The sequence below is a fragment of the Variovorax sp. Soil_C_12 genome (genome assembly GCF_057657375.1).
Map to the genome: position 1 here is coordinate 279,758 of NZ_JBDGIO010000004.1, position 55,133 is coordinate 334,890.

Annotated in this window: 54 protein-coding genes (2 of these 54 running past the window's edge); 22 read left to right on the plus strand and 32 right to left on the minus strand. The window is 68.7% G+C overall.

The features are described from left to right. The 5 genes from AC3A6X_RS13615 to AC3A6X_RS13635 form a co-directional block, all read right to left on the minus strand. Positions 1–656 carry the 5' portion of a TetR/AcrR family transcriptional regulator gene (locus AC3A6X_RS13615; RefSeq protein WP_487842669.1) on the minus strand. The gene continues 31 nt to the left of window position 1, outside the view, so the window shows 656 of its 687 coding nt (coding positions 1–656); the start codon lies at positions 654–656; its stop codon lies off the left edge, out of view. Positions 657–830: 174 nt separating this feature from the next. Beyond that, positions 831–2,309, minus strand: a complete 1,479-nt coding sequence (locus AC3A6X_RS13620; RefSeq protein WP_487842670.1) for a glycosyltransferase family 87 protein — start codon at positions 2,307–2,309, stop codon at positions 831–833. Positions 2,310–2,330: 21 nt separating this feature from the next. After that, entirely contained in the window at positions 2,331–3,764 is a 1,434-nt protein-coding gene (locus AC3A6X_RS13625; protein ID WP_487842671.1) for a UbiA family prenyltransferase, read from the minus strand. Position 3,765: 1 nt separating this feature from the next. Then, positions 3,766–4,140, minus strand: coding sequence for a DMT family transporter (locus AC3A6X_RS13630; protein WP_487842672.1), 375 nt, complete (start codon positions 4,138–4,140; stop codon positions 3,766–3,768). A gap of 116 nt (positions 4,141–4,256) precedes the next feature. Then, on the minus strand, positions 4,257–5,177 hold the full coding sequence (locus tag AC3A6X_RS13635) for a LysR family transcriptional regulator (RefSeq protein ID WP_487842874.1): 921 nt from the start codon (positions 5,175–5,177) through the stop codon (positions 4,257–4,259). 126 nt (positions 5,178–5,303) lie between these two features. Here AC3A6X_RS13635 and AC3A6X_RS13640 point away from each other — a divergent pair, with 126 nt between their 5' ends. Genes AC3A6X_RS13640 through AC3A6X_RS13650 form a run of 3 tightly spaced genes read left to right on the plus strand, consistent with a single transcriptional unit; the run spans position 5,304 to position 8,123 of the window. Next, positions 5,304–5,975 (plus strand): RraA family protein, encoded by a 672-nt coding sequence (locus tag AC3A6X_RS13640; RefSeq protein ID WP_487842673.1) that lies wholly within the window; start codon positions 5,304–5,306, stop codon positions 5,973–5,975. Positions 5,976–5,997: 22 nt separating this feature from the next. Further along, a complete protein-coding gene (locus AC3A6X_RS13645; RefSeq protein WP_487842875.1) occupies positions 5,998–7,194 on the plus strand; it encodes a pyridoxal phosphate-dependent aminotransferase in 1,197 nt (398 codons plus the stop codon). Positions 7,195–7,232: 38 nt separating this feature from the next. Next, positions 7,233–8,123, plus strand: a complete 891-nt coding sequence (locus AC3A6X_RS13650) for an amino acid ABC transporter substrate-binding protein (RefSeq protein ID WP_487842674.1) — start codon at positions 7,233–7,235, stop codon at positions 8,121–8,123. A 24-nt stretch (positions 8,124–8,147) separates the two neighbouring features. On the opposite strand, the gene AC3A6X_RS13655 is transcribed toward AC3A6X_RS13650, so the two are convergent. The 14 genes from AC3A6X_RS13655 to AC3A6X_RS13720 all read right to left on the minus strand — a co-directional run bounded on the left by AC3A6X_RS13655 (position 8,148) and on the right by AC3A6X_RS13720 (position 23,029). Continuing rightward, positions 8,148–9,014, minus strand: coding sequence for an isocitrate lyase/PEP mutase family protein (locus AC3A6X_RS13655; RefSeq protein ID WP_487842675.1), 867 nt, complete (start codon positions 9,012–9,014; stop codon positions 8,148–8,150). Then, complete coding sequence (locus AC3A6X_RS13660) at positions 9,004–10,431, minus strand: FAD-dependent oxidoreductase (protein ID WP_487842676.1); 1,428 nt, start codon at positions 10,429–10,431, stop codon at positions 9,004–9,006. Before AC3A6X_RS13660 ends, AC3A6X_RS13655 begins: the two co-directional genes overlap by 11 nt. Next, positions 10,428–11,042, minus strand: a complete 615-nt coding sequence (locus AC3A6X_RS13665; RefSeq protein ID WP_487842677.1) for a cysteine hydrolase family protein — start codon at positions 11,040–11,042, stop codon at positions 10,428–10,430. The genes AC3A6X_RS13660 and AC3A6X_RS13665 overlap by 4 nt, the downstream gene beginning before the upstream one ends. Beyond that, positions 11,039–13,099 carry a hydantoinase/oxoprolinase family protein gene (locus tag AC3A6X_RS13670; protein ID WP_487842678.1) on the minus strand — a complete coding sequence of 687 codons (2,061 nt, stop codon included), beginning with the start codon at positions 13,097–13,099 and terminating at the stop codon, positions 11,039–11,041. The genes AC3A6X_RS13665 and AC3A6X_RS13670 overlap by 4 nt, the downstream gene beginning before the upstream one ends. Further along, entirely contained in the window at positions 13,096–14,784 is a 1,689-nt protein-coding gene (locus tag AC3A6X_RS13675; protein ID WP_487842679.1) for a hydantoinase B/oxoprolinase family protein, read from the minus strand. Before AC3A6X_RS13675 ends, AC3A6X_RS13670 begins: the two co-directional genes overlap by 4 nt. Then, the gene (locus AC3A6X_RS13680; protein ID WP_487842680.1) at positions 14,781–15,281 is read right to left on the minus strand and encodes a LeuD/DmdB family oxidoreductase small subunit; all 501 of its coding nucleotides are present in this window, start codon (positions 15,279–15,281) and stop codon (positions 14,781–14,783) included. Before AC3A6X_RS13680 ends, AC3A6X_RS13675 begins: the two co-directional genes overlap by 4 nt. Then, the gene (locus tag AC3A6X_RS13685; protein ID WP_487842681.1) at positions 15,278–16,552 is read right to left on the minus strand and encodes a 3-isopropylmalate dehydratase large subunit; all 1,275 of its coding nucleotides are present in this window, start codon (positions 16,550–16,552) and stop codon (positions 15,278–15,280) included. The genes AC3A6X_RS13680 and AC3A6X_RS13685 overlap by 4 nt, the downstream gene beginning before the upstream one ends. After that, positions 16,549–17,505, minus strand: coding sequence for a tripartite tricarboxylate transporter substrate binding protein (locus AC3A6X_RS13690; protein ID WP_487842682.1), 957 nt, complete (start codon positions 17,503–17,505; stop codon positions 16,549–16,551). Before AC3A6X_RS13690 ends, AC3A6X_RS13685 begins: the two co-directional genes overlap by 4 nt. Positions 17,506–17,538: 33 nt before the next feature. Beyond that, positions 17,539–18,249 carry an ABC transporter ATP-binding protein gene (locus AC3A6X_RS13695; RefSeq protein ID WP_487842683.1) on the minus strand — a complete coding sequence of 237 codons (711 nt, stop codon included), beginning with the start codon at positions 18,247–18,249 and terminating at the stop codon, positions 17,539–17,541. A 34-nt stretch (positions 18,250–18,283) separates the two neighbouring features. Next, positions 18,284–19,051 carry an ABC transporter ATP-binding protein gene (locus AC3A6X_RS13700; RefSeq protein WP_487842684.1) on the minus strand — a complete coding sequence of 256 codons (768 nt, stop codon included), beginning with the start codon at positions 19,049–19,051 and terminating at the stop codon, positions 18,284–18,286. Further along, positions 19,044–20,030, minus strand: coding sequence for a branched-chain amino acid ABC transporter permease (locus tag AC3A6X_RS13705; protein WP_487842685.1), 987 nt, complete (start codon positions 20,028–20,030; stop codon positions 19,044–19,046). Before AC3A6X_RS13705 ends, AC3A6X_RS13700 begins: the two co-directional genes overlap by 8 nt. Positions 20,031–20,088: 58 nt before the next feature. Next, positions 20,089–20,961: a branched-chain amino acid ABC transporter permease gene (locus AC3A6X_RS13710; RefSeq protein ID WP_487842686.1), complete on the minus strand. Its 873-nt coding sequence runs from the start codon at positions 20,959–20,961 to the stop codon at positions 20,089–20,091. Between the two features lie 65 nt (positions 20,962–21,026). Next, entirely contained in the window at positions 21,027–22,229 is a 1,203-nt protein-coding gene (locus AC3A6X_RS13715) for an ABC transporter substrate-binding protein (protein WP_487842687.1), read from the minus strand. Between the two features lie 17 nt (positions 22,230–22,246). After that, complete coding sequence (locus tag AC3A6X_RS13720; protein WP_487842876.1) at positions 22,247–23,029, minus strand: GntR family transcriptional regulator; 783 nt, start codon at positions 23,027–23,029, stop codon at positions 22,247–22,249. Between the two features lie 130 nt (positions 23,030–23,159). Here AC3A6X_RS13720 and AC3A6X_RS13725 point away from each other — a divergent pair, with 130 nt between their 5' ends. Beyond that, positions 23,160–23,918 (plus strand): tetratricopeptide repeat protein, encoded by a 759-nt coding sequence (locus AC3A6X_RS13725; protein WP_487842688.1) that lies wholly within the window; start codon positions 23,160–23,162, stop codon positions 23,916–23,918. 33 nt (positions 23,919–23,951) lie between these two features. Here the strand turns inward: AC3A6X_RS13725 and AC3A6X_RS13730 are convergent, their stop codons facing one another. From AC3A6X_RS13730 to AC3A6X_RS13750, 5 genes are all read right to left on the minus strand, one after another. Next, a complete protein-coding gene (locus AC3A6X_RS13730; RefSeq protein WP_487842689.1) occupies positions 23,952–24,569 on the minus strand; it encodes a response regulator transcription factor in 618 nt (205 codons plus the stop codon). A 19-nt stretch (positions 24,570–24,588) separates the two neighbouring features. Then, positions 24,589–24,837, minus strand: a complete 249-nt coding sequence (locus AC3A6X_RS13735) for a hypothetical protein (RefSeq protein ID WP_487842690.1) — start codon at positions 24,835–24,837, stop codon at positions 24,589–24,591. A 37-nt stretch (positions 24,838–24,874) separates the two neighbouring features. Next, the gene (locus tag AC3A6X_RS13740; protein WP_487842691.1) at positions 24,875–25,282 is read right to left on the minus strand and encodes a response regulator transcription factor; all 408 of its coding nucleotides are present in this window, start codon (positions 25,280–25,282) and stop codon (positions 24,875–24,877) included. 77 nt (positions 25,283–25,359) lie between these two features. Continuing rightward, complete coding sequence (locus tag AC3A6X_RS13745; protein ID WP_487842692.1) at positions 25,360–25,986, minus strand: response regulator transcription factor; 627 nt, start codon at positions 25,984–25,986, stop codon at positions 25,360–25,362. After that, positions 25,986–28,802 (minus strand): PAS domain S-box protein, encoded by a 2,817-nt coding sequence (locus tag AC3A6X_RS13750; protein WP_487842693.1) that lies wholly within the window; start codon positions 28,800–28,802, stop codon positions 25,986–25,988. The genes AC3A6X_RS13745 and AC3A6X_RS13750 overlap by 1 nt, the downstream gene beginning before the upstream one ends. 249 nt (positions 28,803–29,051) lie before the next feature. Between AC3A6X_RS13750 and AC3A6X_RS13755 the strand changes: the two genes are divergently transcribed. Together AC3A6X_RS13755 and AC3A6X_RS13760 are read left to right on the plus strand one after the other, a co-directional pair. Then, entirely contained in the window at positions 29,052–29,312 is a 261-nt protein-coding gene (locus AC3A6X_RS13755; RefSeq protein ID WP_487842694.1) for an AbrB/MazE/SpoVT family DNA-binding domain-containing protein, read from the plus strand. Beyond that, on the plus strand, positions 29,312–29,665 hold the full coding sequence (locus AC3A6X_RS13760) for a type II toxin-antitoxin system PemK/MazF family toxin (protein ID WP_487842695.1): 354 nt from the start codon (positions 29,312–29,314) through the stop codon (positions 29,663–29,665). Before AC3A6X_RS13755 ends, AC3A6X_RS13760 begins: the two co-directional genes overlap by 1 nt. Before the next feature lie 50 nt (positions 29,666–29,715). Here AC3A6X_RS13760 and AC3A6X_RS13765 read toward each other — a convergent pair whose 3' ends face one another. Next, on the minus strand, positions 29,716–30,654 hold the full coding sequence (locus tag AC3A6X_RS13765) for a LysR family transcriptional regulator (protein ID WP_487842696.1): 939 nt from the start codon (positions 30,652–30,654) through the stop codon (positions 29,716–29,718). Between the two features lie 110 nt (positions 30,655–30,764). Here AC3A6X_RS13765 and AC3A6X_RS13770 point away from each other — a divergent pair, with 110 nt between their 5' ends. After that, entirely contained in the window at positions 30,765–32,291 is a 1,527-nt protein-coding gene (locus tag AC3A6X_RS13770; RefSeq protein WP_487842697.1) for a CoA-acylating methylmalonate-semialdehyde dehydrogenase, read from the plus strand. A gap of 124 nt (positions 32,292–32,415) precedes the next feature. Here AC3A6X_RS13770 and AC3A6X_RS13775 read toward each other — a convergent pair whose 3' ends face one another. From AC3A6X_RS13775 to AC3A6X_RS13785, 3 genes are read right to left on the minus strand one after another with little or no spacing between them, the layout of a single operon-like run. Beyond that, on the minus strand, positions 32,416–33,264 hold the full coding sequence (locus AC3A6X_RS13775) for a fumarylacetoacetate hydrolase family protein (protein ID WP_487842698.1): 849 nt from the start codon (positions 33,262–33,264) through the stop codon (positions 32,416–32,418). Positions 33,265–33,286: 22 nt separating this feature from the next. Next, positions 33,287–34,033, minus strand: a complete 747-nt coding sequence (locus AC3A6X_RS13780; RefSeq protein ID WP_487842699.1) for an SDR family NAD(P)-dependent oxidoreductase — start codon at positions 34,031–34,033, stop codon at positions 33,287–33,289. Beyond that, positions 34,030–34,764, minus strand: a complete 735-nt coding sequence (locus AC3A6X_RS13785) for an SDR family oxidoreductase (RefSeq protein ID WP_487842700.1) — start codon at positions 34,762–34,764, stop codon at positions 34,030–34,032. Before AC3A6X_RS13785 ends, AC3A6X_RS13780 begins: the two co-directional genes overlap by 4 nt. A gap of 129 nt (positions 34,765–34,893) precedes the next feature. Here AC3A6X_RS13785 and AC3A6X_RS13790 point away from each other — a divergent pair, with 129 nt between their 5' ends. From AC3A6X_RS13790 to AC3A6X_RS13815, 6 genes are all read left to right on the plus strand, one after another. Beyond that, positions 34,894–35,628 carry a FadR/GntR family transcriptional regulator gene (locus tag AC3A6X_RS13790; RefSeq protein ID WP_487842701.1) on the plus strand — a complete coding sequence of 245 codons (735 nt, stop codon included), beginning with the start codon at positions 34,894–34,896 and terminating at the stop codon, positions 35,626–35,628. Next, entirely contained in the window at positions 35,625–36,611 is a 987-nt protein-coding gene (locus AC3A6X_RS13795) for a sialic acid TRAP transporter substrate-binding protein SiaP (protein WP_487842702.1), read from the plus strand. Before AC3A6X_RS13790 ends, AC3A6X_RS13795 begins: the two co-directional genes overlap by 4 nt. Before the next feature lie 12 nt (positions 36,612–36,623). Then, positions 36,624–37,181 (plus strand): TRAP transporter small permease, encoded by a 558-nt coding sequence (locus AC3A6X_RS13800; RefSeq protein WP_487842703.1) that lies wholly within the window; start codon positions 36,624–36,626, stop codon positions 37,179–37,181. Between the two features lie 3 nt (positions 37,182–37,184). Beyond that, positions 37,185–38,579, plus strand: coding sequence for a TRAP transporter large permease (locus tag AC3A6X_RS13805; protein ID WP_309966336.1), 1,395 nt, complete (start codon positions 37,185–37,187; stop codon positions 38,577–38,579). A 22-nt stretch (positions 38,580–38,601) separates the two neighbouring features. Beyond that, complete coding sequence (locus AC3A6X_RS13810; RefSeq protein WP_487842704.1) at positions 38,602–40,128, plus strand: UxaA family hydrolase; 1,527 nt, start codon at positions 38,602–38,604, stop codon at positions 40,126–40,128. Between the two features lie 72 nt (positions 40,129–40,200). Beyond that, positions 40,201–41,259, plus strand: a complete 1,059-nt coding sequence (locus AC3A6X_RS13815; RefSeq protein ID WP_487842705.1) for a malate/lactate/ureidoglycolate dehydrogenase — start codon at positions 40,201–40,203, stop codon at positions 41,257–41,259. A gap of 9 nt (positions 41,260–41,268) precedes the next feature. On the opposite strand, the gene AC3A6X_RS13820 is transcribed toward AC3A6X_RS13815, so the two are convergent. Both AC3A6X_RS13820 and AC3A6X_RS13825 read right to left on the minus strand, forming a co-directional pair. Further along, on the minus strand, positions 41,269–42,804 hold the full coding sequence (locus AC3A6X_RS13820; RefSeq protein WP_487842706.1) for a hybrid sensor histidine kinase/response regulator: 1,536 nt from the start codon (positions 42,802–42,804) through the stop codon (positions 41,269–41,271). Further along, positions 42,801–44,312, minus strand: a complete 1,512-nt coding sequence (locus tag AC3A6X_RS13825) for an ATPase domain-containing protein (RefSeq protein WP_487842707.1) — start codon at positions 44,310–44,312, stop codon at positions 42,801–42,803. The genes AC3A6X_RS13820 and AC3A6X_RS13825 overlap by 4 nt, the downstream gene beginning before the upstream one ends. A gap of 211 nt (positions 44,313–44,523) precedes the next feature. Between AC3A6X_RS13825 and AC3A6X_RS13830 the strand changes: the two genes are divergently transcribed. The 4 genes from AC3A6X_RS13830 (at position 44,524) to AC3A6X_RS13845 (ending at position 49,404) form a co-directional block, all read left to right on the plus strand. Then, a complete protein-coding gene (locus tag AC3A6X_RS13830; RefSeq protein WP_487842708.1) occupies positions 44,524–44,844 on the plus strand; it encodes a hypothetical protein in 321 nt (106 codons plus the stop codon). An 87-nt stretch (positions 44,845–44,931) separates the two neighbouring features. After that, complete coding sequence (locus AC3A6X_RS13835; RefSeq protein WP_487842709.1) at positions 44,932–45,741, plus strand: phosphatase PAP2 family protein; 810 nt, start codon at positions 44,932–44,934, stop codon at positions 45,739–45,741. 29 nt (positions 45,742–45,770) lie between these two features. Further along, positions 45,771–47,273, plus strand: a complete 1,503-nt coding sequence (locus tag AC3A6X_RS13840) for a flavin-containing monooxygenase (protein WP_487842710.1) — start codon at positions 45,771–45,773, stop codon at positions 47,271–47,273. Positions 47,274–47,730: 457 nt separating this feature from the next. Beyond that, positions 47,731–49,404, plus strand: a complete 1,674-nt coding sequence (locus AC3A6X_RS13845) for a pentatricopeptide repeat-containing protein (protein WP_487842711.1) — start codon at positions 47,731–47,733, stop codon at positions 49,402–49,404. 138 nt (positions 49,405–49,542) lie between these two features. Here AC3A6X_RS13845 and pdxR read toward each other — a convergent pair whose 3' ends face one another. Beyond that, a complete protein-coding gene (gene pdxR / locus AC3A6X_RS13850) occupies positions 49,543–50,952 on the minus strand; it encodes a MocR-like pyridoxine biosynthesis transcription factor PdxR (RefSeq protein ID WP_487842712.1) in 1,410 nt (469 codons plus the stop codon). Positions 50,953–51,046: 94 nt separating this feature from the next. On the opposite strand from pdxR, the gene AC3A6X_RS13855 reads away from it, so the two are divergent. Together AC3A6X_RS13855 and AC3A6X_RS13860 are read left to right on the plus strand one after the other, a co-directional pair. Continuing rightward, on the plus strand, positions 51,047–51,460 hold the full coding sequence (locus AC3A6X_RS13855) for a cupin domain-containing protein (RefSeq protein ID WP_487842713.1): 414 nt from the start codon (positions 51,047–51,049) through the stop codon (positions 51,458–51,460). A gap of 14 nt (positions 51,461–51,474) precedes the next feature. Beyond that, a complete protein-coding gene (locus AC3A6X_RS13860) occupies positions 51,475–51,930 on the plus strand; it encodes a carboxymuconolactone decarboxylase family protein (protein WP_487842714.1) in 456 nt (151 codons plus the stop codon). 22 nt (positions 51,931–51,952) lie between these two features. Here the strand turns inward: AC3A6X_RS13860 and AC3A6X_RS13865 are convergent, their stop codons facing one another. Continuing rightward, positions 51,953–52,381: a VOC family protein gene (locus AC3A6X_RS13865; RefSeq protein ID WP_487842715.1), complete on the minus strand. Its 429-nt coding sequence runs from the start codon at positions 52,379–52,381 to the stop codon at positions 51,953–51,955. A gap of 144 nt (positions 52,382–52,525) precedes the next feature. Here AC3A6X_RS13865 and AC3A6X_RS13870 point away from each other — a divergent pair, with 144 nt between their 5' ends. The 3 genes from AC3A6X_RS13870 to AC3A6X_RS13880 form a co-directional block, all read left to right on the plus strand. Then, positions 52,526–53,584, plus strand: a complete 1,059-nt coding sequence (locus AC3A6X_RS13870) for a DUF3500 domain-containing protein (RefSeq protein WP_487842716.1) — start codon at positions 52,526–52,528, stop codon at positions 53,582–53,584. Positions 53,585–53,705: 121 nt separating this feature from the next. Beyond that, positions 53,706–54,671, plus strand: a complete 966-nt coding sequence (locus AC3A6X_RS13875; protein WP_487842717.1) for a hypothetical protein — start codon at positions 53,706–53,708, stop codon at positions 54,669–54,671. A gap of 238 nt (positions 54,672–54,909) precedes the next feature. After that, a protein-coding gene (locus AC3A6X_RS13880) for a hypothetical protein (protein WP_487842718.1) crosses the window boundary here: on the plus strand, positions 54,910–55,133 show its 5' end (the start). Its footprint extends 856 nt past the window's final position; only the first 224 of its 1,080 coding nucleotides appear in the window; its start codon is at positions 54,910–54,912; the stop codon falls past the right edge of the window.

Genomic DNA, 55,133 nt, shown 5'->3' on the forward strand with positions numbered 1-55,133 from the left:
GCTGCGGCGGGACCGGAAGCGGCCAGCGCCTCCGGCGTGGCGCAGCGCGCGAGGATGTTGTCGAAGCCGGCGTTGGCGCGGGCCAGCGAATCGGGCGAGCGCAGGAAGCGCGCCTCGTAGTGCAGCGCCAGGATCAGCGCGTGGATCTCGAAGGAGATCTGCTTGGCATCGGCCTCGGCGCGCACCTGCCCTTCCTCCTGCGCCTGCAGCACGGCGCGCAGCATCGCGGCCAGCCAGATGTTCACCGACTCGGCCAGCGCATCGCGCACCGGCCCCGGCCGGTCGTCGAACTCGACCGCGCCGCTGATGTAGATGCAGCCCGAGTCGATCTCGGCCGAGGTGCGCTTCATCCAGTTGGCGAACAGCGCGCGCAGCCGCGGCAGGCCGCGCGGCGCCTGCAGGGCCGGGTAGAACACCTCCTGCTCGAAGCGCGCGTGGTACTCGCGCACCACCGAGATCTGCAGTTCCTCGCGCGAGCCGAAATGGGCGAACACGCCCGACTTGCTCATGCCCGTGACCTCGGCCAGCGCGCCGATGGACAGGCCCTCGAGCCCGATCTGGGCGGCGAGGTTCAGCGCGGCATCGATGATGACGGCCTTGGTCTGCTGGCCTTTCTGGGGCGCACGGGTGGCCTTGCGAGGCGCGGCGGCGGGCATGGTGTGGGGCGATGGAATAAAACGAACGGTCGTTCTATTTTGCAGGCCTTTTACTTTCCCCTCGATGAAAGCCCGACAGCGCAGGAAGGTTATCGACCGCGCGCGGCAGCATTCGCGCACGCGGGCACGCGACCGGAGGCGCCCCGGTTGCCGGACGGTGCGCGCGTTCCAGACTCAGGCCAGCCGGCCCAGGCCGCTGACCGGCGCTTCGCGGTGATCGGCCTGCACACCGGCCGGCGCATGCACCTCCAGCCACGACACCCGGTACAGCAGCCCCAGCACCATCACCGCCCCGAAGAACTGGGAGGACTGCAGCACGTTCCACCGCGTCGCGGCGAGCAGGTTGGTCGCGCCCACGAAGGACTCGCTGGACAGCACGAACGCGATCCACAGGAAGGGCACGGTCCACGCGCCCCACGGGTGCCGCCGCAGCGCGGCGGGAAAGAGCACGGCGAAGACCGGCAACAGCATGCCGTAGTGGTGGTCCCACGCGATCGGCGATGCCAGCGTCAGGCTCAGCATGACCAGCGACAGATCCACCGCGCTCGGGCGCTTGCCCAGCTTCCAGAGCAGCACCACGCCGAGGATCAGGGCCGAAGACACCGTGGTTACCGCATGGACGATCGGATGGAAAGGCGGGAAGTCGGTGCCGGACCAGACGAGCCCGGCCCCCTGCAGGTTCACGCCGTTGGCGAGCAGCCGGTGCATCAGGCCGTTGAGGGACTGGTTGATGAAGTAGCTCTCCCCGTGCTTGCTCAGAAAGGACACGACGGGCAGGTAGTCGAAGAAGTTGCGAGGCCCGTAGACCGCGATCGCCAGCAGGGCGCAGGCACCGGTGACCCAGGTCGCGGTCCAGGCGAACTTCCATTGCCGCCGCAGCAGCGCCCAGAGGATGACGATGACCCACTGCGGCTTGATGATGCAGCACAGGGCCATCGCCAGGCCGGAGAGCCGGGGCTGGTCGCGCTGCCAGGCCAGCAGCGCGAGGCCGGCGGCCAGCGTCATGGCCGTCTGGATCTGGCCGTGGTATTCGGAGCGCAGGATCGGATAGAAGAGCGCCACGGTCAGCAGGCTCAGCGCAGTCATCACGCCGGCGGAGACCGGCGGAAACTGCAGCGCCTCGCGGCCGGACAAGTCCTGCACCGCGCCCATGAAGAGCTTGAAGAACACGACTCCGATGGCGACGAGGCTGAGCCGGGACAGGATCTTGAAGATGGCGACCACGGTGTCCGGCGCCAGGCCGAAGAGCCACTGCGGCAGGTCCAGCGGCAGCAGCGCCGTGAGCGGGTACTGGAACTTCACGTGCTGGACGAAGAAGACCGAGGGGTACAGCGGCTGGTTCGGACGCTCCCGCAGGAAGGCCGAGGCGCGCAGCATCGGCATCCACGAGTCGTCGCCGTGGTGGAAGGACAGCACGAATTTCAGGTAGCCCAGCGAGCTCTCGCGCGGCTCGCCGACAGCGAGCGCGACGATGGCGCTCGCCACCAGGCCACTCAGCAGGAAGACCAGCCACAGCCGCCACGCGGCGCTCAGCCGTTGCGCCTGCGCCGAGCGCCGCGGCAAGCCGGGGATTCCCGGCTGATGGCGCCACAGCGCAAACAGGAGCAGCGTGGAGAGAACGGTCGCGACCGCGACCAGGATCAGGATCCTCATGTCGGTGCCGAGGGGAAAAAGCTAGTGCGCCATCCAGAGCGCGAGGGCGCCGAGGCCGACCGCCAGGCGGCTGACCCAGTCCCGCGCGGCGAAGACCACCGGGTCGTCGTGCAGCGCGCCGCGCACGGCCTTGAGCCAGATGCGCATGGTCCAGAACAGGAACAGGGGGATCAGCGCCCACAGGTATTCGGGATCGCTGTAGCGCGCGAGCATCTGCCGGTCCTGCAGGTAGAGGCTCAGCAGCAGCGCCGACATCTGCCCGGCCGCGACGCCCGTGCACAGCACGAAGGTCGCATCGCCGGGGACGTAGCCCCGATCGCGCTTGAGCTGGCCGGCGTCGCCGCCGGCGGCACCGGCCGCAGTGAGCTCCACGTAGCGCTTGGCCAGCGCCAGGCTCAGGAAGATGAAGAGGGAGAAGGAGAGGATCCAGAAGGAGAGCGGCTGCCCCGTCGCCTGGGTGCCGGCCGCCACGCGGATGGTGTAGAGCGCGGCCAGCGCAAACACGTCCACCACCGCGCGCCGCTTGAGGAACACCGAGTAGGCGGTGGTCAGCGCCGCATAGACCAGCAGCACGCCCACGAAGGATGCGGGCAGCAGCGCGGCCGACAGGGTCAGCGACGCGATGGCCAGCGTGACCGACATCGCGAGCCCGGCGCTGGGCGAGATGTCGCCGGCGGCGAAAGGCCGTTGTCGCTTGCGGTGGTGGCGGCGATCCGACTCGAGGTCCAGCAGGTCGTTGAGCACGTAGATGCCCGAGGCCATCAGGCCGAAGGCCAGGAAGGCGAGCGTCGCATCGACCACCAGCGCCTGCGTCAGGTCGTGCAGCACCGGCATCAGCGGCAGGAAGACCAGCAGGTTCTTCAGCCACTGGTGCGCGCGCAGGCCGTAGAGATAGCGGCCGAGGCCGACGCGCTTCGGCTTGATCACAGCCTCCACCTCGGTCAGGCCGGCCGCGCGGCGCGCCAGGGCGCCGGAGCGGCTGACCACCACGGCCGCCTCTGCGCCTTGCCAGACCTCGAGGTCGGCCGAATGGTCGCCGGCGTAGCTGAAGGCCTTGCCGCCGGTATCGGCCAGGATGGCGGCCAGCTTGTTCGCGCCCTTGACGTTGCGCTCGCCGTCGGAGGCCAGCACGGCATCGAAGAGGCCCAGGTGCTCGGCCACCCGCCGCGCCACCTTGCCGTCGCTGGCCGTGGCCAGGATGGTGCGACGGCCCGCTTCGCGGGCACGGCGCACGAAATCCAGCACCTCGGGCCGGTACGGCAGGGTGCTCACGTCGAGGCTCGTGCGCTGCGCCACCTCGCGCTTGAAGGCGGCGCGCCCCCGCAGCAGCCAGAGCGGCAACTGCAGCAGCACGCCCGGCGAGACGCGCACCAGCTTGAGCAGCGACTCGTGCAGCGAATCGGTCGCGATCAGCGTGCCGTCGAGGTCGACGTAGAGCGGAAGGGGAGGCGCCATCTCAGCTCCTCGCCAGCACGACGACGCCGACCAGGATGATGGCGATGCCCAGCACTCGCGGGCCGGTCAAGGCCTCGCCGAAGAGCTGCCAGGCCAGCAGCGCGGCGATCACATAGCCCATGGACAGCATGGGGTAGGCGAGCGTGACGTCCACCCGCGTGAGCGCCAGGACCCAGAGCCCCGCGCTCACGAAATAGCAAAACAGGCCGACGAGGATCCAGGGCTGCGTCGCGGCGTTCCAGCCGGCCGCGAAGAGCGATGCGCCGCTGCCGAACGCCACCGTCCCGAGCGACTTGGCGCCGGCCTTGAGCATCAGCTGCGCTGCCGAATTCAGCAGCACGCCGGCGAAGATGATCGAGAACGTGGGGAAGGTCATTTGAAACTTGAGGTCTTTTTAGTTACCGCAAGTATCATGCCTTCGTATTACAACTTTCCACTTCATCGCCGAAGGGAAATCGACGAAATAGTTGACGTTCGGGCCGCAAGAAACGCTCAGGCCGGCACGAAAGTCCGGCCGAGCCCCTGAAACATCCGCGTGAAATCGCAGCTTTCCTGTGCCAGTGTCACGATCGAGGCGATCAGGCTGCTGCGGTGCTCGCCCTTGTGCATGGCGACGTAGCTCATCGGCGGCAAGGCGGGCGTCACGTCGATCAGGGTCAGGAGGCCGGCCGCGAGCAGGGGCGACAGGCAGCGGTGCGGCAGGTAGCTGACGCCGATGCCGGAGATCACCAGCCCCAGCATCGCCACCAGGTTGCTCACCACGATGGCGTCCGCCGGCTCGGCGCCTTGCGCCTTCATCCAGGCGTCGTACACGCGGCCGGTGCCGGACTGGGGGCCTTGCACCAGCATGCGGTGCTGCGCGATCTCGTGCAGCCGCAAGGGCGCGTCGGAGCGGACCAGGCCAGGCTTGCACAACCAGGCATGCTCCACCTGCCCCACGCGGACGCTGGGAATGCGCGAGTCCGAGAAGGCATCGGGCACGAAGACCAGGTCCAGCTCGTCGGCCAGCACCCGGTCGCGCAACTGCGGACTGCCGTCGACGGTGGGCTCGATGATGACCTTGGGATAGGCCCGCTGGATCGCGGCGACCAGGCTCGGCAACCAGGTCATCGCCGTCAGTTCGGTGATGCCGATGCGCACGCGCCGCTCGATCACCTCCGCCTTGCTGAACTGCTCGACCGCCGCGTCCCGCTGCGCGAGCAGCTTGCCGGCCAGCACGAACATCTCCTCGCCCTTCTCGGTCAGGCGCGCGCTGCGCTGGCTGCGGTCGAAGAGCTCGGTGTCGAACAGCTGCTCCAGTTCATGCACCCGCTTGGACACCGCGGACTGGGAGGTGTGCAGCTTGTGCGCGGCCTGCGAGAAGCCGCCGAGCTGGGCGATCCAGTACAGCGCCTCGAGCTGCTTGAAGGTCATCATGGCGGCTTCAGATTACTTTTGGGAATCAAAAAAGATATAAAAAAATCGCTTTTGGAAATTCTAGGCGGCTTCCAGAATTCCCGCTATCGCGTCGCCCGACGCATTCACAACCAGGAATCCGCAGTGGCGCCTCCCACCTCCGCCTTCGACATCCATCCCGCGCCGCCGGTGGCCAGCAGCCAGCTGCGCGATGCCTTCCGCGACGTGGTCACGCCTCACATCAGCGACAACCTGCAGCGCCTCTCGGGCCTCACCGGGCTGCGCCGCTTCCATCGCAGCCGCAAGCTGGTGGGCACCGCGTACACGGTGAAGGCGCGGCCGGGCGACAACCTGCTGATCTACAAGGCGTTGGAAGACATGCAGCCCGGCCATGTGCTGGTGGTGGACGGCGCGGGCGACCCCACCAATGCGCTGGTGGGCGAACTGATCATGCTGTATGCCATCCAGCGCGGCTGTGCCGGCTTCGTGCTCGACGCCGCCATCCGCGACACCGCCGCCTTCTTCGACGCCGACTTTCCCTGCTACGCCCGCAGCGTGAGCCACCGGGGCCCGTACAAGCTGGGGCCGGGTGCGATCAACGGCCCCGTCACCGTGGGCAGCCAGGTGGTCCAGCCGGGCGACCTGGTCGTGGGCGACGAGGACGGCGTGGTGAGCTTCCCGCCGGCCGATGCCGAGCGCCTGCTCGCCGCGGTGCGCCAGACGCAGACGAACGAGAACGCCATCAAGGCCGAGATCGCCACCGGCCGGCCGGAGCAGGCCTGGCTGCGCAAAGTCCTTTCATCGCACGGCCTCTGAGCCCTTCCCCACCGTGAACACCCTGCTTTCCTCGCGCCTCGGCGCCGTCAAGCCCTCCCCCAGCATCGCGGCCAAGGCGCGCGTCGACGCGCTGCGCGCCGCCGGCCGCGGGATCGTCGACTTCACCCTCGGCGAGCCGGACTTCCCCACCCCCGCGCACATCGTCGAAGGCGCCGTCGCGGCCCTGGCGCAGGGCCACACCCGCTACACCGGCTCGGCGGGCACGCCCGCCCTGCGCGAGGCCATCGCCGCCAAGCTGGCGCGCGAGAACGCGCTCGCGTACCGCCCCGAGGAGATCATGGTGGGCGTCGGCGCGAAGAACCTGATCTTCAACGCGCTCGCCGCCACGCTGAACGAAGGCGCCGAAGTGGTGGTCCCCGCGCCCTACTGGGTCTCCTACCCCGACATGGTGCTGCTCAACGGCGGCACGCCGGTGATCGCCGAAGCCGATGCCGCCACCGGCTTCAAGCTCACGGCCGACGCGTTGCAGAAGGCGATCACGCCGCGTACGCGCTGGCTGATCCTCAACACGCCGAACAACCCGAGCGGCGCGGTCTACACGCGACAGGAGCTGGAAGCCCTCTGCGCCGTGCTGCGCATGCACCCGCAGGTGTGGTTGATGACGGACGAGATCTACGAGCACTTCGTCTACGGCGAGGCGCGGCATTTCTCGCCGCTGAACGTCGCGCCCGACCTGGCCGTGCGCTCGCTGCTGGTGAACGGCGTGTCCAAGGCCTACGCGATGACCGGCTGGCGCGTGGGCTATGCCGCGGGGCCTGTGGCGCTGGTCAAGGCCCTCACCCTGCTCGCCTCCCAGACCACCACCTGCGCCAGCGCCATGAGCCAGGCCGCCGCGGCGGTCGCGCTGAACGGGCCGCAGGACTGCGTGGCCGAGGCGCGCCGCCTGTTCGAGACGCGCCGCGACCGCATGACGGAACTGCTGGACCGCATCCCTGGCATTCGCTGCACCGCGCCGGACGGCGCCTTCTACGTCTTCCCGAGCGTCGCCGGGCTGCTGGGGCGCAAGACGCCGGAGGGCCGCGTGCTCGCCAACGATCTGGACGTCACGCTGTTCCTGCTCGACCACGCCGGCGTCGCCGCCATCGACGGCAGTTCCTACGGCATGCCGGCGCACCTGCGCCTGTCCTTCGCGACCTCCATCGACCAGATCGAGGCCGGCTGCGCGGCGATCCGCGACGCCGTCGCCCTGCTGGCCTGAGCGGCCCCTTCCATTTCCACCTTTCACGAAAGACGTCCATGAAATTCAAGCGCTCCCTCCTCCCCGCGCTGGCCCTGGTCTCGCTGTGCTCCGCGGCCCTGGCCCAGAACGACACGCTCGCCAAGATCAAGGAGAGCGGCATCATCACCATCGGCGCGCGCGACACCCAGCTGCCCTTCTCCTACAAACCCACCGGCTCCGGCGACCCGATCGGCTTCACCAACGAGATCTGCATGAAGATCGTCGACGCGGTGAAGGCCAAGCTGGCCCTGGGCAGCTTGCAGGTGCGCTACACCATCCTCACCTCGACCAACCGCATTCCGCTGCTGCAGAACGGCACCGTCGACCTGGACTGCGCCACCACCACCAACACCACCGCGCGCCAGCAGCAGGTGGGCTTCGCGCCCAGCCACTTCGTCACCAACATCACCGCGGCGGTGAAGAAGAACTCCGGCATCAACTCGCTGGCCGATTTGAAGGGCAAGACCGTGGCCACCGTGACCGGCAGCACCGCCATCCAGCTGCTGCGCGGCTATCGCAAGACCGAGAACATCGACGTGCAGGAGATCTCGGGCAAGGACACGGCCGACGCCTTCCTGCTGCTGGCCAGCGACCGCGCCGTGGCCTATATCCTCGACGACGTGCAGCTCGCGGGCCTGATCGCCAGCTCGACCGCGCCCGGCGACTACAAGATCCTGAAGGAGTCGCTGCGCCAGGAGCCCTACGGCATCATGTACCGCAAGGACGACGCGCAGTTCAAGGAGCTGGTGGACCAGACCGTTGCGGGGCTGATGAAGTCGGGCGCCGTCGACGCGCTCTATGCGAAGTGGTTCACCAAGCCGATTCCGCCGAATGGCGTGAACCTCAGCTTCCCGATGACGGAGCCAGTGCGCGAGGTCTACAAGAACCCGAACAACAAGGGCGTCTGAGTTCCCGCCCCGGCCGCGCTGCGGCTATTCGTAGCGCTTGCCGAGCGCCATGAGCTCGGGCGTACCGATCACCTCGTTGAGGCCGTCGAAGTCGAGCATCCGGTCGCGCCAGGGCTGCGTGGTCCGATGCTGGTGCAGGCTCCCGTAGTAGCCCTGCAGCGTATGCACCACCGCGCGCGCCGTGCCGCCCGGGAAGATCGCGATGCGGAAGCCGTGCGCCTGCAGCGCATCCGCATCCTGCACCGGCGTCTTGCCGCCCTCGACCATGTTGGCCAGCAAGGGCACACGGTCCGCAAAGCGCTTGCAGGCCACGGCCATCTGCTCGGGCGAGCGCAGCGCCTCGATGAAGAGCGCGTCCACGCCGCAGGCCAGGTAGGCCTCGGCCCGGTCGAGCGCGGCCTCCAGGCCTTCGACGGCAAGCGCATCGGTGCGCGCGAGGATCAGCGTGTCGGCTGAAGCCCTCGCATCGAGCGCGGCCTTGAGCTTGCCTTCCATCTCGCGCACGGGCACCACCGTCTTGCCGTCCAGGTGGCCGCAGCGCTTGGGAAAGCCCTGGTCCTCCAGCTGGATCATCGCGGCGCCCGCGCGCTCGAAGCCGCGCACCGTGCGCTGGGTGTTGAGCGCGTTGCCGAAGCCGGTGTCGGCATCCACGATCACCGGCAGCGCGACGCGCTCGCAAATGCGGGCCAGCGTGTCGGCCACCTCGGTGAAAGTGGTGAGGCCGACGTCGGAGCGGCCCAGCCGCGTGTAGGCGATCGAGGCGCCCGAGAGGTACAGCGCCTCGAAGCCGGCCTGTTCGGCGACCAGCGCGCTCAGTGCGTCGTAGACGCCGGGCGCGAGCACGATGTCGCGCGAGGCCAGCCGTGTCTTGAGGGAAATGTCATTCGCCATGGTCGTTCCTTCCTGTGTCGAGGAGCGCCGCCGCCGTGCGCGCCGCGATGGCGCCGCCGGCGACCGCGCTCAGGAGCCCGTTGCCCGAGAGATAGCCCCAGACCGCATCGCCCGAGACGCCCCCGGCCGCGCCGCCCGCGGCCAGCAGGTTGGGCATGGCGCTGCCATCCGCGCGCAGCACCCGCATGTCGGGCGCGACGTCGAGACCGCCCTGGGTGTGGAACAGCGCGCCCGTGACCTTGACCGCGAAGTACGGCGCAGCAAGAGCGCGCTGGAACACGCGGCCGTCCGGCGGCGGATCGATACGGTGCAAGGCGTCGAGCGTGGCCTGCAGCGCCGCCGCATCGCAGCCGATGCACGCGGCCAACTGCGCCACGGTGTCGCAGCGGCGCAAGGCACCGGCCGCCTCGGCCTCGCGGAAATCGGGGAACTCGCGCGCCAGCGCCAGCAGCGGCGCATCGAACACGTTCCAGGCGACGCCGCCCGGCTGGGCCAGCACCTTCACCGCGGCCTCGGAATAGCCCTGGGTCTCGTCGTGGAAGCGCCGGCCCTCGCGGTTGAGCTGCACGCCGCCTTCCATCATCACGGCCCAGGACATCAGCGCGCCCTGCGGCGTGACCCAGGAACCGTGGCCCTGGTAGCCGCCCAGGTCGCGCAGCCGCGCGCCCAGCGCCCGGCCCCAGAGGATGGCGCTGCCGTCGTTGCCCACATGCCCGCCGAAGGTGGCCTCGGCCATCTCGGGCAGCAGCTCGCGCACCATCGCCGTGTTGCCGCCGAAGCCGTTGCAGGCGAGCAGCAGGGCCTCGCAGGCGATGCGCTCTTCGCGGCCGTCGGGCCGGCGGAGGCCGATGCCGATCACGCGGTCGGCGTCGTCGAGCCACAGCGTTTCGGCCAGCGCCTGCGTCAGCACCGGAATGCCGGCCGCTTCCGTCGCCGCCTGCAAGGCCGCCATCAGCGCGGCGCCGGTCTTCTGCGGCAGGCTGTGCATGCGATGCACGCCGTGGCCCGGGTACAGAAAGCCGTCGAGCAGCGTCCACTGCAGCCCGTGGCGCGCCTGCAGCGCATCGAGCGCCGGGCCGATGGCCTCGGTGTAGGCCCGCACCAGCGCTGGTGCCGCGCGGCCGTGGGCCTTGGCCTGGATGTCGGCGGCGAAGCGCTCGGGGCTGTCTTCGACGCCGCGCTCGCGCTGCACGCGCGTGCCGGGCGCGGGAATGAAGCCGGATGACAGCGCCGTCGAGCCGCTCGGCTGTTCATCGCGCTCCAGCACCACGCAGTCGACGCCGGCGTCGTGCAGCATCAGCGCCGCCGTGAGCCCGCAGGCCCCCGCCCCGACGATCGCGACGGGGGCCTGCGCCTCGGCGTCGATCCGCGCCGCGCGCTGCACGCGGCGCAGCGGCGCCTCCGATTCTTGCGTCATGCGAGCCGCTGCACGAAGCCCGCGCAGTCCATCACCTCGGCCACGTTGCGCATGTCGGCCAGCGAGGTCTGGTGCCGTTCCTCGCCGAAGGCCGCGCACCCGTCGGCGAGCACCAGCGTGCGGTAGTCGCGCATATGGGCATCGCGCACCGTGCTGGCGACGCCGCCGTTGGTGACGATGCCGCACACGGCCACCGTCTCGATGCCCGCGCGGCGCAGCAACCAGTCGAGTTGGGTGTTGAAGAACGCCGAGTACGCGACCTTGCAGACCGTGACGTCGACCAGGCCGGCGAGCGCGTCGACGTTGGCCTGCCCCCAGCTGCCGGGTGCGAAGTCGCCCTTGCGCAGGAAGGGCCGCAGGGCCTTGAGGTGCGGCGAGATCATGGGCTCGCCGTCCGCGCCGGGCCACAGCGTGAACTGGCTCGCGGCGACCATGCCACCGCCGGCCTTGAGCGAACGCGCCACGGCGGCCGCGCGTGCCGGCAGCGGGGCCGCCGCCGGGTTGCTGTCGCCGCCGCGCGCATAGGCGCCTTTGGGGTCCATGAAGTCGTTCTGCAGATCGATGACGACCAGCGCGGTCTTCGCGGCCGCGATGCGGGCATCCCCGCTCATGCGAGCCTCACCAGCAGGTTGCCGAAGGCATCGACCTCGGCCTGGAAGCCGGGCTCGAGCCACACGGTGGTGTCGGCCTGCTCGAGGATCGCCGGCCCTTCGATGCGCGTGCCCACCGGCAACGCCAGCCGCGCGAAGCGCACCGCCTCGTGCCAGTGCCCCTGGTGGAACACGCGCTGCGTGCCCAGCGGCGCCACGCTGCCCTCCCCTTCCGGCGCAAGCACGGCCAGGTCGAACTTGGGTCGCACGCCGATGCGCGCATAGCGCAGGTTCATCACGCGAATGCCGATGCCCTTCAGCACGCGCCCGAAGGCGACGGCATAGGCAGCCTCGAAGGCACCGCGGATGCCCTCGCGCGTCAGCGCTTCGGCGCCGGGCAGCGGCACGGGCAGCGTGTGGGTCTGGCCGGCGTAGAGCATGTCGAGAGCGACAACCTCGCGCACCTGCTCGAAACGCACGCCGGCCGAGTCGAGGCGCTGCTGGCACCCCTCGGCCAGCTCGGCGACCCGCTGCCGCAGGGCCTCGACGTCGAGATCGTCCAGCGGGCGGTTGAGGGTCTGCACCGCGTCGTGCCGCATGTCGGCGATCACGCAGCCCAGCGCCGAGGTCACGCCCGGATAGCGCGGCACGATGCCAATCGCCACGCCGACCTCGCGCATCATCGCGCACACATGCAGCGCGCCGCCGCCACCGAAGGGCATGTAGGCAAAGCGGCGCGGGTCGTGGCCGCGCTCGATCGACACCAGCCGGATCGCACCGGCCATGCGCGCGTTCGCGACCGTGAGGATGGCTTCCGCCGCGGCATGCACCTCCAGCCCCAGCGGCTTCGCCACGTGCATCTCGATCGCCTCGCGTGCCTTGCCGGCATCCAGCGCCGCCAGCAGCCCGCCGCCCAGCGGCCGGTCGGCGGCGATGCGGCCCAGCAGCACATTGGCATCGGTCACGGTGGGCCGCAGGTTGCCGCGGCCGTAGCAGGCCGGCCCCGGCACGCTGCCGGCCGACTCGGGGCCCACCTGCAGCATGCCGCTGGCGTCCACCGAGGCGATGGAGCCGCCGCCGGCGCCGATGGTCTCGATCTGGATCATGGGCGAGCGAATCACCATGCCGAAGTCGATCGCGGTCTGCGCCGCAAGCGCCGCCTCGCCGTTGGCGATCAGCGAGACGTCGAAGGAAGTGCCGCCCATGTCGCCGGTGATCGCGTTCGGGAAGCCCGCGGCGCGCGCGATCTCGGCGCAGGCGATCACGCCGGCTGCCGGCCCCGACAGCGCGGTGCGCACCGGCAGCTCGCCGGCGGTGGCGCGCGACATCACGCCGCCGTTGCTCTGCACCACCAGCAGTTCGCCGCTGAAGCCCTGGCCGCGCAGGTCGGATTCGAGCCGTTCGAGGTAGTTGCCCACCACCGGCTGCAGCGCGGCATTGAGGGTGGCGGTGGAGCAGCGCTCGAACTCGCGGATCTCCGGCAGCACCTCGGCAGCCGAGGTCACATGCGCGTTCGGCCAGAGCGCGCGCACCGCGGCGACCGCGCGCCGCTCGTTCTCGGGATTGGCGTAGGTGTTGATGAAGAAGACGCAGATCGCCTCGCAGCCCTCGGCCAGCAGCGCGCGCGCCTCGTTGCGCACCTGGGCCAGGTCCACCGGCGTGTGGATGCTGCCGTCGGCCAGCACGCGCTCGTCCACCTCGCGCCGCAGCCGGCGCGGCACCACCGGCACGAAGCTGCCGCGCAGGCCCCAGGTCTGCGGCCGGTCGCGGCGGCGCATCTCCAGCACATCGCGAAAGCCGCGCGTGGTGAGGATGCCGGTCTTCGCCACCTTGCGTTCGAGCAAGGCATTGGTGCCGACGGTGGTGCCGTGCACGATGGTCGCGATGGCCGCGGCCGAGTCGGCCACGCCGGCCATGCCATTCATGAAGCCGCGCGCTTCCTCGCCGCGGGTCGAGGGCACCTTGACGATGCGGGCCGTGCCCTTGGCCTCGTCGAGCACGAAGAGGTCGGTGAAGGTGCCGCCCACGTCGACGCCGACCACCAGCGCGCCGCCGGCTTTCTGGTTTTGTGCTGTCATTCGCTTTCTTTCCGGCCGGTGGCTTCGGCGCTCACGTAGCCCATGTCCCGGTCCCATTCGCGCTGCTCGGGGCGGCGCTCGGCCGGGGCGCCCCAGCCGCCGCCGCCCGGCGTCTCCAGGCGCACGCGCTCGCCGCGCGCGAGCCGGATGCCGCGCATCTTCGACACCATGGGCGGTATGTGCCAGGTGCCCTCGTTCTCGTAGCGGAAGACGTTGAGCGCGCCCGGGCCGCCGCCTGCGATGCCCTTGGGCGGCGAGCTGCCGCGCTCGCCGAAGACGAAGACCTCGGCGTCCTTCTCCAGCAGCTCGATCTCGTAGACCGCGCCCAGGCCGCCGCGGTGCTGGCCGTCGCCGCCCGAATCGGCGCGCAGCGACCATTCGGTGAAGCGCACCGGGTACGCGGCCTCCAGGATCTCCAGCGGCGGAATGGTCGCGGTGGAGATCGGCGCATTGCCATGCGACAACCCATCGCCGCCCGAATGGGCCCCGTGGCCGCCGCCGAAGAAGCTGAACATCACCCAGCGCTGGCCCTCGCGCCCCGCGTCGCTGCGGTGGCCCGCGATCGACAGCGCATTGATGGTGCCGTAGGCCTGCGCCACGGCGCGCTTCGGATCGGCCTGCGCGGCGGCGCTGAAGATCACGTCGATCATGCGCAGGATCGTTTCCGTGTAGCCGCCCATCGGGCGCGGCCGCTCGGCGCTGATCACCAGGCGGTCGGGGATCTCGAAGTCCACCGCGTCCAGCACGCCGGCATTGGCCGGCACGTCCGGGAACAGGTGCTTGAGCGCGACGTAGCAGGCTGCCACCGCGGTCGCGCGCGAGATGTTGACCGGCCCCGCGCACTGCGGCGAGCTGCGCGAGAAGTCCAGCCGCAGCCGGTCGCCCGCCACCGTCATGTCGAGTGCGATGGTGAGCGGCTCGGGGGTGATGCCGTCGTTGTCCAGCAGGTCCTCGAAGCTGTAGCGGCCGTCGGGCAGCGAGGCGATGTGCGAGCGCATCAGCTTGAGCGCGCGGCTTCGCAGCTCGCCCATGGCTTGCAGCACCAGGGCATCGCCGTACTCGTCGAGCAGGCCGTGCAGCCGCTTGGCACCCAGGTCGAGTGCGGCCAGCTGGCCGTTGAGGTCGCCCCACAGGCTCTCGGGCAGGCGTGTGTTGGCGCGCAGGATGGCGAGCACGTCGGGGTCGAGCTGGCCTGCGCGCACGATGCGCACCGGCGGGATCTGCACCGCCTCCTGCCAGCACTCGGTGGCGGCCGGGTTGTAGTTGCCGGGCACCGCACCGCCCACGTCGTGCCAGTGCGCAGCCGAGGCCATGTGGCAGTAGAGCTTGCCGTGGCGGAAGAAGGGCCGCACCAGCTTGAAGTCGTTGGCGTGGGTGCCGCCCTCGTAGGCGTCGTTGCTGATCCAGATATCGCCGTCCTGCATGCCGCCGCGCGCCGCGGCCACCTTCGCCGTCGCGCGCACGGCGAAGGCCATGGCGCCGACGAACACCGGCAGGCCCGACTTGCCCTGCACCAGCGTGTCGCCGGACTGCGCGTCGTAGAGGCCGTGGCAGGCGTCGTGCGCCTCGGCAATGATGGGGTTGAAGGCGCTGCGGTAGAGCGTGGCGTCCATCTCGTCGGCCACCTGCTCGAGGCGGCCGCGCAGCACGGCGAGGGTGACGGGGTCGAGGGTGGGGTCGCTCATGTCGAAGCCTTGTCGGGTTGGTCCTTGAAGCGCCGGCGCAGCTGCGCGAGCAGGCCACCGGCACGCACCATCTCCATCAGGAAAGCCGGCACCGGCTCACAGGCGAGCACGCGGCCATCGGCGCTGCGCACGGCCGGTTGGTCGACGTCCAGGGAGACCTGCTCACCCTCCTGCAGCGACTCGGCCTCGGCGCAGGTCAGCAGCAGCAGCCCGAGGTTGAAGGCGTTGCGGAAATACAGGCCGCTGTACGAGGGTGCGATCACGGCCGCCACGCCCAGCTGCACCAGCACCGCCGCGGCCTGCTCGCGCGAGGAGCCGATGCCGAAGTTGGGGCCGGCCACGATCACGTCGCCCGGCCGGACCTCGCGCGCGAACTCCGGGCGCACGGCTTCGAGGCAGTGCTGCGCAATGACGTCGATGCCGTGCTTCATCGCATGGCCGGGGGCGAGCGCATCGGTGTCGATGTCGGCGGGGAGGCGCCAGACGCGATGGATCATGCGAGCACCTCTCGCGGATCGGTCACGCACCCGCGCAGCGCCGACGCGGCCACGGTGTAGGGGGAGCCCAGGTACACCTGCGCATTGGGCGAGCCCATGCGGCCCTTGAAGTTGCGCGCGGTGGTGGAGATCACGGTGACATCGCCGATCGGATCGCCGTAGCCGGAGCAGGCGCCGCAGGCCGTCGGGTACAGCTCGGCGCCGGCGTCCAGCAGGGCCTGCAGCACACCCTCCTCGCGCGCCCGTTCCTGATCGCGCAGGCTGGCGGGCGCCACGATCAGGCGCACGCCGGCGGCCACCTTGTGCCCACGCAGCACCTGCGCGGCGGCGCGCAGGTCGTCGAGCTTGGCTCCGGTGCAGGCACCGATGTAGGCCACGTCGATCGCAGTGCCGGCATCGCGGCTCACGCCGTGTGCATTGGCCGGGCTGTGCGGCGCCGCCACCTGCGGCTCCAGCGCGGCGGCGTCGAAGCGGTGCAGCTCGAAGTCGGCATCGGCATCGGTGAACCAGGGTGCAGTGTCCACCGCCGGCACGCCGGCCTCGGCCAGGAAGGCGGCGGTGGTCGCATCGGGTGCGATCAGCCCGGCCTGCGCGCCCAGCTCGGCGCTCATGTTCGACAGCGTCATGCGCTCCTGCATCGACAGCGCCGTCACCGCCGGCCCGCAGAACTCCACCGCCTGGTAGCGCCCGCCGTTCATGCCGAAGCGGCCGATCATCGACAGCATCATGTCCTTGGCCGTGACGCCGGCCGGCAGGGCGCCGTCCCACCACAGGCGGATGGTCTCGGGCACGCGCAGCCAGATCTGCCCGGTGACGACCACGCCCAGCATCTCGGTGCTGCCCACGCCGAACATGTAGGCACCGAAGGCGCCGCCGGTGGGCGAATGCGAATCGCCGCCCACGCACAGCATGCCGGGCCGGATATGGCCATGCTGCGGCACCACCACGTGGCAGATGCCCTGGCTGTCGTAGACATGGGGCAGCGCCTGGTCGCGTGCCCAGTCGCGCGCGATGCGCACGATGCGGCGCGAGTCCTCGTCGCGCTCGGGCACGTAGTGGTCCATCACCAGCACCACGCGCGACTTGTCCCAGAGCTCGGCGCCCAGCTCCTCGAGCATGGGCTGGAGCCGGCGCGGGCCGGAGGAGTCGTGGAACATCGCGAGGTCCACGCCGCAGCTCACGATCTCGCCGACCGCCACCTGCGCGCGGCCGCAGGCGCGGGCGATCAGCTTCTGCGCCAGCGTCTGCGGCGCACGGGCGGCGGCGGTCATTCCGGCTTCGCTCCGGAGAACTTCACGACCTTGCCCCAGCGCACGATCTCGCTCTGCACGAAGGCCGAGAACTGCTCGGGCGCATTGCCCACGGGGATCGCGCCCTCGGTCTCCAGGCGCCTGCGCATCTCGGGTTGCGCGATGGCCTGCCGGGCGGCGTCGCTGATGCGCTTCGCCAGCTCGGGCGGCAGGCCGCCCGGGCCGAAGAGGCCGAACCAGGCGCTGGACTCGTAGCCGGGCAGCGTCTCGGCGATGGCCTGCACCTCGGGCAGCGAAGGCAGGCGCTTCGCCGTCGTCACGCCCAGCGCCTTGAGCTTGCCGGCCTTGATATGCGCCTGCACGTTGCCCACCGCCGCGAACATCAGCTGCACCTGGCCGGCGAGCACGTCTTGCACGGCCGGCGCGGTGCCGCGGTAGGGGATGTTCACGATGAAGGTGTTCGACTGCATCTTGAAGGCATCGCCCGCCATGTGCAGCGAGGAGCCGATGCCGCCGATCGCGAAATTGAGCTGGCCCGGCTTGGCCTTGGCCAGCGCGATCAGCTCGCGCACGTTGTTGGCCGGCACCGAGGGATGCGCCACCAGCACCGAGGGCGAGGTCGCGACGCAGGTCAGCGCGCTGAAGTCCTTCACCGGGTCGAAGGGGAGCTGGGGGTAGAGCGTGGCGTTGATCGCGTGGCTGGTGAAGCTCATCAGCAGCGTGTTGCCGTCGGGCGCCGCCTTGGCCACCGCCTCGGCCGCGATGTTGCCGCCGGCGCCGGGCCGGTTCTCGACGATCACCGGGCGGTTCAGCACCGGCCCCATGCTGGCGGCCAGGGTGCGCGCCAGCGTGTCGGTGGAACCGCCGGCCGGCGCGCCGACCAGGATGCGTACCGGGGCGCCGCCGATCTGGGCGCGCGCGGCGCCCGCCAGCACGGCGGCGGCGGGCGCGATGAGGAGGTCTCGACGTTTCATGGATGTGTCTCTTCGTTCGTAAACGCAATGGGCTCAGAGCCCGAGGTAGGCGCGCCGCAGCTCGTCGCTCGCGAGCAGCGCCTGCGGCTCGCCGGAGAAGCGCACGCTGCCGTTCTCCAGCACATAGGCGCGATCCGCGATCTCCAGCGACTGGCCCACGTTCTGCTCGACCAGCAGCACCGCGAGGCCGTCGTCGCGCAGCTGGCGGATCAGGGAGAACATCTCTTCCACCAGCAGCGGCGACAGGCCCAGCGAGGGCTCGTCGAGGATCAGCAGCACCGGCTCGGCCATCAGGCCGCGGCCGATGGCGAGCATCTGCTGCTCGCCGCCGCTCATGGTCCCGGCCTGCTGGGCGAGGCGCTCCTTCAGGCGCGGGAAGATCGCGAACACGCGCTCGAGGTTGAGCGCGCGGCGCTCGCGGGCGCGGGTGAAGGAGCCGAGCTCCAGGTTCTCCAGCACGCTGAGGTTGGGGAACACCTTGCGCCCTTCGGGCACCTGGATCAGCCCGGCCTTCACCACCTCGCGGTAGTGCGCGCCGCTCAGGTCCTGCCCGTCGAAACGCACCGTGCCGCTCCAGGCCGGGCAAAGGCCGCAGACCATCTTGTTGAGCGTGGACTTGCCGGCGCCGTTGCTGCCGAGCAGCGCCACCATCTCGCCGGCGCGCACCTCGAGGTCGACGCCGCGCAGCACCTCGGTGCGGCCGTAGCCGCCGCGCAGGCTCTTGATGTCGAGGAGCGCGGTCATTGGAGTACCTTCGCCTTGGGAGCGCCCCTGCCACTCATGCCGCCACCTCCACCGGCGCGCTGGCCTTGCGCAGGCGCGCCGCCGTGCCATGGCCCAGGTAGGCCTCGACCACCTGCTCGTTCGAGGTGACCTGCTGCGGATTGCCTTCCGCGATCAGCCGCCCCTGCGCCAGCACCCACACGTGCTCGGCGAGATGCATCACGGCCTGCATGACGTGCTCGATCATCAGCACGGTCACGCCGCTGTCGGCGATGCCACGCACCACCGGCATCATCTCGGCGATCTCCTGCGGGTTGAGTCCGGCCAGCACCTCGTCCAGCAGCAGCAGGCGCGGCCGGGTGGCGAGCGCGCGCGCCAGCTCCAGGCGCTTGCGGCCGGCGACGGTGAGATCGGAGGCCGGCTTGTCCAGCTGCGGCGCCAGGCCAACCTGCTGCGCCACCTGCTCGGCCTGCGCCAGCGCAGCCGCGCGGCTGCGCTCGTGCAGGTGCGCACCGACCGCGATGTTCTCGCGCACCGTCTGGGCGGCGAAGGGCTTCACGATCTGGAAGGTGCGGGTCATGCCCAGCAGTGCGTTGCGATGCGGCTCGCGGCCGGTGATGTCCTGGCCGGCGAAGCGCACCGTGCCGCTGTCGGGCCTGAGGAAGCCCGACATCAGCGCGAACAGCGTGGTCTTGCCCGCGCCGTTGGGCCCGATCAGCGCGCACAAGCGGCCTTCGGGCACGGCCAGGCTCACGTCCTGCACCGCCTTCAGCCCGCCGAAGGAACGCGAGATGCCGGACAGCTGCAGCAGCGGCTCAGCCATGCCGGCCCCCTTTCCACAGCCGGCGTACCGACAGCCCCAGGCCGGCGATGCCGCGCGGCAGGAAGATCACGATCAGCACCAGCACCACGCCGTAGATCACCATGTTGATGCCCGGCAGCTCGCCGAACAGGTTGCGCGTGAGGTCGGCCAGCACGTGCAGCACCACCGCGCCCAGCACCGGCCCCCACAGCGTGCCCATGCCGCCCACGATGGCCGCGACCAGCGCCTCCACCGAGGTGGAGGCGCCATAGGCAATACCCGGATCGATGTACTGGAACACCTGCACGTAGAAGGCGCCGGCCGCGCCCATGAAGGCGCCCGACAGGCCGATGGCCGCGAGCTTGATGCGAAAGGGATTCACGCCCACCGCGCGCGCCGCGTCCTCGTTGTCGCGCACCGCCTGCAGGTAGGCGCCGAAGCGGCTGCGGCGCAGCCACCAGCTCAGGAGCAGCGCGGCGACCACGAAGCCCAGCACCAGCCACAGGTAGCCGCTGCGCGAGCCGAACTGCAGGTTGGCCGCGGACTCGCGCAGCGGCACCATCAGCCCGACGCCGCCGCCGGTGAAGGGCACCGACAGCGCGAGGATTCGGAAGACCTCCGCGAAGGCCAGCGTGACCAGCGCGAAGTAGGAGCCCTTGAGCCCATAGCGAAAGCTCAGGGCACCGACGAAGAGGCCCGCCAGCGCGGCGCCGAGGATGGCCAGCGCCAGCGCGGCCCAGGCATTGATGCCGCCTTGCAGCTGCGCGATGGCCTGGATGTAGGCCCCGGTCCCGAAGAAGAGCGCATGCCCGAAGGAGAACTGCCCGCCGAAGCCGCCGAGGATGTTCCAGGCCTGCGCCAGCAGGGTGGCGTAGAGCGCCATCATCACGAAATTGAGCACGGTGCCCGAGCGGGTGAGAAACGGCACGCAGGCCACCAGCACGGCGAACAGCGCGATCAGTGCGAGCTGGCGCCCGCCTTGCTTGCCGAGATCGCTCATTGGGCAACCTCCGCGCTGCGCGCTGCGGTGCTATTCGACTTGGGAGCGGCCCGGCGTCTCATGCCCGCGCCCCGAACATGCCCTCGGGCCGGAACAGGACCACGCCGATGAAGATCGCGAAGATGCCGATCTGCCCCAGCGACTCGCCGAGGTACAGCCCGCCCAGCGACTCCACCACGCCCACCAGCAGGCCACCGACCAGCGCGCCGACGAAGCTGCCCATGCCGCCCAGCACCACGATGGTGAAGGCCACCAGCACGAAGCCGCTGCCCACCTGCGGGTTCACGTAGTACGCCGGCAGCAGGAAGCAGGCCGCCGCGCCCAGGCAGGCCAGGCCGATGCCGAAGCTCATGGCATAGACATGGTCGACGTCGATGCCCATCAGCTTGGCGCCCTCCTTCTCCTTGGCCACCGCGCGGATGGCGCGGCCCAGGTCGGTGCGGCCCATGATCCAGAACAGCAGCGCCGACACCACCAGCGCGCCCGCGAAGGCCACCAGCTTCGGCACCGCAATCATCGCGGGACCGATCGCGACGGTGCTGAGCGAGTAGGCCGTGTCGATGTTGCGCGTGTCGGACTTGAAGAAGATCAGCGCCAGGTTTTCCATCACGATCGCGATGCCCAGCGTGGCCAGCAGGATGTTCTCGTCCTTGCCGTGGCCGGCACGGTTGATCACGATGCGCTGCAGGCCGTAGCCCAGCGCGAACATGCCGGGCACCACGACGGGCAGCGCGAGATAGGGATCGATGCCCAGACGCTCCTTGAGGAAGTACACCGCGTACAGCGCCAGCATCAGGCAGGCGCCGTGCGCGAAGTTGATGATGTGCAGCACACCGTAGATCAGCGTGAGGCCGAGCGCGATCAGCGCGTAGACGGCGCCGGTCGTGAGGCCGTTGAGCACGGAGGGGAAGAGGATGCCGAAGTCGAGCACGGTCGGGTTTCCGTATTACCCCCTCTCCCAGAGGGAGAGGGGACCAGACAAGGCGAGTCCCATCTTCATGCCTTCATCGGAAACACCGGCTCCACCTCGCGGTAGTCCCGCGGAATGATCACCTTGATGTCGTTCTTCACCACCTGCGTCATCAGCGGCTGCGCCCCCTCGTTCTGCCCGTTGACGAAGCGCGTCGGCCCGTACGGCATCATGTGATCGGAGAACTTGCTCTTCTCCAGCGCATCGATGAGCGCCGCGCGCTCCGCCGACTTCGCGCGCTCCAGCGCATCGGCCAGCAGCCACATCGCGGTGTAGGTCATGAACACCTCGTAGCTGAAGAACTGCCCCTTGGCCTCCACCCGCTTGCGCAGCTCGTGCGAGCGCTTGTCCTTCGGGTTGAACCAGTGGTTGCAGTCGATGATGCCGTTGGCCGCGTCCGGGAACTCCTTCACGAACTTGTAGCTCGAGGCCGCCCCGCCCAGCACCGAGAAGATGGCCTTGGGCGCCACCTTCTGCTGCTGCATGGTGCGCACCAGCAGCGCGTACTCGTTGTAGTAGTTGGCGGGGATCACGATGTCGGGGTTGACCGACTTCATGCGCAGCACGATGTTGTTGAAGTCGCGCGTCGGGTTGGCGTGCTTCACCACCTCCTTCACGTCGAAGCCGTAGCCCGGCAGCTCGCGCGACAGCAGCTGCGCGGTGCCGGCGCCGAACAGCGACTCCTCGTGGATGATCATCACCGTCTTGGCCGGGCTGCCCGCGGCCTTGTTGAGCACCAGGAGATTGGCCATCGCCACCTCGGTGGACTTCTTGTAGCCGGGGCCGAAGCGGAAGGTGTTCTTCAGGCCGCGCTCGACGATCTGGTCGGCCACGCCCACGTCCACCACGTGCGGCAGGTTGTACTTGGCCGCCGCCTGCGTGGTCGCCAGGCAGATCGCGGAGGCGTAGGCGCCGACGATGGCCGCGACGCCGGCCTCGTTCATCTTCTCGACCTCGGCGGTGCCGGCCTGCGGCTGCGACTGGGCGTCACCCAGCAGCGCCTCGATCTGCGCGCCGCCCAGCGACTTGATGCCGCCGGCCTTGTTGATGTCCTCGATGGCCAGCTGCGCGCCGAGCCGGCATTGCTGGCCCGAATAGGCGAGCGGCCCGGTCACCGGATGCAGCACGCCGACCTTGACGGTCTTCGGCTGCGCGCCGGCCACGAGCGGGAAGGCGACGGCGGAGGCCATCGCAGCGGACTGCGACATGAAACGGCGGCGATTCGGCATGGGGCTTTTCCTTCTGCTTAGTTGAATGGGGCGGACACGTCCTTGCTGACCCACACCTTGGCGTCGATGCTGCCCACGCGGGACAGCTGCATCTCATAGGCGTAGCGATCGGGCCGGTAGAAGCCGTGCAGCCACTGCACGGGCCGCTCGTCCTGGTCGTAGACCAGGCGGCGCACGGCCAGGAGGGCCGAGCCGACCGAGATTTCGAGATGCTCGGCCAGCACGTTGTCGGCCAGGCGCGCGGAAATGGTCTGGTGCGCGCGGCCGACCCTGACGCCGGCCTCCTCCAGCAGCACCAGGATCGGCTTCTTGGCGAGCTCGCGGCGGCCGAAGCGCCGCCCCACGTCGCCCGGCACGTAGGTGGTGATGTGCGACAGCGGCCCCTCGCGCGTCGAGCGCACGCGCACCGCCTTCTGCACCGCCTCGCCGAGCTGAAGCTGCAGCGCCTCGGCCACCTGGCTGGAGGCGCACACGGTCGCCACGTCGATCACCTTGACCGACGTGCGCAGGCCCATGGTGACCAGGTTCTCCAGCAGGCCGTGCAGGTTGGCACGGGTCTGGCTTTCTCCCTCGCGCGGCTCGGCCGCCGCGGCCGGCGGCAGCGGGCGGGTGCGGCGCCCGGGGTTGCGCGAGATCAGGCCTTCGGACGACAGCCGCTCCAGCGCGCGCCGCACCGTGACGCGCGCCACGCCGAACTGCTCCATCAGCGACAGCTCGCCCGGCACGCCGTCGGCGAAGCGCCCTTCCTCCAGCTGCTCGCGCAGCACCAGGTAGATCTGGTGGTACTTGGGCAAGGGCATCTGCGACATGGACGGGATCGTTGAACACTTCGAATGTTCTGTCAATGGGACATTTGGAGCCGCCATTCGACGAAACTCCCGCCGGCACCGCGCTTCCGCTAAGCTCGTTGGCGACAAGGAGTTGCGATCCATGATCAAAGTGCTGCTGGCGCCGGCCATGGCCCTCATCGTTCTTGCCTCGGGCTGCGCGAGCGGCCCGGGCACGGGCCCGCAGCCGCCCATTGCGCGGGCGACGCAGGCGACGCAGGCCGAGGACCTGGCCGACTTCGAGAAGGCCGGCCTGCTGGTCAAGCAGCGCAAGCCCGCGGAAGGCCTGCGGGTGCTCGACGGCCTGATCGGCCGCTTCGAGGCCCGCTACCGCGACAGCAAGGCGCGCATCTACAGCGCGCGCACGCGGGCCGAAAGCCTCCACTACATGGTCCAGGCGGCGAACGATCGCCAGAGCGCGATCGACGTCGGCCCGACCTGGAGCCATGCCGAGTACCTCAAGGGCTATGCGCTGGTGGAGCTCGAGCGCATCCCCGACGCGCGCCGCGCGCTCGAGCGCGCGATCGAGCTCGCGCCGGCCAACGCCCAGTTCCGCTCCGAGCTCGGCCACACCTACCAGATCGACAAGAGCTGGACGAAGGCGCTCGAAGTCTTCACCGAGGCCGAGCGCGCGACCGCGTTCTCCCTGGACGACGAGAAGGTCCGCCACCAGACCCGCGCCCTGCGCGGCCAGGGCTTCGCGCTGATCGAGATGGGCCGCCTGGAAGAGGCCGAGGCGCGCTACCGGCGCTGCCTTGCGCTCGATGCGAACGACCAGGTGGCACAGATGGAGCTACGGCTCATCGAGAGCCTGCGTGCGCGCGGCCGCATGACGCTGCCGGGACGGCCGACGCCGCTGTGAGACGCGAACGTGGCGGGCCCGGCCACGAAGCCGTCACTGCCAGTTCGGGTGCAATGAGCTGATGAGCTTGTTGCAGTCGCCGCGCGTGAGGACGGCGAGCGCATTCCTCTCGCGTGGGGTCAGGTTCCGCAGCACGAAGGAATCGGCCAGGTCCTCCGCCATGCGCGGCGAAAGGTAGCGTTGCGAGCGGGCGGCGGCGACCAGCGCGGCGCGGATCTCGGCGGGCGGCGCCGTCTTCTCGACGAATCCGCTGGCGCCCCACCGGATCGCCTCCCGCAGCATGTGCGGCGAATGCATGTCGCTGATCAGCACGACGCGCACTCCGGCCGCCATCATGCGGAGCAATTGCATGAATGCGCGCAGCCCCTGCGGACCGAGGGCCGGATCCACCAGCGCGATGCAGTCCCCGGCCTCCATGCAGCAGGCGAGCAATCGGTCCGTGGTGGGCGCCGAGCACCCGAAAGCGAGGCCCTCGGTGCCGCTCACGAGCGATTCGAGGCTGCACAGAAGCGCGGGCGAGGCGACGCCGATGATGACCGTCACTGCGCGGTCGGCCTCCGCCGCGTCTTCTTCGCCCGCAAGCGACGCAAAGAGAGCCGGACCCTGGAACGACACCCCGCCGCCCGGGATTTCGGCAGACCGATCGTTCATTGCATTGCTCCTGCGTTCTTCAGCTTTGCACGTGGCACGAGGCCTGCACGCTGGGCCACCCGTATTCGCGGCCCGTCAGTGCGCGCGCAAGAAGGTAATTGTTCAGCGCGCGTGCGCTCAAGCCGTCCATGTGCACCGTGCCGCTGGCATCGCAGGGAAACGACAGGGCGCGGCCCGTGCCGCTGAGAGAGGGAAAGCGCAGCTCGAAGGCGGACTGTGCAACGGATGAATCGGGGGCGGCGTGCATGGCGGTGTCGTCTTGGTTCATTGCAATGAAGCGGCTCCAGGAAACAAGGTCTTGCGCCTCACGCAGGATGGCGTTCGCGCAGAGCGGTCTCGATGCAGGCGAGGAGGTCTTCCGGACGGAAAGGCTTTGTGAGAAAGCAGGTCACGCCCGTCTCCAAGGCGCGCACGCACGCCTGTTCGTCGGAGTAGGCGGTGATCAGGATCGTGGGAATCGGGGTGCCGGAGGAGACCAGGTGGCTGCACAGCTCGAGCCCGGTCATCCCCGGCATGCGCATGTCGGCGACGAGGCACCGAATGGCGCACGTGCCCTTCGATTGCAGGAAGCTCTCGGCCGAGTCGAAGGTGGCGGAGGACAAGCCGGCGGAGTCGAGCAGGTCCTTCGTGGTCTCGCGAACCGACGCATCGTCGTCCACGATCGCTACGGTCGGTTGGTTGGGCATCTGGATTTTTTGGCGGGTCTTGAGCATTGGCGCAAGACTAGGCCGATCGCGCGCGCAAGGCCATTGCACATGCGTCGCGCGCTCTACGACTTTGGTTTAGACGGTTAGGGCTTCGGGGTGGAGAGACCCAGCGTGTCCGCAATGCGCACGAGCTGCGCCAGGGAGGTCGTCTGCATCTTGCGCATGATCTGCCCGCGGTGGACCTTGACGGTGGCCTCGCTGATGCCCAGCTCGGCCGCGATCTGCTTGTTCACACGGCCGGCACTCACCAGCGCCATGACTTCGCGCTCCCGCTGGGTGAGCGCGGCGTAGCGTTGCCGCAGCGCCGCAACGAGCGCCCTTTCGCGGCGCTGCGTGCGGTGCCGCTCGATCGCGGCATCGATCGCATCGAGCAGCTCCTGGTCGCGGAAGGGCTTGCTCAGGAACTCGACGGCGCCGGCCTTCATGGCGCGCACCGTCATCGGAATGTCGCCGTGCCCGGTGATGAAGATCACCGGCAGGTCGACGCCTGCCCGCGGGAGCTCTTCCTGGAAGCTCAAGCCGCTGGCGCCGGGCAGCCGCACGTCGAGCACCAGGCAGCCGGGCGCGTCCGGGCGCTGCGCCTGCATGAACTCCTGCGTCGAGGCGAAAACCCGCACGTCCATGCCGACGGAGGCGAGGAGATCCTGGAGGGCCTCGCGCATCGCCAGGTCGTCGTCGACCACGAAGACGACGGGCCGCTCGGTTGCCACTACGGCTCCCGTTGCCCGACCGGCAGCGAAAACTGGAACACGGCGCCGTGAGGCAGGTTCGGCTCGGTCCAGAGCTGGCCGCCGTGGGCCTCGATGATCGAGCGGCTGATCGAGAGCCCCATGCCGATGCCCTGCGCCTTGGAGGTATGGAAGGGCTCGAAGAGCTTGTCCGAGATGTCGGACGCGATGCCGGGGCCCGAGTCGCGCACCTCGGCACACACCCCACCCTCCGTTTCGCGCGCGCCGATGACCAGCTGTCGGGGGCGATCGCCGGGCGCGCTCATGGCCTCGATGGCATTGACGATCAGGTTGACCACCACCTGCTGGAGCTGCACCCTGTCGCCCCACACGGGCGGCAGGCCGTCGGCGAGCGTGGTCTCGAGCGCAATGTCGTTGCGGCGCATCTGGTCGCGCGTGAACGCAATCACGTCGAGGATGACCTGGTTGACGTCGACGCGGTCCCGCCGTGGCGGCTGGCGCATGACCAGGGCGCGGATGCGGTCGATGACCTCGCTCGCGCGCTTGCCGTCCCTGGCAATGCGTTCGAGCGAGCGCTGCGCCTTGTCGATCTCGGGCGGCTGGGCCGCGAGCCAGCGCGCGCACGACCCGGCGCTCGCGACCATGGCCCCCAGCGGCTGGTTGACCTCGTGCGCGATCGAGGCCGCGAGCACGCCGAGCGTGGTCACGCGGTTGACTCGCGCAAGCGCTGCCTGCGCCTCGCGCAGGGCTTCCGACGCGAGGACGTGGTGCGTGAGATCGCGCGTGATCACGAGCGCAGCCTCCGCATGCTCCGAGCCGAGCCGCAGCGGCGAGTAGGACACCGACAGGTAGATGCGCCCGAGTTCGGTCGTGGACCATTCCGCGAACGTGAACTGCTCCCCGGCAAAACAGCGGTCGAGGCTCGGCTTCACGGTGCGATAGAAGAAGTCGCTCCCGAGGACATCGGCGACATGCGTACCGACGATCGCCTCCGCCGGCGTCCTCCAAGTGCGCCCGTAGACCTCGTTGACCCTTTGATAGCGGTAATCCCGGCCGATCACGGCCACGCCATCGGAGGCGCTCTCGAACACCTGCCGCGTCAAATATTCGCTTTCGCGAAGGCTGCGGAAGATGAGAAGACTGGTGAGCGCGTCGGACAGCCGATGCCCGATCTCCTCGAACAGCCGCCTCTCCTGCGCCGTCCAGGTGCGAGGACGCGAGCACTGGTGCAGCCCGAAGAGGTAAGGCTGATCGACCATGGGGTACAGCGCCATGGCGAGCACGGATCGGATGCTGAAACGCTCCGCGAGCTGCGCCGACACCTGGAGCTCGCAGCCCGGACCGAAGGGCACGGCACCGCTCGCAGCGCGCGCCGTCCGGAACACCGCAGCAACCTCCGAATCGAGGGGCAGCTCGGCGCCGAGCTTGAATGCGCCGGGAAACTCGGGCCGCGTCTGTTCCATGACCGCGCGCCATGAGTGAGCCTGCGGATCGCACGGATAGGTGAGCCATGCCCGGTCGCAGGCAAAGATGTCGAGGACTGCATCGAGCACATCGCTCATCATCTTCTCGAGGTCGTTGGTCCCCTGCATGGCGCGGTTGACGCGGTTCATGCTTTCCAGGAACCCCAGGTGCGCGCGCAGCGCATCTTCGGCGCGCTTGCGCTCGGTGATGTCCCGCCCGACGCCGCGGTAGCCGGTGAAGTGCCCCGCCTCGTCGAACATCGGCAGCCCCGATACCGACACATGGCGTATGCCGCCGTCGGACGTCGCCCGGGCGAGCTCGAAGTCGCGGAACGGGACATGGGCATCGAGCGCTGCGCGGTGCCGGCGCCAGGCCTCCTCGTCCGGCTCCAGATAGGGCACTTCCCACCGCGTCTTGCCGATCTCCGAGCCCGCCGCCGGCGCGCGGTCGAACCGGGCGGAATACTCCTGCCGGGTGAAGCGATGCTCGGCGTCGCTCTCCCAGTACACGTCGAAAGAGAACTTCACCAGCGTGCGAAAGCGCTCCTCGCTCTCGCGCAACGCCTCCTCGGCGTGCTTGCGCTCGGTGATGTCCTCGCACGCCACGAGCAGCACCGGTCCGCTGCGCAGCACGACCGCGTTGGCCGACTCCCGGACCCACAGCAGCGTGCCGTCCTTGCGGACCTTGCGCGCCCTCCAGCGCATCACGCGCCCCGGGTGCCGGAAAGCCTCCTCGGCATTTCCCTGGACGAATTCCCGATCGGCTTCGTGGAACACGTTCAGCACCGGCTGGCCGATCAGCTGGCTCACGCGCCAACCCAGCTGCTCTGCGCCGACGGGATTCACCGACAAGATCGCGCCGGCCGCATCGATGATGAAGTACATCGTGGGATTCGCTTCGAAGGCAGCTCGCCATTGCTCCTCGAGATCCTGCCGGGCCTCCTCGGCCCGCTTCTGCTGGGTGATGTCGGTATTGGTCGCGAGGATCGCCACCGCTTCGCCCCGCTCGTCTCGCTGCAATGCCAGGCGGCTCGCCACGACCACCGGCGTTCCGTTTCGCCTGTGATGCACCAGCTCGCCTTCCCAGCGTCCGGTGCGCAGCACCTGCGATTCGATCTGCTCGAGCGGCACGGCGGAGACGGTCTTCAGCAGCTCGGGCGCGGACCGGCCGAGCGCCTCTTCGGCCGTCCATCCATACATTTCCTCGGCGCCGCGATTCCAGTAGGTGATCGATGCTGCCATGTCGCGCACGATCATGGCGTCGTGCGTGAGATTCAGCAGGTTGGCGTGCTCGCGCAGCAAGGCTTCGGCCCGCCGCTCGAAAGGCCGACACGGCGGGCGCGGCAGCGTTTCCTCATCATTACGTTTCGTCACGAGCGACTCCTAGGCGCCGCGGCATGTGAGCCGCAGCATGTCGCGCAGCGCCGGTAGTAGGGCCAGCTCCTCCTTGGGGATCGGCGATCGCCATTCTGAACGCCATCGTGGCTGCTGTCACGGCGCAGCGCAGCGAAATCCGCAAGTTGAAAGAGCGAGACTCCAGGCATTTCGCCGAAATGTTTATACACGTTGAAACGTTGCACGATCCTCTCTATACTGGTCGCTCGAACCACGAAAGGAACAGGGATGACCCCAGCGGTCAAGGTCGATCAAATAATCCAGGCATGGGGCAACGGCCTGGGCGTGCGCATCACCGCACCGATCGCGAAGGCGGCGCACTTTGCCCGTGGCCTGCCTATCACGGTCGAAGTGGTCGAGGAAGGCGTGCTTTTGCGCCCCGCAGGGCGACCACGCCTGACCCTGGCGCAGAAACTCAAGGCCTTCGATCCCAAGAAGCACGGCGGCGAAGCGATGGCGAGCCGACCCGTCGGCAGAGAAATTCTCTGATGGCCGCGAGTTGGATACCCGATCGGCGCGACCTCATCTGGATCAACCACGACCCCAAGGCAGGCAAGGAGATGCCTGGCGAGCATCCATTGCTGGTTCTTACCGTCAAGGCGTTCAACGAACGGACGGGCGTCGTCATCGGCCTGCCGATGACGCATTCCGAGATGAACGAGGACAACCCATTCGCCGTCAAGTTCCTCGGACCCAAGAAGGAAGCTTGCTACGTTCTCTGCCATCAGCCCAAGTCTTTCGACTGGCGTGCCCGGGGCGCGCGGGCGCATCCGTGGAAGCAGGTGCCGCCCGGCGTCTTCCGCTCGGCATGTGAAGAGCTGGCCTCGATTCTGGAGATCTGAAGAAGCTGAGAGCGAATCCGCCGCGCCGGATTCATCCGCAGCTTCCGAGTTCAAGCCGCAAAGCCATCCTTCAGCGCCTCCCTCAGCCACGCCACGAACACCGTCACCGCCCGCGGCACATGGCTGGCGTAGGGGCGCACGGCATAGAGCTGCCCCGCAAAGGCGCCCACCGGCGTCCACTGCGGCAGCACCTGCACCAGCTTGCCGGCCTGCAGCGCGGCCTGAGCGCTGAAGTCGGGCACCAGCGCGATGCCCAGCCCGGCCAGCGCCGCGTCGCGCAGGGCCTCGCTGTTGTTGGCGGCGAAGGGGCCGGCGACCGGGATGGTCACGCGCTCGGCCGCGCGGCGCCCGTTCGCCGATTCCAGCGTCCAGGCCGGCGTGTCCTGCGCGCGCGGGTAGTGCAGGCAGTCGTGCTGCGACAGTTCCTGCGGCGTCTGCGGCGCGGGGCGGCGGCGCAGGTAGGCCCGGCTCGCAACCAGCAACGAGCGCGTGGCGCAGAGCTGCCAGGCCACATGCGTATCGGGCACCGAGGCCGCATGCCGGATCGCGAGGTCGAAGCCTTCCACCGCCAGCGCGCTGAGGCGGTCCGACAGATCCAGCGCCAGCCGAACTTCCGGGTTGGCGCGCAGGAAATCCGCGACCCGCGGCACCAGCTGCTGGCGCGCGAAGGCCACCGGCGCCGTCACCCGCAGCAGGCCGCGCGGCACGCCGGCCAGGTCGCGCACGCCGGCAAAGCTGTGGGCGATCTGCTCGAAGGGCGCGCGCGTGTCGTCTACCAGCCGCTGGCCGGCCTCGGTCAGGCGCACGCTGCGGGTGGTGCGGCGCACCAGCGGGACCCCGGCCGCGCGCTCCAGCTCGGCAATGCGCTGGCTCATCGCGGCCTTGCTCACGCCCAGCCGGGCGGCCGATGCCGTGTAGCTGCCCTGCTGCGCCAGCACGGTCAACCAGTGGAGATGAGTCCAGAGCAGCTCGATATTTTTGGCATTCATGGGGTGGATTGTTCACGATAGCGAACAATCAGTTCAACCCTGCGGTCTTGGCACGAGGGGCCGCGCTTCCTAGACTCGCGGAACTTCCAGTACCGCAACAGGACCTCGCCATGACCAAGCAGCCTTCCGCCCCCACGCCCCTCGCGCACTTCATCGGCGGCCAGCGCGCCGGCGGCGCATCCGAGCGCGCGCAGGATGTCTTCAACCCCGCCACGGGCGCCGTCACCGGCCGCGTCGCGCTGGCCGGCCGCGCCGACGTGGATGCGGCCGTCGCCGCAGCCCGCGCCGCCTTCCCGGCCTGGGCCGACACGCCGCCGATCCGTCGCGCGCGGGTGATGTTCAAGTTCCTGGAGCTGCTCAACAAGCACCGCGACGAGCTGGCTCAGCTGATCACCGCCGAGCACGGCAAGGTCTTCACCGACGCGCAGGGCGAGGTGACGCGCGGCATCGACATCGTCGAGTTCGCCTGCGGCATCCCGCAGCTGCTCAAGGGCGACTACACCGAGCAGGTCTCCACCGGCATCGACAACTGGACACTGCGCCAGCCGCTGGGCGTGGTGGCGGGCATCACGCCCTTCAACTTCCCGGTGATGGTGCCGATGTGGATGTTCCCGGTCGCAATCGCGGCGGGCAACACCTTCATCCTCAAGCCCAGCCCGATCGACCCCAGCCCCTCGCTGCGCATCGCCGAGCTGCTGAAGGAAGCGGGCCTGCCCGACGGCGTGTTCAACGTGGTGCAGGGCGACAAGGAGGCGGTCGACGCGCTGCTGGAGCACCCGGATGTCAAGGCCATCAGCTTCGTCGGCTCCACCCCGATCGCCAACTACATCTACGAGACCGGCGCGCACCACGGCAAGCGGGTGCAGGCGCTGGGCGGCGCCAAGAACCACATGGTGGTCATGCCTGACGCCGACCTGGAGCAGGCGGTCGACGCGCTGATCGGCGCCGGCTACGGCTCGGCCGGCGAGCGCTGCATGGCGATCAGCGTGGCGGTGCTGGTGGGCGACGTGGCCGACAAGCTGGTGCCGATGCTGGCCGAGCGCGCCCGCACGCTGAAGGTGCGCAACGGCACGAACCTCGAGGCCGAGATGGGCCCGATCGTCACCCGCGCGGCGCACGAGCGCATCACCGGCTACATCGCGCAGGGCGAGAAGGAAGGCGCGAAGCTGGTCTTCGACGGCCGCCAGTTCGACACGGCGCAAGTCGGCGAGGGGTGCGACAACGGCTTCTGGATGGGCGGCACGCTGTTCGACCACGTGACGCCCGAGATGCGCATCTACAAGGAAGAGATCTTCGGCCCGGTGCTGTCCTGCGTGCGCGTGTCCGACCTCAAGGAAGCGGTGGACCTCATCAACGCCCACGAATTCGGCAACGGCGTGGCCTGCTTCACCCGCGACGGCAACGTGGCGCGCGAGTTCTCGCGGCGCATCGAGGTGGGCATGGTGGGCATCAACGTGCCGATCCCGGTGCCCATGGCCTGGCACGGCTTCGGGGGCTGGAAGCGCTCGCTCTTCGGCGACATGAACGCCTATGGGGAGGAAGGCGTGCGCTTCTACACGCGGCAGAAGTCGATCATGCAGCGCTGGCCGGAGAGCATCGGCAAGGGTGCCGAGTTCGCGATGCCGACGGCGAAGTAACGGTTTTGCTCCCTCCCCTTCCGGGGGAGGGCAGGGGTGGGGGCACGCGGCGGGGGATACCGTGCGGCGCTGGATGCGCCCGGCGCCCCCACCCTACCCCTCCCCCGGAAGGGGAGGGAACAGTTCAGGCCTTGAAGCCGACCACTTCCTGCCGCTGCTCGCCCAGGCCCTCGATCCCCAGCGTCATCACGTCGCCCTTCTTCAGGTAGAGCGGCGGCTTCATGCCCAGCCCCACGCCGGGCGGGGTGCCGGTGGTGATCACGTCGCCGGGCATCAGCGTCATGAACTGGCTCACGTAGCTCACGATCTTGGCCACGTTGAAGATCATGGTCTTGGTGCTGCCGGTCTGCATGCGCTTGCCGTTCAGGTCGAGCCACATCGACAGCTTCTGCGGGTTGGCCACCTCGTCGCGCGTCACCAGCCAGGGGCCGATGGGGCCGAAGGTGTCGCAGCCCTTGCCCTTGTCCCAGGTGCCGCCGCGCTCGATCTGGTATTCGCGCTCGCTCACGTCGTTGATGACGCAGTAGCCGGCCACGAAGTCGAGCGCGCTCTTCTGCGAGACGTAGCGCGCGGTCGCGCCGATCACCACGCCCAGCTCCACCTCCCAGTCGCTCTTGACCGAGCCCTTGGGCAGCATGACCGGATCGTTCGGGCCCTGGATGCAGCTGGTGGCCTTCGTGAAGACCACCGGCTCGGCCGGGATCGGCAGGCCCGACTCGGCCGCGTGGTCGGCGTAGTTGAGGCCGATGGCGATGAACTTGCCCACGCCCGCGACCGGGCAGCCGTAGCGCGGCTTGCCCCTGACCAGCGGCAGCTTGTCGAGCTTCTGCTTGCGCAGCTTGGCGAGCGCGGCGTCGCCGAGCTGCTCGGGGCCGATGTCCTTGACGACCGCGCTGAGGTCGCGCAGCTGGCCGTTGTCGTCGATGAGGCCGGGCTTTTCCTTGCCGGGATTGCCGTAGCGAACGAGTTTCATGAGGTCCTTTCTTCTGGGATGACTAGTAGGTGGAGCGGCCGCCCGAGAGATCGAACACGGCGCCCGTGGAAAAAGAGCAATCTTCGGTGCAAAGCCAGCCTACCAGGGCGGCGACCTCCTCCACCGTGCCGAAGCGGCCCAGCGGGATCTTCGAGAGCATGAAGGCGATGTGCTCCTGCGTCATCTGGTCGAAGATCGCCGTCTTCACCGCCGCCGGCGTCACGCAGTTGACGCGCACGCCGGTGTCGGCCAGTTCCTTGCCCAGCGACTTGGTCAGCGCGATCACCGCCGCCTTGCTCGCGCTGTAGGCGCTGGCATTGGGGTTGCCCTCCTTGCCCGCGACCGAGGCGATGTTGACGATGCGCCCGTAGCCCTGCCTGCGCATCTGCGGCACCACCTCGCGGCAGCAGAGGAAGAGGCCGTTGAGGTTGACCTCGATCACCTCGCGCCAGGCATCGGCCGGGTAGTCCCACAGCTTGACGTTGGGCCCGGTGATGCCCGCGCTGTTGACCAGCGCATCGATGCGCCCCGCCTGCGCCAGCGTGGCCGCCACCGCCTCGGCCACCGAGGACTGCTGCGCCACGTCGACCTTCAGCGCGCAGGCCCGGGGGCCCAGCGCCCAGGCCGCCTTCTCGGCCGCCCCGGCATCGCGGTCCCACAGCGTGACGCTGCCGCCCGATTCGATCAGCCGTTGCGCGATGCCGCGGCCCAGCCCGGTCGCACCGCCGGTCACGACCGCATGCCGCTCCCGGAAGTCGAGCTGGTTCATATGGTGATGCCGCCGTCGGCCGCGTAGGCCTGGCCGGTGACGAACTGCGACTCGTCGCTCGCGAGGAAGAGCACCAGCGGCGCGATCTCCTCGGCCTGCGCGAGGCGCCCCATGGGCTGGCGCGCGATGAAGGCCTTGCGCGCCTCGACCGGGTCGGCGTTGGCGTTGATGCGATCGGCCAGCGAGGGCGTGTCGACCGTGCCCGGGCACACTGCATTGCAGCGAATGCCCTGGCCCACGTAGTCGGCCGCGACGCTCTTGGTCAGCCCCAGCACCGCCGCCTTGGTGGTGCCGTAGACGCAGCGGTTGGGCAGGCCCTTGATGCTGGAGCACACGCTGGCCATGTTGATGATGCTGCCGCGCCCGGCCGCCAGCATGCCCGGCAACACCGCCTGGATCATCCAGAACTGGGCGCGCACGTTGAGGCGAAAGGCGAAGTCCAGGTCGTCGTCGCTGGCCTGCAGCGCGGCGCCGTTGTGCACCACGCCCGCGCAGTTGAAGAGGATGTCGAGCGGGGGCAGCGTCTTCGTGAAGCCGTCGATCGCCGCCTTGTCGAGCACGTCGAGCTTCGCGGCCGTGACGTTGGCCACGCCCGCGAAGCGCTCCAGCAGCTTGTCGTTGATGTCGGTCGCCCAGACCTGCGCGCCCTCGGCGGCCAGTGCGAGCGCGCTGGCATGGCCGATGCCCTGCCCGGCCGCGGTGACGAGCGCGGTCTTGCCCTTGAGTCTCATGGGATGTCCTTCTCGCTGATGGATGGAGCCGCGATGCCGGCGTTCAGGGTTAGGCCCGATGGCTGCATCGCGTAGCGCCTCGTATTCTGAATTGGCCTGACCACTTGGCCAATCCAGGACAACCCCTAAGTGCCGCTCCAGACCCTCGAACCGAGACGCCTCTACCGGCAGATCGCCGACCAGCTCAGCGCGCTGATCGCAAAGGGCGAGTTCGCGGTGGGCGCGCGCCTGCCGGCCGAGCGCGACCTGGCCAAGCAGCTGGGCGTGAGCCGGCCCTCGGTGCGCGAGGCGCTCATCGCGCTCGAGGTCGAGGGCTGGGTCGAGGTGCGCACCGGCTCCGGCGTCTACGTGCGGGGCCGCGCGCAACACGTCGCCGCGCCGGTCGCCAGCACCGAATGGGGCCCGCTGGAACTGATCCGCGCGCGCCGCGTGGTCGAGGGCGAAACCGCCGCCATCGCCGCCGTCACCGCCAAGCGCAAGGACATCGAGGCGATGACGCGCGCCATCGCGCTCATGCGCGAGCTGGCCGAGCGCAACGTGATGCCGCTGGACGGCGATCGCGCCTTCCACCTGGCGATCGTCGAGTGCTGCGGCAACGTGGTGCTGTCGGAGACGGTGCAGGGCTTCTGGGACTCGCGCCGCGGCCCGATCTTCACGCGCCTGGGCGGCTACTTCGAGAGCGTGAAGTCCTGGCGCTCGGCCATCGCCGAGCACGAAGCGATCCGCGACGCCATCGCCGCGCACGACGCCGAGGGCGCGCGCAACGCGATGCATGCGCACATGGACAAGTCGCACCAGCGCTTCAGCGCCAGCTGGCGCCGGGCCAACCTCTTCTTTCAACCACCGACGGAGACAAAACGATGAATACCAAGCGTTTCGCACTGAAGACGATCGCCGCCTGCGTTCTCGCCGCCGGCGCCCTCGGCATGGCGCAGGCCCAGACCAAGCTCAAGTGGGCGCATGTGTACGAGACCTCGGAGCCCTTCCACAAGTACTCGGTGTGGGCCGGGGAAGAGATCAAGAAGCGCACCAACGGCAAGTACGAGGTGCAGGTCTTCCCGGCCTCCAGCCTGGGCAAGGAGGCCGACATCAACCAGGGCCTGACGCTGGGCACGGTGGACATCATCCTCTCGGGCGCGAGCTTCGCGGGGCGCACCTACGCGCCGCTGGCCGTGTCTTACTTTCCCTTCATCTTCCGCGATGCGGAGCACCAGCTGAAGTACGCCACAAGCGACGTGTTCAAGGAACTGGCCAAGGGCTACGACGACAAGAGCGGCAACCACATCACGGCGCTGACCTACTACGGTGCGCGCCACGTCACCTCGAGCGCCGCCCGGCCGGTGGCCAAGCCCGAGGACATGAAGGGCCTGAAGATCCGCGTGCCCGATGCGCCGGCCTACCTGGCCTTCCCCAAGGCGCTGGGCGCGAACCCGACGCCGATCGCCTTCGCCGAGGTGTACCTGGCGCTGCAGAACGGCACCGTGGATGCGCAGGAGAACCCGCTGCCGACCATCGAGGCCAAGAAGTTCTACGAGGTGCAGAAGAACATCTCGCTGACCGGGCACATCGTCGACTCGCTGCTGACCATCGTCTCGGGACAGCTGTGGGGCAAGCTCTCGGCGGACGAGAAGAAGATCTTCACCGAGGTGATGCAGGAGGCGGCGGAGAAGACCGGGCGCGAGATCATCGCCTCGGAGGTGCGGCTGGTGGAGGAGTTCAAGAAGAAGGGGAACAACGTGATCACCGTTGACAAGAACGCATTCCGCGAGGCGGTGCTGAAGAGCACGAAGCCGACGGATCACGGGTACAGGCAGCAGGACTACGACCGCATCACGGCGATCAAGTAAGTCCGGCTCCCCATGACCGAACAGAAAATCATCGACGACGAAGGCCACTTCCATGCCGAGGACGAAGTGGTCGACCTCTCCGGCACCATCGCCGAGGGCTGGGCCGCGCTCGCGCTCTTCTGGCTGCTCGGCCTCACGGTCTTCTACCAGTTCGTCACCCGCTACGTCATGAACGACTCGGCCGCCTGGACCGAGGAGATCGCACGCTACATGCTGGTCGGCGTGGTCTTCGTCGGCGCGGCGATCGGGGTGTCGAAGAACAACCAGATCCAGGTCGACTTTTTCTACCGCTTCCTGCCCGGTGCCGTCGGCCGCTGGCTCTCGCGCGCGGTCGACGTGCTGCGCGTCGGCTTCTTCGTCGCGGCGGTGGTCATGACCGTGCAGATGATGATGAAGATCGGCAACCAGACGCGCATGACCATCGTCGACCTGCCGATGAACCTGGTCTACGGCCTGTGCCTGCTCGGCTTCGCGGCCATGGCCTGGCGCTCGCTGCAGGTGGCGCGGGTGCACTGGCGCCGCGGCTACAGCGTGCTGGAGCGGCCCGAATCGACGCTGGAAGACCGCTGACCCATGCTCAAGATCTTCTTCCTGATCTTCATGGCCGGCGGCATCCCCGTCGCCATCGCGATGGCCGGCGCCTCGCTGGTCTACATCCTGATGTCGGGGAGCCTGCCGCCCTTCGTCGTCATCCACCGCATGGTCAGCGGCATCGACAGCTTCCCGTTGTTGGCGGTGCCCTTCTTCATCCTGGCCGGCAACCTGATGAACAACGCCGGCATCACCACCCGCATCTACAACTTCGCGCTCGCGCTGGTGGGCTGGCTCAAGGGCGGCCTGGGGCACGTGAACGTGCTGGGCTCGGTGATCTTCGCGGGCATGAGCGGCACCGCCATCGCGGACGCGGCCGGCCTCGGCACCATCGAGATCAAGGCGATGAAGGAGCACGGCTACGCGACCGAGTTCGCGGTGGGCGTGACGGCCGCCTCGGCCACGCTGGGGCCGATCATCCCGCCGAGCCTGCCTTTCGTGATCTACGGGATGATGGCCAACGTCTCGGTGGGCGCCCTCTTCCTCGCGGGCATCCTGCCGGGCGCGATGATGGCGCTCTTGATGATGTTCACCGTCGGCTGGTACGCCCACCGCAACAAGTGGGGCGGCGACGTCAAGTTCTCCGGCACGCGGCTCTTCAAGGCGCTGTGCGAGCTGGCGGTGGTGATCGGCTGGCCGCTGCTGCTGTGGGTGGCGGTGACCCGGCTGGGTGCGCCGGCGCAGATCACGGTCTTCGTCGGCCTGGCCCTGCTCTTCGTGCTCGATCGCATCTTCGCCTTCGAGGCGCTGCTGCCCATCATGACGCCGGTGCTGCTGATCGGCGGCATGAGCACGGGGCTCTTCACGCCCACCGAAGGCGCCATCGCTGCCTGCGTGTGGGCGATGATCCTCGGCTTCGCGTGGTACCGCACGCTGTCGTGGAAGATGTTCGTCAAGGTCTGCCTCGACACCATCGAGACCACCTCCACCGTGCTCTTCATCGTCGCCGCCGCCTCCATCTTCGGCTGGATGCTGACGGCCACCGGCGTCACCACCGACATCGCGAACTGGGTGCTGGGCTTCACCAAGGAGGCCTGGGTCTTCCTGCTGCTGGCCAACCTGCTGATGCTCTTCGTCGGCTGCTTCCTGGAGCCGACCGCGGCCATCACCATCCTCGTGCCCATCCTGCTGCCCATCGCGACGCAGCTGGGCGTGGACCCGATCCACTTCGGCCTGGTGATGGTGCTCAACCTGATGATCGGCCTGCTGCATCCGCCCATGGGCATGGTGCTCTTCGTGCTGGCGCGGGTGGCGGGGCTGAGCTTCGAGCGCACCACCATGGCGATCCTGCCCTGGCTGGTGCCGCTGCTGCTCAGCCTGGTCATCATCACCTACATGCCCAAGTTGGTACTCTGGTTGCCGAAAATGTTCTTCTGACTTCCCGACGCAGGACCCCACGATGAACCCCTTCATTCGCCTCCACCCCGCCGACGACGTCGTGATCGCGCGCGGCCAGCTGGTCGGCGGCACGTCCATCGAAGGCGTGACCACCCGCGGCCTGATCCCGCCCGGCCACAAGGTTGCCGTGCGCGCCATCGCCCAGGGCGAGCCGGTGCGCCGCTACAACCAGATCATCGGTTTTGCGAGCCGCCCCATCGCGCCCGGCGAGCACGTGCACACGCACAACCTCGACATGGGCCCGGACAAGGGCCACTTCGATCGCGACTACGCCTTCGGGGCCGACGTCAAGGCGCCCCCGCCGCGGCGCGAGGCCACCTTCATGGGCATCCAGCGCGCCGACGGCCGCGTGGCCACGCGCAACTACATCGGCGTGCTGACCAGCGTGAACTGCTCGGCCACCGCGGCGCGCGCCATCGCCGATCACTTCTCGCGCCAGACCAACCCGCAGGCACTCGCGCCCTACCCCATGGTCGACGGTGTGGTCGCGCTCACGCACGGCACCGGCTGTGGCATGGACACGCAGGGCATGGGCATGCAGCTGCTGGAGCGCACGCTCACCGGCTACGCCACGCACCCCAACTTCGCGGCGGTGCTGGTGGTGGGCCTGGGCTGCGAGGCCAACCAGATCAACGCCTGGCTCGCCACCGGCAATCTGCGCGAGGGCGAGAACCTGCGCGTCTTCAACATCCAGGACACCGGCGGCACGCGCAAGACGGTGGAAAAGGGCGTGCACCTCATCAACGAGATGCTGCCGCGCGCCAACGCCGTGACGCGCGAGCCCTGCAGCGCCGCGCACATCACCATCGGCCTGCAGTGCGGCGGCTCGGACGGCTACTCGGGCATCAGCGCCAACCCGGCGCTGGGCGCGGCGGTGGACCTGCTGGTGGCGCACGGCGGCACCGCCATCCTCTCGGAGACGCCCGAGATCTACGGCGCCGAGCACCTGCTCACGCGCCGCGCGGTGAAGCGCGAGGTGGGCGAGAAGCTGGTCGAGCGCATCCGCTGGTGGGAGCACTACACCGCCATCAACGAGGGCGAGATGAACAACAACCCCTCGCCCGGCAACAAGGCGGGGGGGCTCACCACCATCCTCGAGAAGAGCCTGGGCGCGGTGGCCAAGGGCGGCACCAGCAACCTCGAAGCCGTGTACGAGTACGCCGAGCCGGTCAAGGCGCACGGCTTCGTCTACATGGACACGCCGGGCTACGACCCGGTGAGCGCCACCGGCCAGGTGGCGGGAGGCGCCAACATGATCTGCTTCACCACCGGCCGCGGCTCGGCCTACGGCTGCGCGCCCTCCCCCTCGCTCAAGCTCGCGACCAACTCGGCGCTGTGGCAGCGGCAGGAAGAGGACATGGACATCAACTGCGGCGAGATCGTCGAAGGCAGCGTGTCGATCCAGGAGATGGGGCAGCGCATCTTCGAGCTGGTGCTGGCGACCGCGTCGGGGGAGCCGAGCAAGAGCGAGAAGCATGGGTATGGGCAGAACGAGTTCGTGCCGTGGCAGGTCGGTGCCGTGATGTGACGCGACGATGACCGCGAATGACTCCCTCTCCCCAAGGGGAGAGGGAGCAATGCATACTAGGAGCTTCTCTACATGCCTCAGACCCTTCAAGCCGCGACGCTTCGCACCCAGATCGCCTCCATCATCGCCGGCACCGGCAGCACCCCAGCCGAAGCCGAGCAGGTCGCCGCCAACCTCGTGCTCGCCAACCTCAGCGGCCATGATTCCCACGGCGTCGGCATGGTCCCGCGCTACGTCGACGCAGCGGCCGAGGGCGGCCTGAAGCCCAATGCGGCGGTCAAGACCAACCTCGACACCGGCCCCATGCTCGCCCTCGACGGCCAGCGCGGCTACGGCCAGATCGTCGGCGTGCAGGCCATGCAAATGGCGATCGAGCGCGCCAGGCAGCACGGCAGCTGCGTCCTGTCGCTGGCCAACGCCCACCACCTGGGCCGCATCGGCCACTTCGCCGAGATGGCGACGCAGCAGGGCCTGGTCTCCATGCACTTCGTCAACGTGCTCGCGCGCCCGGTGGTCGCGCCCTGGGGCGGGGGCGACGGGCGCTTCGGCACCAACCCGTGCTGCATCGGCATTCCGCTGAAAGGGAGTGAACCCTTCATCCTCGACTACGCCACCAGCCGTGTGGCGCAAGGCAAGATGCGCGTGGCCCACAACAAGGGCGAGCGCGTGCCGCCCGGCTACCTGATCGACGAGCACGGCGCGCCCACCGACGACCCCGGCGTGGTGGTGGTGCCGCAGGGCAACGGCCTCTTCGGCGCGCTGATGACCTTCGGCGAGCACAAGGGCTACGGCATGGCCGTGGCCTGCGAGCTGCTGGGCGGCGCGCTCACCGGCGGCGGCACCTGGCACCGCGAGGCCGACACGGCGCGCACGGTGCTCAACGGCATGCTCGCGATCGTGATCGACCCGGGCAAGCTGGGCACGCAGGCCAGCTTCGAGCAGGAGGCGCGGGCCTTCGTCGACTGGCTGCGCCAGAGCCCGCCGGGCCAGGGCTTCGACGGCGTGCAGATCGCCGGCGAGCCCGAGCGCAAGGCCCGCGCGGCGCGCGAGCGCGAAGGCATCTGGATCGACGACGCGACCTGGGGCGAGATCGTGGCGGCGGGGGCGAAGGTGGGCGTGGCGATCGGTTGATCTGATCGGCTACAGCACCGCCATGAACTCGCCCAGGTTCAGCGGCTTGAGCAGGTGGTGGTCGAAGCCCGCCGCCGCGATGCGTTCCCGGTAGCCCTGCTGGCCCCAGCCCGTCAGCGCGATGAGCTTCAAGTCCGCGCCTTGGGGCCGTGCGCGCAAGTGGCGCGCGAGCTCGCAGCCGTCCATGCCCGGCATGCCGATGTCGAGCACGGCGATGTCGATGTCGTGCTCCCGGGCCAGCTGCAGGGCCTCTTCGCCGCCGTAGGCCACCAGCGCGGTCGCGCCCATCGACGTGAGCAGCTCGGCCAGGCTGTCGGCCGCGTCGCGGTTGTCGTCGACGACCAGGATCGTGCCCTCGATGGAAGGCTCCCATCCGTCCTGCGACATGCGCGTGCGCCGGCCGGACGCGGTCGCGCTCTTCGCCAGCGGCAGGCGCACCGTGAAGGTCGCGCCGCGGCCAAGGCCCTCGCTCGCGGCCTCGACGCTGCCGCCCTGCAGCTCGACCAGGCTCTTCACCAGCGTCAGGCCGATGCCCAGCCCGCCCTGCGCGTCCCGGGCCGTGTCGCTGACCTGCACGAACATCTCGAAGATCGACTTCAGCATCTCCGGCGCCAGCCCGGTGCCGGTGTCGCTCACCGACACCACGGCCTGCCGGCCCTCCTGCCGCGCGGTCACGGTCACCCGGCCGCCCGCCGGCGTGTACTTGGCCGCGTTGTTCATCAGGTTCGAGAACACCTGCGTGAGGCGCACCGCATCGCCGCGCACCACCAGCGGATCGCCCGTTACATCGACCGTGAGCACATGCCCGGCCCGCTCGAACAGGGGCCGGCTCAACTCGACCGCGTCGTCGATCACCGCGTCGAGCAACACCGGGCCCATGTGGAGTTCGATCTTGCCGCGTGTGATGCGCGAGACCTCCATCAGGTCGTTCACCAGGCGCACCATGTGCTCGACCTGGCGGTTCATGAGCTCGTAGTACTTGCCGGCCTCTTCCGGCGCGGGCTTCTTGCGCTGCAGGAGCGACAGCGCCGTGCCCAGCGGCGCCAGCGGGTTGCGCAGCTCGTGCGCCAGCGTGGCGAGGAATTCGGTCTTGCGCTGGTCGGCGTCGCGCAGGCCTTCCAGCAGGTTGCGCATCTCGTACTGCCGCCGGCGCGAGCGCAGCGCCGTGCGCACCGCGCTCACCAGCGCAGCCACGCGCATCGGCCGCTCGATCACCGTGACGTTGGCGAACTCGTCCATGGCGTTGGCGATGGCGCGCGAATCCGCGCCCTGGCGCGCCAGCACCAGCACCGGCACGTCGGACCAGGGCGGCTGCGCGGCCAGCGCGCCGGTGAGCTGGGCCAGCGCCGGGCCGGCGAGCACTTCCTCGGCCAGCATGATGGCGCCGGCGCCGCGCACCAGCTCATCCACGAGCGAGGCCATGTCGCCGCACACTTGCGAGACGAAATGCGCGCGCTCCAGCACGGTGCTCGCCATCCTGGCGTCCCTGGAGGTCGCCGTGCGCAGAAGGATGCGCTGGTCGAGATCGGGCGGAGCAGCGCTCACGATGCCGACCGCACCCCGTCGATCGGGACGGGCACGCCCGTCAGGATGCCCCGGAAGTTGCGCAGCGGCGCCCCGACGTGGATGCCCTGCGCATCCAGCGAGAAGGAGCGGATCGACCGCTCGTGCGCCCCACCGCGCTTCTTGAGCACCGAGATCGCCTGCTTCACCTCGCCCCCGTCCTCGAAATAGCGCAGCAGCAGCACCGAGTCCGCGAGGTAGCTCGCATCGATCGGCGTCTGCATCTGCATGCCGATCAGGCCATGCTGCGCGCCGATCAGCATGGTGGCCACGCCGTGCTGCCCGAGGTAGGTCAGCAGCTCGTGCAGCTGGACGATGAGAAAGCGTTCGTCCGGCATGGCGTTGAGGTAGCCGTTCAGGCTGTCGATCACCACCATCGTCGCGCCGTGCTGCTCGACGGCTTCACGGATCTCGTGCACGAACTCGCCGGGCGACAGTTCTGCGGGGTCGACCTGGCGAACGCGGATGCGGCCGGAATCGATGAAGGCCCCGAGATCCATGCCCAGTCCCTTGCTGCGCGTGCGCAGGGTGTTGACGCTCTCGTCGAAGATGAAGAGCACCGCGGTCTCGCCGCGCCGCGCCGCGGCGACCGCGAACTGCACCGCCACGCTCGACTTGCCCGTGCCCGGCGCGCCCACGAACAGCGTGCTCGTGCCCTTCTCGATGCCGCCGCCCAGCAGGTCGTCGAGCGCCACCAGTCCGCTGGGGATGCGCGTCTGCGTCAGCGGCAGCGTGTGTTCCGAGGCCACCAGCCGCGGAAACACCTGCAGCCCGCCGCGCGCGATCTTGTAGTCGTGGTAGCCCCCGCGGAACGCCCTGCCGCGGTACTTGGTGACCACCAGCCGTCGGCGCGACGCGCCGTAATCGGGGTTGACCTGTTCCAGCCGGATCACCGCATGCGCGATGCTCTGCACCTGCAGGTCCTGCTCGGTGGCTGTCAGGTCGTCGAGCAGCAGCACCGCGCACTGCCGCCCGGTGAAGAACTGCTTGAGCGCCAGGATCTGCCGGCGGTAGCGCAGCGACCCGCCCGCCAGCAGGCGCAGCTCGGACAGCGAGTCGAACACCACCCGCGTGGGCTTGATCTTGTCGACGTCGGCCAGGATCCGCAGCGTGGTCTCGCCGAGCTCCACCTCGGAGGGGTGGAACATCGTGTACTGGTCGTCCGGCTCCAACGCGTCCTGCGCGGGCAGCAACTCGCGCACCTCGATGCCCTTCAGGTCCCAGCCGTGGGACTCGGCCACGCCCTGCAGCTCCTGCGCCGTTTCGGAGAGGGTGACGTACAGCACCGACTCGCCGTGCAGCACGCCCTCGCGCAGGAACTGGATGGCCACCGTGGTCTTGCCCGCGCCGGGCGCGCCCTCCAGAAGATAGAGGCGGTGGGCCGTGAGGCCGCCGCCCAGGACATCGTCGAGCCCGGGCACGCCCATCTTCAAGAGCCCGGGCTCCTGCGCCTTGTTGCCGCCACCCGAGGGCGAGATGCTTGCCTTCATTTCCGGCTCCGAAATGTTATGCGGATGAATCAAGGAGTCGTTGAATGTAAGGGCTGGAAGCCGGGCGAGTTGTAGGGGGTCATCCCCATCTTTCTGTCCGCCTGGACCGCTGCCCCTGACTTTTCTCGTCTTTCCGGGGGATGACGCGCGCGCCGGAGACGCGCCCAATCGGCCCAGGCGGTCATGGGTTCGGCCGTCAAGGGAGCATGTCATGAAGTCACTTCTTTCCGCACCGGTGCTGGCCCTGAGCTGCGCGCTGCTTGCCGCCTGCAACACGCAGCCCGGCATCCTCTACACCAGCGAAGGCACCGAGTTCGACGTGATGAGCCTCACCGATGCCCAGGGCAACTGCGAGGGCCTCGCCCGCGTGGCCTACCTGACCTGGTGGGGCATCGAGACCCTGAAGGGCTGTTGGGCGCGCGAGCGCGGCGAGATCGTCGGGCGCTTTCCCGGCCTGGAGGACAGGCGGGTGCCCGTGGGCGCGTTCCAGCGCACCGAGCTGGCGGAATACCGCGGCGCCTCGCTGCACTGAGGCCTGCGCCGCGGGCGGCGTTGCGGGCCGCGTTGCAGGCGGCGGCGCTTTGGGCGGACACTCGCGCGCATCGGGCACGATGCGCCGATGTCTTCAGGAAACCGCCATGCCCAGCAACATCGCCACCGGGAGCGCCTGACAGTGAGGGGCCGCGCAACCTACCCTCCGCCGCTTCGCCGCGCCCTGGCGGCGCGACTGCGCCTGCACCACATCGAAGGCCTGCGCACGCTCGTCACGCCGCTCCTGGCCGGGCTGGGCGTGGTGCTGTTGCTGCTGCTTTTCGCACTGCTGGCCAGCGAGGTCTTCGACGGCGACACCCGCAGCCTGGACATGCAGCTGCTGCAGGCCGCCCAGCGCTTCAGGACGGCGCACCCGTGGTTCGGCGAGGTCATGCGCGACCTGAGCGGCCTGGGCAGCACCGTGGTGCTGAGCTTCGTGGTGCTCGCCACCGTGGTCTACCTGGCCCTGCTGTCGGCGCGCACCTCCGCCGTTTTGGTGGCCGCCTCCACCGCGGCCGGCGCCGTGCTGATCCATCTGCTGCTCAAGCCCGCGTTCGGGCGCCTGCGGCCGGACCTCGCCTTCGCCGACCATGCAGCCTGGGGCATGAGCTTTCCGAGCGGGCACGCGAGCATGTCGGCGATCGTGTTCCTCACGCTCGGCGCGCTGCTGGCGAACACGCGCAGCCGCTGGGTGGAGCGGACCTTCATCCTGGCGACGGCGTCGGTCGCGACCTTCCTGGTGGGGGTGAGCCGCGTGGCGCTGGGGGTGCATTGGGCGACCGATGTGCTGGCGGGATGGGCGCTGGGCGCGGCGTGGGCCACCGGGTGGCTGCTGGTGGCGCATCGGGCCCCGCGGGCGGAGAAGACGGATGCGGGAAGCGAACGGCCCGCGTGCTGAGGCTGGAACGAGTCAAGGGGGAGAGAACGATGCAAAGAGTCGCCGTCATCGGGTCCGGGCCGGGCGGGCTGGTCGCCGCGCGCTACCTGCAATCGGAAGGCTTCGCGCCCGTGATCTTCGAGCAGGCGGCAACGCCTGGCGGCCAGTGGAGCGGCGACCCGAGCTGCAGCGGCGTATGGCCGTCCATGCGCACGAACACCAGCCGCGTGCTCACGCAGTTCAGCGACCTGCCGCACGCGCCGGGGCTGGCCATCTACCCTTCCAATCGCGAGATCGGCGACTACCTGTTGCGCTATGCGGCCCAATTCGACCTGACGGCGCAAACGCGTCTGCGCACGGCCGTGCGCGAGATCCGGGCGCTGCCCGACGGATGGGGCGTGCGGCACGATGCGCAGGAGGAGGTTTTCGAGAAAGTCGTGGTCGCGAGCGGCCACTTCCAGCATGCGTGCATCCCCGCGGTGCCGGGCCTGGCGTCGTTCTCGGGCAGCGCCGGCGTGGCGCACACCTTCGCGTACAAGGACCCGGAGCACTACCGCGGCAAGCGCGTGCTCGTGGCGGGCTGCGCCATCAGCGCGCTGGAAATTGCCAGCGACCTCTGCATGCTCGGTGCGGCGCGCGTCGTGGTGTGCCAGCGGCGGCAACGCTACGTGCTTCCGAAGCTGATGGCCGGCGTCCCGTCGGACCATCGCGTGTTCTCGCGCTACCAGGCGCTGGCCGAGGAGTCGCTGCCGCGCAGCGAGTTCGGCGCATTGCTGAAGGAGCTGGTGGTGGGCGCGGTGGGCAGCCCGGAACAATACGGCGCGCCCAAGCCCGCCGACAGCATCTTCGACGCGGGCCTGACGCTGAGCCAGCACTACCTCCCGCTGGTCGCCGAGGGCCGCATCGAAGTGCGCCCGTGGTTCGACCGGGTCGACGGCACGCAGGTCGCCTTCAGCGACGGACGGGCGGAGTCCTTCGACGGCATTCTCTTCGGCACGGGCTTCGAGATGAGCCTGCCCTTTCTGAGCGAAGCGATCCGCCGCACGATCAACCTGGATGCGCAGCACATCGAGCTCTACAAGCACACCTTCCATCCGGCGCTGCCGGGGCTTGCCTTCGTCGGCATGTGGGATCAGTCCGGACCGATGTTTCCGCCGGTCGAACTGCAGGCGCGGTGGCTCGCTTATGTGTGGAGCGGCGCCGTGGCATCGCCGACGCCTGAAGAGATGCAGCTCGGCGTTGCCGCATGCCGCGCCCGCCGCGGCGAGCCGCAGAAGACGAAGATGAACCTGATGGCGTTGCTGTTCGCGCGCGCCGCGGGCGTGGAGCCTGAGCCGGAGCGCTGGCCCGAGCTTCAGCGTGCGCTGCTGTTCGGGCCGCTGGCGCCCGTTTCGTTTCGCCTGCAAGGGCGCGATGCGCTGCCGGACGCGGCGAGCCGCTTCGCCGGCGAGGCGATGGCCTTCGGGTGCGTGCAGTCCTCGCAGTTCTGTGCTGCGGAGTTGCAGAAGCTGGAACGACTAAGGTCAGGCCCCGCAAACTGCACAGCGGGCTAACAGCTGGCCCATGGCGCCCAGGCCTTGGAACTCGGCGACGTAGTCTGTTACGAACGATGAGCTCCCGAGACGACGCGAGGCTCAACAGGCGATTGGGTGGTCTCGGCGGGCGATATGAACATTAGGAAGAAAGCATTGAAAACCAGGGAAGCAGCGCATCGGCGCTTTATCGAGTTCTGTTCGGCGTTCTATCGACACTGCAAACTTGGCCGACGAGGTTCAGCATGCGGCCGCTGACGAGAGGGCCAACGGCCTGCCTGTCTGGACGCGACTCGCCTAGGCCAATCCACAGGAAAGCCAACCAGAGATGAACCGAGTTTCGAACAATGATCTCTCCAATGTGCGCGGCAACGCAGCTCCCTCGAAAAAGCGCCCTCACGACAACCCGAGCGCAGAAAACGTGCCTCGGTGCATAAGCGTTCCTCCTACGCAACCGCCTGAGATCCAGAAGCTACCCGTGACCCTCAGCGGGCTACCTTCATCGCATGTTGATACTGTGTGCTTCATCAACCGGGAAACAGCGCTCAACCGCATGATTTGTCGCCGCTACAGAGAAGAAGCCGCCGAGTCAGCAGACGTTCTCAAGTTGACCACCAAGTTCGTGAGCCAGAAGAACTTGCCATTGACAGACGCCTGGGCGTGCATGCTGGCGATGAGAGACGTCAATCTTGTACCCGACATGCCCCTTTACACGGCGCTGATCACGCGCTGTGTGGAAAGCGGCGAGGTTCTGGAAGCGTTGAAGGTATTCAGCGACATGCACACCAACAACGTGGCTGCCAATTCAGTCATCTACGACATTCTCGTTCGGGCCTGCAGGACGCATCGGATGCCCAAGCACGAGCGAGTGGTCCGTGAATTGATGCACGCAGCAGGGTTTGCACTCAATGTGGCGATTTGCAATCGGTACCGAGCAAGGCGAGCGCAACCGGACGAAGTCCGACGGCTCACCATGGAGCACCTTTTCGAATCGTCGTGGCAGGAGGCCAAGGCATGCCTCGACGAATTGAAAAGCGCCGACGTCGAAGCCGATGCGGGGATCTACAGGATCGTGGTCTGCGCCTACGCCAAGGAGCACCTGACGTGCGACGCACGACAAATGCTCGAAGACCTCGCGCGGGCCGGGATCCCCTCGGATTTCAACGCCTTGAGTCAACTCATCGCAGCCTGTGAACAGTCGGACCGTTCCGATACCGCCAAGGAACTGCTGAACGAAGGGGTTCGACTGAATGTCCTGAAGCCCGCGCTCGGCTACTTCGTCGGGGACGGCGATAACTTTGTCGATTTTCATTGCGATGCACTCGTAGTGGCGCTTCCGCTGGACTATCTCTCGGTACCCGCGCACTTTGCGAGAGCATTGTTCAAATACCACTGCGATCATCCCGCGCACTCAAAAAGCATCGGGTCGCATACGCAGTTCATTGTCGGAGTGCACGACGCAGTCAAAGTCAGCAAAGAGGTCGCCGAGTGCATGCGGGGCATTGGTCTTGCTCCCGTCACGGGCGTCAAGTGGAATGGAGAGCGGAACTATGGCCGGCTGGAATGTGGTCATACAGCCATCTCGAAGTGCCTGGAACGAGAGCAAATTGACGTCGCTCTGGAAGTTCTGGACGACATGATCAAACAAGAGATCCTTCCGGACGCAGCCATATGCCTCCACCTGATCTCCGCATGCCTCGCGCGTCAGAACATCGATGGCGCACGCAAGGTGTGCAGCGCATTCATTGTTTTCTCCGCAGGACGTGGGCAATTCAAGGATGCGTTCGTTGCTATCCAAAGGGTGTTCAGCGCTGGCATCCATCCCGATGACGCCGCCTGGGACGCCCTGATCAGCGCGTGCGGGAAGGCAAATAGGTTCGATGAAGTCTTCGATGAAGTCTTCAAATCCCCATCCGAACACAAGCTGGCTGTCTGCAACGCGATGATCCAGAGATGCGCACAGCTTGGCTATGTCGACGATGCGTTGGCGGCTTTCAAAGCGATGCTCGAAGGGGAAGTGCCGCCAAATGCCACCAGCTACGCCGCCGTGATCGCCAGCTGCCGAAAGGCCCAGGAGTGGACCGGGTTCTATTGGTTGATCAGCGATGCAGCTCGAAGAGGAATCGAGGTGCCGACGCCGGCGCACAGCTGAGTTGCCGGCTTGGTGGCACGCGCCGGCCGCGCAAAGATGGCCCGCTTACGAACGTGCTGATCTCCGGGGCCCTTGCAAAATGCCGGGCGCCCGAGATCTCCCTTGCGCGCGGCGATGCTGTAGCGCAGCATCGTGCCCTCACGAGAACCGCTGTATGAGTTCACCCAGCCGCCGGCAGGCCGTCGCCTGCTGGGCTTCGATGGCGGTTGCGACACCGAGAAGCAGTCCCGAACGCGCCGTACCGGGCGCGCCGTACCAGACCGACAGCGGCGCCGGGGCCATGCCATAGGCATACGCTTCGCGGGCGATCGCCTTGTCGTCGGCGCCGTCCGGCAGCTGAAGCACGACGGCCAACCCGGCGGCATAGCCATGCAGGCCTTCCGCCTCCAGGTTGGCGAGCAACGCGCTGCTCCGTGCCGCATAGACGCGCTTCATCCGCCGCAGATGCCGCAGGTAGTGCCCGTCCCGCATGAATTCCGTCGTCGCCGTCTGCACGGCCGGACCGGGAGCGGGCGCCAGGCAAGCCATGACATCGTCGAAGCGGGCGACGAGCGAGAGAGGCGCCACGACGAAGCCGAGGCGCAGCGTGGGGCTGATGGTCTTGCTGAACGATCCGATATGGATGACGCGCCCGGACCGGTCTTGCGCTGCCAGGGCGGGCGCGGCGCGGCGCTTCAGCTGCAGCTCGCCCAGGTAGTCGTCCTCGATGATCCAGGCGTGCGCGCGCCTTGCCCAATCGAGGAGTCGAAGCCTGCGCGCGAGCGACAAGGTCGGACCCAGGGGCGCCTGCTGGCCCGGCGTCACCAGCGCCAGGGCTGCATCGGGCGCGTGCGCCTCCCCATGGGCGACGTCGATGCCCTCTTCGTCGACCGGGACGGGCACCGTCGAAAGGCGCGAGATCTGGAGCGCTCTGCGGGTCGGAAGGAAGCCGGGGTTCTCGACCCAGGCAGCACGCCCTTCGGCGCGGAGGGCCTGCAGGGTGGCCCCCAGTGCGCCCGCAAAGCCTGCGGTGATGAAGATCTGCGAGGGCCGGCACTCGATGCCGCGCGACAGTGCCAGGTGGGCTGCAATCTCGCGCCTCAACTCGTGCTCGCCGCGCGGGTCGTGATAGAAGGCGGGCGCTTCCACCTCGTCACGCGCCGCGCGCGCGCGAATGCGTGCGAAGAGCGCGGCGGGGAAGCAGTCGGAGGCCGGCACGCCCATCTGGAACACCGCAGGCCCGGGCACGAAATGCTGGTACAGGTCGGACTGCAGATCGGTCTCGATCGATCGCTGCTCCTTCACGGCGCGCTTGACCGGCTGGCCCGCCACGCGAGTGCCGGCGGGCCGGGACGAGACGATCAACTGCGCATCGGCCAGCCGCTCGTACGCCGTCTTGACGGTGCCGCGCGCAACGCCCAGTTGCGCAGCGAGGTCGAGCCACGACGGCAGCCTGGCGCCCGGTGCGAGCACACCGCTGGCGATTGCGCCGGAGATTCCGATGCGGATCTGCTCGGCCAGGGAGGTGTTGGCCGTGCGGTCCAGAACGATCTTCAGGCCACTGTCCATCGGGGCATGGTACATCCGCATCATGCGTTTTCAGGTCTTTTTTCTGGACCAGCCGGAGCGCACCATCGAGGCTCCCAAGCAAGGAAACCGACCCATGAAACTCCAACGCCTTCTTCTCCCTCTTCTCTTCGCCACCGGCGTGGCCTTTGCCGGAGCCGCGGCCGCACACGGCGCCGGCGACACGGTGAAGCCGAACTTCGACCGGCCCATCACCAACATTCCCGGCAAGTCGCTCATCGCGCTGGAAGTGCTGTACCCGCCGGGCGGTGCTTCGCTGCCGCACGTCCATTCGAAGTCTGCGTTCATCTATGCCTACGTGGTCTCCGGCAGCATCGCCAGCAAGGTCAATGACGGCCCCAAGCGCGTCTACAAGGCCGGGGAAAGCTTCCACGAGGACCCGGGCTCGCGCCATCCCGTGAGCCGCAACGCCAGCAAGACGAAGCCCGCCAAGCTGCTGGCCGTGTTCGTGGTCGACAGCGGCGACCACCCTCTCACCACCAACGAATGACACAGGAGCAGACCATGAGACTGGACTACACCAAAGCATCTCCGGGCGGCGTCAAGGCCTTCGGCAGCGTGTACGGCTACATCATGCAATCGGGCCTCGAGGACGTCCTCGTCGAGCTCACGTACCTGCGCATCAGCCAGATCAACGGCTGCGCGTATTGCCTGGACATGCACACCCGCGACCTCTCGAAGAAGGGCGTGTCGGTTCAGAAGCTCGCCCTGGTGCAGGCGTGGCAGGAAGCCGGCGAGCTCTTCAGCGAGCGCGAACGCGCGGCGCTGGCGTGGGCCGAATCGGTGACGCGCGTGGCCGACACGCACGTGCCGGACGACGCTTTCGAGGCCGCCGCGGCCGTGTTCAGCGAAAAGGAACTCGCCGACCTGACCATGGCGATCGGCCTGATGAACGCTTTCAACCGGCTGGCGATCAGCTTCCGCCGCGGGCCGGAGCCTGCGCAGGCGGCCAAAGGCTGAGGCCCGCGCGCGATGCGCAGGGTCAGAACGTGATCGTGACCGAGGGCGCGCTGCGCCGGGCCTCGCCGTGGAACACGGCCTCGATGTTGTTGCCGTCGGGGTCCAGCACGAAGCAGGCGTAGTAGCCCGGGTGATACGGCCGCTCGCCCGGCGCGCCGTTGTCCCTGCCGCCATGCGCGAGCGCGGCCTTGTAGAACGCATCGACCATCGCCTTGTCCTGGGCCTGGAAAGCCAGGTGGTGGCGGCCGGTCAACTGGCCCTGAGCGGCTTTGCTGCTGGCGGTCGACACGAAGAGCTCATCGGCCCAGAAATAGTCCTCGCCACTGCCGCCCATCGGGACCTTCAGCACCTCGAAGGCAGCCTCGTAGAAGGCTCGACTTGCGGCGAGGTCCTTCACGACGAGCTGGAGGTGATCGATCAAGCGGCCGCGGTGCAACTCCTGTGTTTCCATGCATATGCTCCTTTTTATTGATTGGATAGCCTTGCGCGTGAAGGGCACTTCGTCTGTCAGCGTGATTCGACAACCTCGACTCGCCATCGCGACTCAGGCATTCTTGAACCTGTCGATGGGTCGACTCACGCAGAAGGAGCAACCATGCTGCTGCGCTCTCTCACCGCCTGGATGAGCTGCTGGACCTTGCTCACCGTGGCGCCCCCCGCCGCCGCGGCGGCCGACACCAGCCGCGCGGCGCAGGCGATGACCACCGCTGCGCGGGCGCTGCTGGAAGCGACGCCGACGGGGCAGCGGGCCGAACTGCTGCGGCCGTTCACGCTGGAGGCGCGCGGCGATTGGCACTACACGCCGCGCAGCCGGCCCGGCATTGCATTCAAGACCATGGAGGATGCGCAGCGCCAGGCCGCGCAGCAGTTGCTGGCCGCGGCCTTGTCGGAGCCGGGGCTGGTCAAGGTGCAGGCCATCATCGCCCTGGAGATCGCGCTGCGCGAGCTCGAAACCTTCGGGCTCTCGCGCGATCCGGAGAACTACGCCATCGCCTTGTTCGGCACGCCGGACGCCGCCTCGCCCTGGGGTTGGCGCATCGAAGGGCACCATCTCTCGCTGCACTTCACGCTGGCCGACGGCCAGGTCGTCGCCACGCTGCCGCAGTTCCTGGGTGCCAATCCGGCGCAGGTGCCGCGCGACATCGGTAGCAAGGGCGCGCGCCAGGGCCAGCGCGCGCTGGGCGAGGAGGAAGACCGTGCCTTTGCGCTGCTGGCTGCGCTCTCGCCGGTGCAGCGCCAGCAGGCCGTCTTCAGCGGCCGGCCATTCGGCGACATCGTCACGCGCAATGCCGCCCAGCTGGACCCCTTGGCGCCCGTGGGCGTGGCCTTCAGCGCCATGGACGCCGCGCAGCAGGCCCTGCTGCTGCGCATCGTCGAGTCGCTGGCCTCGGTGGCCGAAGCGTCGTTGGCGCAGCAGCGACTGGAACGCGTGCGCGCGGGCGGCCTGGACAGTATTCGCTTCGGATGGGCCGGCGCGACCGAGCGCGGCCAGCCGCACTACTGGCGCATTCAGGGCGCGCGCTTCCTGATCGAATGGGACAACTCGGGCGGCAACCACATCCACAACGTGTGGCGCGACTTCGAGGGCGACTGGGGGCGCGACGTGCTCGGCGAGCACTACCGCCGGGCGCGTGCGGGCGGCCATCGGCATTGAGTGGTGCGTGCTGCCAGGGTTGGCGCCGCCTGCCGCTGCCATCCTCAAAGTAAGTGATGACCGCTCTGCCTGGCTGGGCTAGAACCGAGCGTTTGACTCACCAGAGCGAGAGGAATGCGGCATGGACCTCAATGACGACCGGCCCACTGCGGCCGGGCAGCCGGATCGCACCGCCCGCAAGCCTGCGGGTGCAACATGGGCGCAGCGGCTGGGCAGGCTGATCGCGCCCATCACCAAGCGCAGCAAGGAACACGGCTCCTACGCGCTAGCGAACCGGGATTCGGTGCGTCGCGCGATCCTCGGCCGGGACCCCTTCGGCACCTGGACGCATCCGACCTCCGGCGCACGCATGGTGGTGAACCTCTCGTCTGCGTACGTTCCCGCCTTTTGCGACGCGGTCCAGCGAAAGGATCCACGCCCGTACAAGAACTGCTATGACCTCGCGCGGCTCGGCGGCCGGCGTGTCTCGAAAGATCGACGACTCGTCGATGCGGCACTGCCCGTGGCCGACATGACGAAGGTGTATTTCGGCGCGGTCGAACTCAATGGCGCAGGCATCCGCTTCTATGGCGACATGTGCCTCGTGCTGAAGAACGACGCGGTCGACGGCGCCACCTGTGTGCTCGACCGCAACTCGTTCGAGCTTTTGCGTTCACCCGTCGCCGACGAGTTTGCAGACAGTTCACCCGCCGACGCAACGGCAGCTCGTCAGCGCAAGCTGCAATCCTGGTCGGGCCTGTGGGCCACGGACCTCGGCTTCATTGCCGCGATGAAGGTGCTTCGGTCAGTGGGCGCCCAAGACCGCCGTTGGACCGTGGGCCAGATATCGCGGGCCGTGCGCGACGATGAGGACTACATCGAAGTCCTGAGGACCGCATCTTTCGGCCCGGCCGATCTGCAAGAGGCGCGCATTTCCCACACCGACGCCGCGCACGACGCCTTGGTCGGCAGCAGACTTCTGCGGGGCCCCATGCCACGCCTCGAATCGCTGATCTGGCGCAATCGCCGCAGCCGCGCCGAGCGTGCGTTGCGCGCAGCCGGCGTGCCGGTTCGAATCGTGACGACCTCCGGTCGCACGCGGGAGTGATGCGATGAGTGCCCCGGCATCGAGCGTCATGCCGCCCGGACATGCCTGGCGCCTGGAGGCCTTCGACCTGCGCGCCGGCCTGGCCTTTGCCACCTTCAGGTCGGAGCAGGTCGAGACGCAAGAGATCGAAGACTGGCCCTGCCTCTTCTTCTCGCCACCGGACTTTGCGCCCGAGCCCATCGACAACGTTGCCGCCGCGCTGGCCGCCACCCGTGGCTCCTTCGACGCGGGCCTGATCGTGGCGGACCGCGAAGCGGCCTTCAAGACGCCGGAAGAAGTGGCCGAATTCGTGCGACGCGCGTACGTGTCGAGTGCGAGCGGCGATGGGTCCGATGGGCCCGGCGGCGGTGGTGGGCCGATACCTCCGCTGCCGGACGATCCTCGCGAACCATTCTTTCCAAAGTTCGATCCAGACGAAAAAGAGGACACGGATCGCCCCAGCGCCGGCCGAGCCCTTCGACA

Excerpts from the sequence above, each read along its gene's own strand:
- AC3A6X_RS13875 (WP_487842717.1), top strand. The coding sequence starts at position 53,706 with ATGGACCTCAATGACGACCGGCCCACTGCGGCCGGGCAGCCGGATCGC.
- AC3A6X_RS13825 (WP_487842707.1), bottom strand. The coding sequence starts at position 44,312 with ATGAAGGCAAGCATCTCGCCCTCGGGTGGCGGCAACAAGGCGCAGGAG.
- pdxR (WP_487842712.1), bottom strand. The coding sequence starts at position 50,952 with ATGGACAGTGGCCTGAAGATCGTTCTGGACCGCACGGCCAACACCTCC.
- AC3A6X_RS13725 (WP_487842688.1), top strand. The coding sequence starts at position 23,160 with ATGATCAAAGTGCTGCTGGCGCCGGCCATGGCCCTCATCGTTCTTGCC.
- AC3A6X_RS13650 (WP_487842674.1), top strand. The coding sequence starts at position 7,233 with ATGAAATTCAAGCGCTCCCTCCTCCCCGCGCTGGCCCTGGTCTCGCTG.
- AC3A6X_RS13740 (WP_487842691.1), bottom strand. The coding sequence starts at position 25,282 with ATGCTCAAGACCCGCCAAAAAATCCAGATGCCCAACCAACCGACCGTA.
- AC3A6X_RS13660 (WP_487842676.1), bottom strand. The coding sequence starts at position 10,431 with ATGACGCAAGAATCGGAGGCGCCGCTGCGCCGCGTGCAGCGCGCGGCG.
- AC3A6X_RS13705 (WP_487842685.1), bottom strand. The coding sequence starts at position 20,030 with ATGAGCGATCTCGGCAAGCAAGGCGGGCGCCAGCTCGCACTGATCGCG.
- AC3A6X_RS13715 (WP_487842687.1), bottom strand. The coding sequence starts at position 22,229 with ATGCCGAATCGCCGCCGTTTCATGTCGCAGTCCGCTGCGATGGCCTCC.
- AC3A6X_RS13855 (WP_487842713.1), top strand. The coding sequence starts at position 51,047 with ATGAAACTCCAACGCCTTCTTCTCCCTCTTCTCTTCGCCACCGGCGTG.
- AC3A6X_RS13775 (WP_487842698.1), bottom strand. The coding sequence starts at position 33,264 with ATGAAACTCGTTCGCTACGGCAATCCCGGCAAGGAAAAGCCCGGCCTC.
- AC3A6X_RS13680 (WP_487842680.1), bottom strand. The coding sequence starts at position 15,281 with ATGATCCATCGCGTCTGGCGCCTCCCCGCCGACATCGACACCGATGCG.
- AC3A6X_RS13785 (WP_487842700.1), bottom strand. The coding sequence starts at position 34,764 with ATGAGACTCAAGGGCAAGACCGCGCTCGTCACCGCGGCCGGGCAGGGC.
- AC3A6X_RS13805 (WP_309966336.1), top strand. The coding sequence starts at position 37,185 with ATGCTCAAGATCTTCTTCCTGATCTTCATGGCCGGCGGCATCCCCGTC.
- AC3A6X_RS13760 (WP_487842695.1), top strand. The coding sequence starts at position 29,312 with ATGGCCGCGAGTTGGATACCCGATCGGCGCGACCTCATCTGGATCAAC.
- AC3A6X_RS13695 (WP_487842683.1), bottom strand. The coding sequence starts at position 18,249 with ATGACCGCGCTCCTCGACATCAAGAGCCTGCGCGGCGGCTACGGCCGC.
- AC3A6X_RS13675 (WP_487842679.1), bottom strand. The coding sequence starts at position 14,784 with ATGAGCGACCCCACCCTCGACCCCGTCACCCTCGCCGTGCTGCGCGGC.
- AC3A6X_RS13765 (WP_487842696.1), bottom strand. The coding sequence starts at position 30,654 with ATGAATGCCAAAAATATCGAGCTGCTCTGGACTCATCTCCACTGGTTG.
- AC3A6X_RS13700 (WP_487842684.1), bottom strand. The coding sequence starts at position 19,051 with ATGGCTGAGCCGCTGCTGCAGCTGTCCGGCATCTCGCGTTCCTTCGGC.
- AC3A6X_RS13655 (WP_487842675.1), bottom strand. The coding sequence starts at position 9,014 with ATGGCGAATGACATTTCCCTCAAGACACGGCTGGCCTCGCGCGACATC.
- AC3A6X_RS13830 (WP_487842708.1), top strand. The coding sequence starts at position 44,524 with ATGAAGTCACTTCTTTCCGCACCGGTGCTGGCCCTGAGCTGCGCGCTG.
- AC3A6X_RS13810 (WP_487842704.1), top strand. The coding sequence starts at position 38,602 with ATGAACCCCTTCATTCGCCTCCACCCCGCCGACGACGTCGTGATCGCG.
- AC3A6X_RS13860 (WP_487842714.1), top strand. The coding sequence starts at position 51,475 with ATGAGACTGGACTACACCAAAGCATCTCCGGGCGGCGTCAAGGCCTTC.
- AC3A6X_RS13770 (WP_487842697.1), top strand. The coding sequence starts at position 30,765 with ATGACCAAGCAGCCTTCCGCCCCCACGCCCCTCGCGCACTTCATCGGC.
- AC3A6X_RS13665 (WP_487842677.1), bottom strand. The coding sequence starts at position 11,042 with ATGAGCGGGGATGCCCGCATCGCGGCCGCGAAGACCGCGCTGGTCGTC.
- AC3A6X_RS13865 (WP_487842715.1), bottom strand. The coding sequence starts at position 52,381 with ATGGAAACACAGGAGTTGCACCGCGGCCGCTTGATCGATCACCTCCAG.
- AC3A6X_RS13780 (WP_487842699.1), bottom strand. The coding sequence starts at position 34,033 with ATGAACCAGCTCGACTTCCGGGAGCGGCATGCGGTCGTGACCGGCGGT.
- AC3A6X_RS13835 (WP_487842709.1), top strand. The coding sequence starts at position 44,932 with ATGTCTTCAGGAAACCGCCATGCCCAGCAACATCGCCACCGGGAGCGC.
- AC3A6X_RS13800 (WP_487842703.1), top strand. The coding sequence starts at position 36,624 with ATGACCGAACAGAAAATCATCGACGACGAAGGCCACTTCCATGCCGAG.
- AC3A6X_RS13720 (WP_487842876.1), bottom strand. The coding sequence starts at position 23,029 with ATGCCCTTGCCCAAGTACCACCAGATCTACCTGGTGCTGCGCGAGCAG.
- AC3A6X_RS13870 (WP_487842716.1), top strand. The coding sequence starts at position 52,526 with ATGCTGCTGCGCTCTCTCACCGCCTGGATGAGCTGCTGGACCTTGCTC.
- AC3A6X_RS13840 (WP_487842710.1), top strand. The coding sequence starts at position 45,771 with ATGCAAAGAGTCGCCGTCATCGGGTCCGGGCCGGGCGGGCTGGTCGCC.
- AC3A6X_RS13795 (WP_487842702.1), top strand. The coding sequence starts at position 35,625 with ATGAATACCAAGCGTTTCGCACTGAAGACGATCGCCGCCTGCGTTCTC.
- AC3A6X_RS13670 (WP_487842678.1), bottom strand. The coding sequence starts at position 13,099 with ATGACAGCACAAAACCAGAAAGCCGGCGGCGCGCTGGTGGTCGGCGTC.
- AC3A6X_RS13620 (WP_487842670.1), bottom strand. The coding sequence starts at position 2,309 with ATGAGGATCCTGATCCTGGTCGCGGTCGCGACCGTTCTCTCCACGCTG.
- AC3A6X_RS13735 (WP_487842690.1), bottom strand. The coding sequence starts at position 24,837 with ATGAACCAAGACGACACCGCCATGCACGCCGCCCCCGATTCATCCGTT.
- AC3A6X_RS13685 (WP_487842681.1), bottom strand. The coding sequence starts at position 16,552 with ATGACCGCCGCCGCCCGTGCGCCGCAGACGCTGGCGCAGAAGCTGATC.
- AC3A6X_RS13630 (WP_487842672.1), bottom strand. The coding sequence starts at position 4,140 with ATGACCTTCCCCACGTTCTCGATCATCTTCGCCGGCGTGCTGCTGAAT.
- AC3A6X_RS13730 (WP_487842689.1), bottom strand. The coding sequence starts at position 24,569 with ATGAACGATCGGTCTGCCGAAATCCCGGGCGGCGGGGTGTCGTTCCAG.
- AC3A6X_RS13625 (WP_487842671.1), bottom strand. The coding sequence starts at position 3,764 with ATGGCGCCTCCCCTTCCGCTCTACGTCGACCTCGACGGCACGCTGATC.
- AC3A6X_RS13755 (WP_487842694.1), top strand. The coding sequence starts at position 29,052 with ATGACCCCAGCGGTCAAGGTCGATCAAATAATCCAGGCATGGGGCAAC.
- AC3A6X_RS13635 (WP_487842874.1), bottom strand. The coding sequence starts at position 5,177 with ATGACCTTCAAGCAGCTCGAGGCGCTGTACTGGATCGCCCAGCTCGGC.
- AC3A6X_RS13690 (WP_487842682.1), bottom strand. The coding sequence starts at position 17,505 with ATGAAACGTCGAGACCTCCTCATCGCGCCCGCCGCCGCCGTGCTGGCG.
- AC3A6X_RS13815 (WP_487842705.1), top strand. The coding sequence starts at position 40,201 with ATGCCTCAGACCCTTCAAGCCGCGACGCTTCGCACCCAGATCGCCTCC.